The organism is Variovorax sp. V213, assembly GCF_041154455.1.
GTDB lineage: Bacteria > Pseudomonadota > Gammaproteobacteria > Burkholderiales > Burkholderiaceae_C > Variovorax.
Genome location: NZ_AP028664.1, coordinates 4647452 through 4703144, shown reverse-complemented (window position 1 = coordinate 4703144; position 55693 = coordinate 4647452). Strand labels below are relative to the sequence as shown.

At 69.1% G+C, this 55693-nt stretch carries 51 protein-coding genes and 1 pseudogene (2 of these 52 cut by a window edge); 25 read left to right on the top strand and 27 right to left on the bottom strand.

Features of this window, described 5'->3' with window-relative positions; translation table 11 throughout:
- Positions 1-590, top strand: partial view of a spermidine synthase gene (locus ACAM55_RS22240; RefSeq protein ID WP_369653600.1) — the 3' end only. The gene continues 1453 nt to the left of window position 1, outside the view; 590 of the gene's 2043 nt are visible here — the last part of the coding sequence; the start codon falls outside the window, past its left edge; its stop codon occupies positions 588-590.
- A gap of 71 nt (positions 591-661) precedes the next feature.
- Here the strand turns inward: ACAM55_RS22240 and ACAM55_RS22235 are convergent, their stop codons facing one another.
- A complete protein-coding gene (locus ACAM55_RS22235) occupies positions 662-1126 on the bottom strand; it encodes a PsiF family protein (protein ID WP_369653599.1) in 465 nt (154 codons plus the stop codon).
- Between the two features lie 130 nt (positions 1127-1256).
- Here ACAM55_RS22235 and argS point away from each other — a divergent pair, with 130 nt between their 5' ends.
- The 7 genes from argS to ACAM55_RS22200 all read left to right on the top strand — a co-directional run bounded on the left by argS (position 1257) and on the right by ACAM55_RS22200 (position 9409).
- On the top strand, positions 1257-2942 hold the full coding sequence (gene argS / locus ACAM55_RS22230; RefSeq protein ID WP_369653598.1) for an arginine--tRNA ligase: 1686 nt from the start codon (positions 1257-1259) through the stop codon (positions 2940-2942).
- Positions 2943-2949: 7 nt separating this feature from the next.
- Entirely contained in the window at positions 2950-3687 is a 738-nt protein-coding gene (locus tag ACAM55_RS22225) for an SPOR domain-containing protein (RefSeq protein ID WP_369653597.1), read from the top strand.
- A gap of 172 nt (positions 3688-3859) precedes the next feature.
- Complete coding sequence (locus ACAM55_RS22220) at positions 3860-4507, top strand: thiol:disulfide interchange protein DsbA/DsbL (protein ID WP_369653596.1); 648 nt, start codon at positions 3860-3862, stop codon at positions 4505-4507.
- 154 nt (positions 4508-4661) lie between these two features.
- Positions 4662-5390, top strand: coding sequence for a lipopolysaccharide transport periplasmic protein LptA (lptA, locus tag ACAM55_RS22215; protein ID WP_369653595.1), 729 nt, complete (start codon positions 4662-4664; stop codon positions 5388-5390).
- Complete coding sequence (gene lptB, locus ACAM55_RS22210; protein WP_369653594.1) at positions 5387-6181, top strand: LPS export ABC transporter ATP-binding protein; 795 nt, start codon at positions 5387-5389, stop codon at positions 6179-6181. Before lptA ends, lptB begins: the two co-directional genes overlap by 4 nt.
- Before the next feature lie 17 nt (positions 6182-6198).
- Positions 6199-7794 (top strand): RNA polymerase factor sigma-54, encoded by a 1596-nt coding sequence (gene rpoN, locus ACAM55_RS22205; protein WP_369653593.1) that lies wholly within the window; start codon positions 6199-6201, stop codon positions 7792-7794.
- Between the two features lie 10 nt (positions 7795-7804).
- Positions 7805-9409, top strand: a complete 1605-nt coding sequence (locus ACAM55_RS22200; RefSeq protein WP_369653592.1) for a phospholipase D family protein — start codon at positions 7805-7807, stop codon at positions 9407-9409.
- Position 9410: 1 nt separating this feature from the next.
- Here ACAM55_RS22200 and ACAM55_RS22195 read toward each other — a convergent pair whose 3' ends face one another.
- The 5 genes from ACAM55_RS22195 to ACAM55_RS22175 form a co-directional block, all read right to left on the bottom strand.
- Positions 9411-9536 (bottom strand): hypothetical protein, encoded by a 126-nt coding sequence (locus ACAM55_RS22195; protein ID WP_369653591.1) that lies wholly within the window; start codon positions 9534-9536, stop codon positions 9411-9413.
- Positions 9537-9596: 60 nt separating this feature from the next.
- Positions 9597-10229, bottom strand: a complete 633-nt coding sequence (locus ACAM55_RS22190) for a YceI family protein (protein ID WP_369653590.1) — start codon at positions 10227-10229, stop codon at positions 9597-9599.
- Between the two features lie 58 nt (positions 10230-10287).
- Positions 10288-10866, bottom strand: a complete 579-nt coding sequence (locus tag ACAM55_RS22185; RefSeq protein ID WP_369653589.1) for a YceI family protein — start codon at positions 10864-10866, stop codon at positions 10288-10290.
- An 11-nt stretch (positions 10867-10877) separates the two neighbouring features.
- A complete protein-coding gene (locus ACAM55_RS22180) occupies positions 10878-11477 on the bottom strand; it encodes a cytochrome b (protein WP_369653588.1) in 600 nt (199 codons plus the stop codon).
- Between the two features lie 90 nt (positions 11478-11567).
- A complete protein-coding gene (locus ACAM55_RS22175; RefSeq protein WP_369653587.1) occupies positions 11568-13367 on the bottom strand; it encodes a hybrid sensor histidine kinase/response regulator in 1800 nt (599 codons plus the stop codon).
- Positions 13368-13450: 83 nt separating this feature from the next.
- Here ACAM55_RS22175 and ACAM55_RS22170 point away from each other — a divergent pair, with 83 nt between their 5' ends.
- A complete protein-coding gene (locus tag ACAM55_RS22170) occupies positions 13451-14695 on the top strand; it encodes a class I SAM-dependent RNA methyltransferase (protein WP_369653586.1) in 1245 nt (414 codons plus the stop codon).
- A 24-nt stretch (positions 14696-14719) separates the two neighbouring features.
- Here the strand turns inward: ACAM55_RS22170 and ACAM55_RS22165 are convergent, their stop codons facing one another.
- The gene (locus ACAM55_RS22165) at positions 14720-15142 is read right to left on the bottom strand and encodes a surface-adhesin E family protein (protein ID WP_369653585.1); all 423 of its coding nucleotides are present in this window, start codon (positions 15140-15142) and stop codon (positions 14720-14722) included.
- A gap of 123 nt (positions 15143-15265) precedes the next feature.
- Here ACAM55_RS22165 and ACAM55_RS22160 point away from each other — a divergent pair, with 123 nt between their 5' ends.
- Positions 15266-15709, top strand: coding sequence for a putative toxin-antitoxin system toxin component, PIN family (locus ACAM55_RS22160; protein WP_369656456.1), 444 nt, complete (start codon positions 15266-15268; stop codon positions 15707-15709).
- On the opposite strand, the gene ACAM55_RS22155 is transcribed toward ACAM55_RS22160, so the two are convergent.
- Together ACAM55_RS22155 and ACAM55_RS22150 are read right to left on the bottom strand one after the other, a co-directional pair.
- Positions 15706-16626, bottom strand: coding sequence for a hypothetical protein (locus ACAM55_RS22155; protein ID WP_369653584.1), 921 nt, complete (start codon positions 16624-16626; stop codon positions 15706-15708). The genes ACAM55_RS22160 and ACAM55_RS22155 overlap by 4 nt on opposite strands.
- Positions 16623-18320, bottom strand: coding sequence for an FMN-binding glutamate synthase family protein (locus ACAM55_RS22150; protein WP_369653583.1), 1698 nt, complete (start codon positions 18318-18320; stop codon positions 16623-16625). The genes ACAM55_RS22155 and ACAM55_RS22150 overlap by 4 nt, the downstream gene beginning before the upstream one ends.
- Positions 18321-18377: 57 nt before the next feature.
- Between ACAM55_RS22150 and ACAM55_RS22145 the strand changes: the two genes are divergently transcribed.
- The gene (locus tag ACAM55_RS22145) at positions 18378-19160 is read left to right on the top strand and encodes a UPF0149 family protein (RefSeq protein WP_369653582.1); all 783 of its coding nucleotides are present in this window, start codon (positions 18378-18380) and stop codon (positions 19158-19160) included.
- A 46-nt stretch (positions 19161-19206) separates the two neighbouring features.
- A complete protein-coding gene (locus ACAM55_RS22140) occupies positions 19207-20394 on the top strand; it encodes a nitrate/nitrite transporter (protein ID WP_369656455.1) in 1188 nt (395 codons plus the stop codon).
- On the opposite strand, the gene ACAM55_RS22135 is transcribed toward ACAM55_RS22140, so the two are convergent.
- Genes ACAM55_RS22135 through ACAM55_RS22120 form a run of 4 tightly spaced genes read right to left on the bottom strand, consistent with a single transcriptional unit; the run spans position 20384 to position 22266 of the window.
- Positions 20384-20698 (bottom strand): GNAT family N-acetyltransferase, encoded by a 315-nt coding sequence (locus ACAM55_RS22135; RefSeq protein WP_369653581.1) that lies wholly within the window; start codon positions 20696-20698, stop codon positions 20384-20386. The genes ACAM55_RS22140 and ACAM55_RS22135 overlap by 11 nt on opposite strands.
- Positions 20695-21189, bottom strand: a complete 495-nt coding sequence (locus tag ACAM55_RS22130) for a nuclear transport factor 2 family protein (protein WP_369653580.1) — start codon at positions 21187-21189, stop codon at positions 20695-20697. Before ACAM55_RS22130 ends, ACAM55_RS22135 begins: the two co-directional genes overlap by 4 nt.
- A 1-nt stretch (position 21190) precedes the next feature.
- Entirely contained in the window at positions 21191-21745 is a 555-nt protein-coding gene (locus tag ACAM55_RS22125; protein WP_369653579.1) for a CinA family protein, read from the bottom strand.
- Positions 21739-22266, bottom strand: a complete 528-nt coding sequence (locus ACAM55_RS22120) for a phosphatidylglycerophosphatase A (protein WP_369653578.1) — start codon at positions 22264-22266, stop codon at positions 21739-21741. The genes ACAM55_RS22125 and ACAM55_RS22120 overlap by 7 nt, the downstream gene beginning before the upstream one ends.
- A 187-nt stretch (positions 22267-22453) precedes the next feature.
- Between ACAM55_RS22120 and ACAM55_RS22115 the strand changes: the two genes are divergently transcribed.
- Positions 22454-23932: an MFS transporter gene (locus ACAM55_RS22115; protein WP_369653577.1), complete on the top strand. Its 1479-nt coding sequence runs from the start codon at positions 22454-22456 to the stop codon at positions 23930-23932.
- A gap of 13 nt (positions 23933-23945) precedes the next feature.
- Here the strand turns inward: ACAM55_RS22115 and ACAM55_RS22110 are convergent, their stop codons facing one another.
- Both ACAM55_RS22110 and ACAM55_RS22105 read right to left on the bottom strand, forming a co-directional pair.
- Positions 23946-25649: an FAD-dependent oxidoreductase gene (locus ACAM55_RS22110; RefSeq protein WP_369653576.1), complete on the bottom strand. Its 1704-nt coding sequence runs from the start codon at positions 25647-25649 to the stop codon at positions 23946-23948.
- Positions 25650-25664: 15 nt separating this feature from the next.
- Complete coding sequence (locus ACAM55_RS22105; protein ID WP_369653575.1) at positions 25665-26675, bottom strand: Bug family tripartite tricarboxylate transporter substrate binding protein; 1011 nt, start codon at positions 26673-26675, stop codon at positions 25665-25667.
- A 102-nt stretch (positions 26676-26777) separates the two neighbouring features.
- Between ACAM55_RS22105 and ACAM55_RS22100 the strand changes: the two genes are divergently transcribed.
- Positions 26778-27674: a LysR family transcriptional regulator gene (locus ACAM55_RS22100; RefSeq protein ID WP_369653574.1), complete on the top strand. Its 897-nt coding sequence runs from the start codon at positions 26778-26780 to the stop codon at positions 27672-27674.
- 87 nt (positions 27675-27761) lie between these two features.
- Positions 27762-28472 carry a DUF3053 domain-containing protein gene (locus tag ACAM55_RS22095; RefSeq protein ID WP_369653573.1) on the top strand — a complete coding sequence of 237 codons (711 nt, stop codon included), beginning with the start codon at positions 27762-27764 and terminating at the stop codon, positions 28470-28472.
- Here ACAM55_RS22095 and thiL read toward each other — a convergent pair whose 3' ends face one another.
- Together thiL and ACAM55_RS22085 are read right to left on the bottom strand one after the other, a co-directional pair.
- Entirely contained in the window at positions 28473-29432 is a 960-nt protein-coding gene (thiL, locus tag ACAM55_RS22090) for a thiamine-phosphate kinase (protein WP_369653572.1), read from the bottom strand. It abuts the gene before it with no gap.
- 25 nt (positions 29433-29457) lie between these two features.
- The gene (locus ACAM55_RS22085; RefSeq protein WP_369653571.1) at positions 29458-30087 is read right to left on the bottom strand and encodes an isochorismatase family protein; all 630 of its coding nucleotides are present in this window, start codon (positions 30085-30087) and stop codon (positions 29458-29460) included.
- Positions 30088-30192: 105 nt separating this feature from the next.
- Here ACAM55_RS22085 and ACAM55_RS22080 point away from each other — a divergent pair, with 105 nt between their 5' ends.
- Positions 30193-31170: a GlxA family transcriptional regulator gene (locus ACAM55_RS22080; protein ID WP_369653570.1), complete on the top strand. Its 978-nt coding sequence runs from the start codon at positions 30193-30195 to the stop codon at positions 31168-31170.
- A 6-nt stretch (positions 31171-31176) separates the two neighbouring features.
- Here the strand turns inward: ACAM55_RS22080 and ACAM55_RS22075 are convergent, their stop codons facing one another.
- From ACAM55_RS22075 to apaG, 4 genes and pseudogenes are all read right to left on the bottom strand, one after another.
- The gene (locus ACAM55_RS22075) at positions 31177-32406 is read right to left on the bottom strand and encodes a YbdK family carboxylate-amine ligase (RefSeq protein ID WP_369653569.1); all 1230 of its coding nucleotides are present in this window, start codon (positions 32404-32406) and stop codon (positions 31177-31179) included.
- Complete coding sequence (locus tag ACAM55_RS22070; RefSeq protein ID WP_369653568.1) at positions 32403-33674, bottom strand: cation:proton antiporter; 1272 nt, start codon at positions 33672-33674, stop codon at positions 32403-32405. The genes ACAM55_RS22075 and ACAM55_RS22070 overlap by 4 nt, the downstream gene beginning before the upstream one ends.
- Positions 33671-33863 (bottom strand): annotated as a pseudogene (locus ACAM55_RS22065) (hypothetical protein); the annotation flags it as partial. The gene ACAM55_RS22070 and the pseudogene ACAM55_RS22065, both read right to left, overlap by 4 nt.
- A 143-nt stretch (positions 33864-34006) precedes the next feature.
- Complete coding sequence (gene apaG / locus ACAM55_RS22060) at positions 34007-34402, bottom strand: Co2+/Mg2+ efflux protein ApaG (protein WP_369653567.1); 396 nt, start codon at positions 34400-34402, stop codon at positions 34007-34009.
- 71 nt (positions 34403-34473) lie between these two features.
- Between apaG and rpe the strand changes: the two genes are divergently transcribed.
- The gene (gene rpe, locus ACAM55_RS22055; RefSeq protein WP_369653566.1) at positions 34474-35169 is read left to right on the top strand and encodes a ribulose-phosphate 3-epimerase; all 696 of its coding nucleotides are present in this window, start codon (positions 34474-34476) and stop codon (positions 35167-35169) included.
- 7 nt (positions 35170-35176) lie between these two features.
- Here rpe and ACAM55_RS22050 read toward each other — a convergent pair whose 3' ends face one another.
- Positions 35177-35449: a hypothetical protein gene (locus ACAM55_RS22050; protein WP_369653565.1), complete on the bottom strand. Its 273-nt coding sequence runs from the start codon at positions 35447-35449 to the stop codon at positions 35177-35179.
- 201 nt (positions 35450-35650) lie between these two features.
- Here ACAM55_RS22050 and ACAM55_RS22045 point away from each other — a divergent pair, with 201 nt between their 5' ends.
- Both ACAM55_RS22045 and ligD read left to right on the top strand, forming a co-directional pair.
- Positions 35651-36664 carry a succinylglutamate desuccinylase/aspartoacylase family protein gene (locus ACAM55_RS22045; protein WP_369653564.1) on the top strand — a complete coding sequence of 338 codons (1014 nt, stop codon included), beginning with the start codon at positions 35651-35653 and terminating at the stop codon, positions 36662-36664.
- Between the two features lie 80 nt (positions 36665-36744).
- The gene (gene ligD / locus ACAM55_RS22040; protein ID WP_369653563.1) at positions 36745-37644 is read left to right on the top strand and encodes a non-homologous end-joining DNA ligase; all 900 of its coding nucleotides are present in this window, start codon (positions 36745-36747) and stop codon (positions 37642-37644) included.
- Positions 37645-37653: 9 nt separating this feature from the next.
- On the opposite strand, the gene ACAM55_RS22035 is transcribed toward ligD, so the two are convergent.
- Positions 37654-38472, bottom strand: a complete 819-nt coding sequence (locus tag ACAM55_RS22035; protein WP_369653562.1) for a transglutaminase family protein — start codon at positions 38470-38472, stop codon at positions 37654-37656.
- Between the two features lie 320 nt (positions 38473-38792).
- Here ACAM55_RS22035 and ACAM55_RS22030 point away from each other — a divergent pair, with 320 nt between their 5' ends.
- From ACAM55_RS22030 to ACAM55_RS22010, 5 genes are all read left to right on the top strand, one after another.
- Complete coding sequence (locus ACAM55_RS22030; RefSeq protein ID WP_139188787.1) at positions 38793-38987, top strand: hypothetical protein; 195 nt, start codon at positions 38793-38795, stop codon at positions 38985-38987.
- Positions 38984-41170, top strand: a complete 2187-nt coding sequence (gene katE, locus ACAM55_RS22025) for a catalase HPII (RefSeq protein ID WP_369653561.1) — start codon at positions 38984-38986, stop codon at positions 41168-41170. The genes ACAM55_RS22030 and katE overlap by 4 nt, the downstream gene beginning before the upstream one ends.
- A 245-nt stretch (positions 41171-41415) precedes the next feature.
- On the top strand, positions 41416-43455 hold the full coding sequence (locus tag ACAM55_RS22020) for a CHAT domain-containing protein (protein WP_369653560.1): 2040 nt from the start codon (positions 41416-41418) through the stop codon (positions 43453-43455).
- A gap of 59 nt (positions 43456-43514) precedes the next feature.
- A complete protein-coding gene (locus tag ACAM55_RS22015; RefSeq protein WP_369653559.1) occupies positions 43515-45224 on the top strand; it encodes a ShlB/FhaC/HecB family hemolysin secretion/activation protein in 1710 nt (569 codons plus the stop codon).
- Between the two features lies 1 nt (position 45225).
- Positions 45226-49023 (top strand): beta strand repeat-containing protein, encoded by a 3798-nt coding sequence (locus tag ACAM55_RS22010; protein ID WP_369653558.1) that lies wholly within the window; start codon positions 45226-45228, stop codon positions 49021-49023.
- Positions 49024-49033: 10 nt separating this feature from the next.
- On the opposite strand, the gene ACAM55_RS22005 is transcribed toward ACAM55_RS22010, so the two are convergent.
- The 4 genes from ACAM55_RS22005 to ACAM55_RS21990 all read right to left on the bottom strand — a co-directional run bounded on the left by ACAM55_RS22005 (position 49034) and on the right by ACAM55_RS21990 (position 54947).
- On the bottom strand, positions 49034-49852 hold the full coding sequence (locus tag ACAM55_RS22005; protein ID WP_369653557.1) for a hypothetical protein: 819 nt from the start codon (positions 49850-49852) through the stop codon (positions 49034-49036).
- Positions 49849-51837 carry an ATP-binding protein gene (locus ACAM55_RS22000; protein WP_369653556.1) on the bottom strand — a complete coding sequence of 663 codons (1989 nt, stop codon included), beginning with the start codon at positions 51835-51837 and terminating at the stop codon, positions 49849-49851. The genes ACAM55_RS22005 and ACAM55_RS22000 overlap by 4 nt, the downstream gene beginning before the upstream one ends.
- Positions 51834-52871 (bottom strand): ABC transporter substrate-binding protein, encoded by a 1038-nt coding sequence (locus ACAM55_RS21995; RefSeq protein WP_369653555.1) that lies wholly within the window; start codon positions 52869-52871, stop codon positions 51834-51836. Before ACAM55_RS21995 ends, ACAM55_RS22000 begins: the two co-directional genes overlap by 4 nt.
- A 147-nt stretch (positions 52872-53018) precedes the next feature.
- Positions 53019-54947, bottom strand: coding sequence for an ATP-binding protein (locus tag ACAM55_RS21990; RefSeq protein WP_369653554.1), 1929 nt, complete (start codon positions 54945-54947; stop codon positions 53019-53021).
- Between the two features lie 308 nt (positions 54948-55255).
- Between ACAM55_RS21990 and phnD the strand changes: the two genes are divergently transcribed.
- On the top strand, positions 55256-55693 hold the 5' end (the start) of the coding sequence (gene phnD, locus ACAM55_RS21985; protein ID WP_369656454.1) for a phosphate/phosphite/phosphonate ABC transporter substrate-binding protein. Its footprint extends 516 nt past the window's final position; 438 of the gene's 954 nt are visible here — the first part of the coding sequence; the start codon lies at positions 55256-55258; its stop codon lies off the right edge, out of view.

Sequence of the window (55693 nt, the reverse complement as noted above, 5' to 3'; positions counted from 1 at the left end):
CGGCGGGGCCGCGCCGGGTCGGGCTGATCGGCCTGGGCGCCGGCACGCTCGCGAGCTACGGCCGCAGCGGCGACGTCTATCGCATCTACGAGATCAATCCGCAGGTGTTCGAACTGGCGGACAGCGAATTCACCTTTCTGCGCGACAGCCCCGCGCGCATCGAGCGCGTGCTCGGCGATGCGCGGCTGGCGCTGGAACGCGAGCCGCCGCAGGGCTTCGACCTGCTCGTGGTCGACGCCTTCTCGGGCGACGCGGTCCCGGTCCACCTGCTCACGGCGCAAGCCATGGACGTGTACCTGCGGCACATGAAGCCGGACGGCATCGTGGCCTTTCACGTGACCAACCGCTTTCTCGAACTGGCGCCGGTGGTGGCGCGGATCGCGGAGCTGCAAGGCCTGCACGCCGTGCTCGTCAGCGACGACGCGGAAGCTTCGAAGTGGCTCAACCCGACCGAGTGGGTGCTGGTGGCGCGCGATCCGGCCGTGCTGGCGCGCAAGCCCCTGCGCGCGGTGGCCTCGCCCATCAAGACGCCGGAAGGCGCCCGCCCCTGGACCGACGATTTCAACAACCTGCTGGGCGTGCTCAAGTAGCGCCCATGAAAAAGCCCCGCCGGCGCGAAGCGCGTGCGGGGCTCTTTGTGGGAAGGATCAGGCCTTGACGCTCAGGCGCTCAGGCATTCCTTCATGAAAGCCTTGCGGGCATCGCCCTTCAGGGTCTTGGCCTTCTGGTCGGCATTGCAGGTCTTCATTTTTTGCTGCTGCGTCTGCTTGGCGGTCATGGCGGGCTTGGCGCTCAGGCAGCTCTTCATGAAGGCCTTGCGGTCGTCGCCCTTCTTGTCGCCGGCCTCCTGGTTGCAGGTCGTCATCTTGCTTTGCTGGGCGGTCGGGGCCTTGGCCGCCGGCGTGGCGGGGGTGGCTGGCGTTGCTGGAGTTGCCGGCGCCTTGGCGGCCGGCATGGCCGGAGTGGCGGGCGTTGCCGGCGTGGCAGGTGTCGCAGCCGGGGCGACCGCAGGTGCGGGGGCCTTGGCAGCCGGGGCGACGGCAGGCGCGGGGGCCTTGTCTTGTGCCTGCGCGGCGCCGAACGAAAGGCAGGCGCCCAGGGCGATCAGGGAAAGGAGCTTCTTCATGGTGATATGTCCTCGCAAGTTGGGTTGTGACAGGTGCCCCGCCCCGGGGCTGCTCACACTAACGGTCCACGTTGGCCGCCGGATGACCATCGCCGCCGCGGCCCGGGTTTGCCCCCGGTAAAATCCGCAGATGCTATTGGTCAAACAGGAGCTGCTCGCGGCGCTCGCGAACACGCTCGAATCCCTCTCGCCCGGCGCCGGCTCCAAAGCCGCGTTCGAGTCGCCCAAAGTGGCCGCCCATGGCGACTTCGCCAGCACGGCCGCCATGCAACTCGCCAAGCCGCTCGGGCGCAAGCCCCGCGAACTGGCCGAAGAGCTCAGCGCCGCGCTGCTCGCCACCCCCGTGTTCGGCCAGTGGGTCGAAGCTATCGAGATCGCCGGCCCCGGCTTTCTGAACATCCGCCTGAAGACCTCTGCCAAGCAGCAGATCGTGCGCGAGGTGCTGAACGCGGCCGACGCCTTCGGCCAGCAGCCCGCCACCGGCGAAAAGGTGCTGGTCGAGTTCGTCTCGGCCAACCCGACCGGCCCGCTGCACGTCGGCCACGGCCGCCAGGCCGCGCTGGGCGACGCCATCTGCAACCTGCGCGCTTCCCAGGGCGACACCGTCTGGCGCGAGTTCTATTACAACGACGCCGGCGTGCAGATCCAGACGCTGGCCAACAGCACCCAGCTGCGCGCCCGCGGCTTCAAGCCCGGCGACCCCGAATGGCCGAGCGGCGAGAAGGCCCCGGCCTACAACGGCGACTACATCGCCGACATCGCCGAAGACTTCAAGGCAAAGAAAACCGTCAAGTCGGACGACCGCGAATACACCGCGAGCGGCGACATCAGCGACCTCGACTCGATCCGCGAATTCGCGGTGGCCTACCTGCGCCGCGAGCAGGACCTCGACCTGCAGGCCTTCCGCGTCCGCTTCGACAACTACTACCTCGAGTCCAGCCTGTACACCAGTGGTCGCGTCGAGGCCGCGGTGCAGAAGCTCGTGGCTGCCGGCAAGACCTACGAGCAGGACGGTGCGCTGTGGCTCAGGTCGACCGACTACGGCGACGACAAGGACCGCGTGATGAAGAAGCAGGACGGTACGTACACGTACTTCGTGCCTGACGTCGCCTATCACATCGCCAAGTGGGAGCGCGGCTTCCACAAGGTCGTCAACATCCAGGGCACCGACCACCACGGCACCATCGCGCGCGTGCGCGCCGGGCTCCAGGCCGCTGGCGTCGGCATTCCCGCGGGCTACCCCGACTACGTGCTGCACACCATGGTGCGCGTGATGAAGGGCGGCGAAGAGGTCAAGATCAGCAAGCGCGCGGGCAGCTACGTCACCTTGCGCGACCTGATCGAATGGACCAGCACCGATGCCGTGCGCTTCTTCCTCCTGAGCCGCAAGCCCGACACCGAATACACCTTCGACGTCGACCTGGCCGTGACCAAGAACAACGACAACCCGGTGTATTACGTGCAGTACGCCCATGCGCGCATCTGCTCGGTGCTGGCCGGCTGGGGCGGCGACCCCGCCGTGCTCAAGAACGTCGACCTGTCGCCGCTCGAAAGCCCGGCCGCGCAGGCGCTCATGCTGCTGCTCGCCAAGTACCCCGCCATGCTCACGGCCGCTGCGAAGGATTTCGCGCCGCACGACGTCACTTTCTACCTGCGCGAACTGGCGGCCTGCTACCACAGCTACTACGACGCCGAGCGCATCCTGGTCGACGAAGAGCCGGTCAAGCTGGCGCGGCTCGCGCTTGTCGCCGCCACCGCGCAGGTGCTGCACAATGGCCTCGCGATTCTCGGCGTCAGTGCGCCGAGCAAGATGTGAAATGACCATGAAGAAGACAAACAGACAACGCGGCAACATCGTCATCGGGCTCATCGTCGGCCTGGTGCTGGGGTTGGGTGTCGCGCTGGGCATCGCGGTCTACGTGACCAAGGTGCCGATCCCGTTCGTGACCAAGACCCAGCGCGGCGGCGCCGAGCAGGATGAAGCCGAGGCCCGCAAGAACCGCGATTGGGACCCCAACGCGCCCTTGGCGGGCAAGGCCGGCGCACCCAAGCCGGCTGCCACCGGACCCGTCGCGCCGGCCGGCGGCGACACCACCGCCGTGGCACCGGCCACCGCACCGCCGCCGGCCCCGCCGGCCCCGCCGGTGCCCGTGGTGGTGGCTCCAAAGCCCCCGCGTCCGGCGCCGGTGCCGGCCGAGGCCAATCCGCTGCCGCCGTCGAACGATCCGCTGGGCGACCTTGCCCGCGCGCGGGCCGGCGGCAGCAGCAGCACCACCACCGCTTCCGCCGCGCCCAGCAGCAACAGCGGGGCAGCGGGGGCCGATCCGTTCATGTATTTCGTGCAGGCTGGCGCCTTCCGCACCACCGAAGACGCCGAGGCCCAGCGCGCCAAGCTGTCGTTGATGGGCGTCGAGGCCCGCGTCACCGAGCGCGAGCAGGCCGGCCGCACCGTCTACCGGGTGCGCGCGGGCCCGTTCAACAAGAAGGACGATGCCGACCGCCTGAAAGAGCGGCTCGACAGCGGCGGCCTCGAATCGGCGCTGGTGCGCGTCCAGCGCTGAGATCGACGAGCCGCCGGCCGCGGCATCCGCGAGCGGCGGTCACGAATATTCTTTAAGCTTCGCCGCGCGGCACGGGCCGCCGCCGACCCGGATTGTCCTGGGCAAGCCGCATGCGGGAACTCCGCGCGGCGCGCCGGCTCAGTCTGCCGTACCCAACAGGAGAACTCTTTCAATGAAACGTCGTGATTTTTCGCTGGCCGCCACCTCGCTCGGGGTGCTTTCCCTGGCTGGCAACACCGCGCACGCCCAGGCGCGCGTGCCCAAGGCCGGCACCGAGTACCTGGTGCTCGACAAGCGCGTGGCGGTCGATGCGCCCGCGGGCAAGATCGAAGTGATCGAGTTCTTCTCGTACAACTGCCCGCACTGCAACGATTTCGAGCCGCAGCTCGAAGCCTGGCTCAAGACCGTGCCGAAGGAAGTGGCCTTCCGCCGCGTGCCCGTGCCTTTCGTGGGCAACGACGTCGAAGCCAAGCAGCGCCTGTACTACGCGCTCGAAACGCTGGGCAAGGTCGACGAATTCCAGCCGAAGGTGTTCGACGCGATCCACAAGCAGCGCCAGAACGTGAACGGCGACGCCAACATCATTGCCTGGGCCACCGCCAACGGCCTGGACGGCGCCAAGTTCAAGGAGGTCTTCACCTCGTTCGGCGTGGCCAGCAAGGCCAAGCGCGCCTCGCAGATGACCGACGCCTACAAGGTGGCCGGCGTTCCGGCCCTGGCCATTGCCGGCCGCTGGTATGTGGACGGCGAAACGGCCGGCAACATGACCAAGGCGCTCCAGGTCACCAACTTCCTGATCGGCGAAGCCAAGAAGGGCTGACCCCCTTTTCCGGGGGGTATCACCTGCGGCCGGCGGAGCCGGTTTCGCGGTGTTTCCGGATGGATGTCAAGCCCGCTTTGGCGGGCTTTTTCATCCGTGCGTGCAGGGCTGGCGCCATCTGCCGCATACAATGCAGAGCAAGTTTCGTGCCTCTATGACATTGCACTCCTACTCCAACACCACCCCTCTTGTTCGCCGCCTCGGCCGCCTGACTCGCCTGAGCGTTGGCGCGCTGTTGCTGGCCGGTCTCGCCTCGGGCGCCCTGGCCGAGACGGCCGACCGCACCAAGCCGATGAACATCGAGTCCGACGCGATGCGTTATGACGACCTCAAGCAGACGAGCGTGTTCACCGGGAACGTGCTGGTCACGAAGGGCACGATCATCATCCGCGGCGCGCGCATCGACGTGCGGCAGGACGCCGAGGGCTACCAGTACGGGGTGGTCACGGCGGCTCCCGGCAAGCGGGCCTATTACAAGCAGAAGCGCAATGCGCCCGACGAGTGGATCGAGGGCGAGTCCGAGGTCATCGAATACGACAGCCGCGCCGACAACGTCAAGTTCATCCGCAATGCCGTCATGCGCCGCCTGCTGGGCGCCACGCCGAACGACGAAAGCAGCGGCGCGCTCATTGTCTATGACCAGAGCAACGACACCTACACGGTCAACGGTTCCACCGTGCCGCCGAACACCGGGGTGAATGCGCCCGCGGGCGGGGGGCGGGTGAAGACCATCCTGACGCCCAAGAGCGCCACGGCGCCCGCGCCAGGCGCCTCGGCTCCGGCCGGCGGACGGGCCGCGCCAGCGGCGCCCCAGCCGGCACCCGGTGCCGGCCTGCGCTCGACCACCACGCTCGGCGGCGGCGAAGGGGAAGGGCGCAAGTGATCGAAGCTGCTGGAATCCAGAATACCAACGGCACGCCGGGCAGCCGCCTGGTGGTGCGGGGCCTGCAGAAAAGCTACGGCAGCCGCAAGGTCGTCAAGGATGTCTCGCTAGACGTTCAAAAGGGCGAAGTCGTCGGGCTTCTGGGCCCCAACGGCGCCGGCAAGACCACCTCGTTCTACATGATCGTGGGCCTGGTGCGGGCCGATGCTGGCGAGATCACCATCGACGGCGAACCCATTGCGCACATGCCGATCCACCGGCGCGCCCGCATGGGCCTGAGCTACCTGCCGCAGGAAGCCTCCATCTTCCGCAAGCTCACGGTCGAGGAAAACGTGCGCGCCGTGCTCGAGCTCCAGCGCGAGCCCGATGGCAATGGCAAGCCCGCCCCCCTGTCCAAGCAACGCACCGAAGAGCGGCTCTCAGGGCTGCTGGCCGACCTGCGGGTGGATCATCTGCGCGATTCTCCGGCGCTCGCGCTCTCGGGCGGCGAACGGCGCCGGGTCGAAATTGCCCGCGCGCTGGCCACGCAGCCGCGCTTCATCCTGCTGGACGAGCCCTTTGCCGGCATCGACCCGATCGCGGTGATCGAGATCCAGCGGATCATCAGCTTCCTGAAAGAACGCGGCATCGGCGTGCTCATCACCGACCACAACGTGCGTGAAACGCTGGGCATCTGCGATCACGCGTTCATCATCAGCGACGGGCATGTGCTGGCACAAGGCACGCCCTCGGAGATCGTCGACAACGCCGAAGTACGCAGGGTGTACCTCGGCGAGCACTTCCGGATGTAAGGGAGGAGTCGGTCTCCATGAAGCAAGGGCTGTCCCTTCGCGTCTCGCAGCATCTGGCGCTCACGCCCCAGCTGCAGCAGTCGATCCGGCTGCTGCAGCTCTCCACGCTCGAACTGAGCCAGGAGGTCGAGCAGATGCTGGACGAGAACCCGTTCCTCGAACGCACCGCGGAAGAAGCGGCGCGCGAGGAATTCGGCCTCGATGCCATCGATACCCCGGTGCCGCGCGATGAGTCGTCGGGCGAGGCCGGCGAGAGCGACTTCGCCTCGGCCCCGACGAGCAGCGCGGCCACCACATCCAGCGAAACCACCGCGGCGGCCGACACCGACATTCCCGCCGCCGACGCCACCGAGCGCGAGCCCGACTGGGAGGGCGACGGCACCGTCGACATGGCGCCGGACGACAGCGAGTGGGGCAGCGACGCCCCCGCGCGCCAGAACAATCTTGGCGACGACGAGCGCGCCGACGCCACCGAACTCGCGCGCAGCCAGGAGTCGCTGCAGTCCTTCCTGCACCGGCAGGCGCTCAGCCTCCGGCTCAACGAGAACGACAGCGCCGCGCTGCGCTTCCTGATCGAATCGCTCAACGACGACGGCTACCTCGAAGATTCGCTGCCGGCGCTGGCCTCGGGCCTCGCGGGCGACGACAACGACCAGTTCGACGAACTGGTGCATCACTTCCAGGTGGCGCTCGGCCTGCTGCAGAGCCTGGAGCCGGCCGGTGTCGGCGCGCGCGACCTGGGCGAATGCCTCGGCATCCAGCTGCGCGCGCTCGCGAGCGAAGACGAAACCGAAGAGCATGCCCTGGTCCGCAAGACCGCCATTGCCATCTGCAAGCAGCCGATGGAGCTGCTCGCGCGGCGCGACTTCAAGCGCCTGGCCACGCTCACCCGCACCAACGAAGACCTGGTGCGCTCGGCGCTGCAGATCATCGCGCGCCTGGAGCCCAAGCCGGGCCGCCGTTTTGTCGACGTCGAGCGCAACATCGTGATCCCCGACGTGATCGTCACCAAGATCGGCCGCGGCACCAACGTCAAGTTCCGCGTCATGCTCAACCCCGAGGTGATGCCGCGGCTGCGCGTGCACGACATCTACGCCGGCGCGCTCAAGTCGCACAAGGGCGAGGGCAGCCAGGCGCTGTCGCAGCGGCTGCAGGAGGCGCGCTGGTTCATCAAGAACATCCAGCAGCGCTTCGACACCATCCTGCGCGTCAGCAACGCCATCGTCGAGCGGCAGAAAAGCTACTTCGTGCACGGCGAGCTCGCGATGCGGCCGCTGGTGCTGCGCGAGATCGCCGACGAGCTCGGCCTGCACGAATCGACCATCTCGCGCGTGACCACCGCCAAGTACATGGCCACGCCCTTCGGCACGGTCGAGCTCAAGTACTTCTTCGGCTCAGCGCTCGGCACCGAGACCGGCGGCAATGCATCGAGCACCGCGGTGCGCGCGCTGATCAAGCAGTTCGTGAGTTCCGAGAGCATCAAGAAACCGCTGTCCGACAGCCAGATTTCCGAGATGCTCAAGGAGCAGGGCATCGAATGCGCGCGCCGCACCGTGGCCAAGTACCGCGAGGCGCTGCGCATCGCGCCCGCCAACCTGCGCAAGGCGTTGTAGAAAGCCGTCGATGGCCGGTCGCCGCCTGCTGTCGCGCTGTGGGCATTGGGTCTTCGCCATGGCGGCGGCGCTGCTGCTTGCCGGCTGCGCCACCCTGCCCGACGAAGCGCCGCGCCCACCCACCAGGGCCATGGCCGTGTCGGCCGACACCGCGCTCGGCAAGATCGCCCTGGCCGCGCAGCCCGACCCCGACCTCAGCGGTTTTCGCCTGATGCCGGGCGGCGACTTCGCCTTCGACACGCGCATCCAGCTCGCGCGGCGCGCCCAGCGCACGCTCGACGTGCAGTACTACCAGATCGAGAACGACGAGACCGGCCGCTACCTGCTGCGCACCCTGCGCGACGCCGCCGGGCGCGGCGTTCGCGTGCGGCTGCTGATGGACGACCTCTACACCTCGGGCGAGGACGAACTGCTGCTCGGCCTTGCCGCCACGCCGAACGTCGAGTTGCGCCTCTTCAACCCGTTTCCGGCCGGGCGCGGCAGCCTGCTCAAGCGCTTCGCGGCCTCGCTCTTCGACTTCAGCCGCGTCAACCGGCGCATGCACAACAAGCTCTTCATTGCCGACGGCGCCATGGCGGTGGCGGGCGGCCGCAACATCGGCAACCAGTACTTCAGGCGCACGGCGGGCGAGAATTTTCTCGATCTCGACACCTTCGTGACCGGTGCGCTGGTGCCGCGCCTCGGCACCCTGTTCGACCAGTACTGGAACAGCGCCTACGTGCGGCCCATCCAGTCGGTGGTGGCCACCGGTGTGCCGCGCGAAGAGTTGCAAAAGCGCTTCGAAGCCGCCACCGGCCCCGACACCACGCCGCCGCCGCCTCGGCCCGCCCCCAACGACCTGCTGGGCTACAGCCCGATGGCCGAGGACCTTGCCACTGGCAAGCTCGGCCTGATCTGGGCCCTTGCCGAGGCCTACGCCGATTCGCCCGACCGCGTGATCGGCAAGACGGCGTCGTACGGCGGCGTGCCGCTGCTCGACGTCGACAGCGTGCGCTACAACGTGGTCGAGCAGATGCGCCGCGCGCGCTCCGAAGTGACCATCGTCTCGCCCTACCTGATTCCGGGCGAGGCCGGCCTGGAGGTGATGCGCGAGATCCGCCGTCGCAACGTGAAGATCAGCGTGATCACCAATTCGCTCGCCGCCACCGACGAGCCCCTGGTCCACACCGCCTACCGCCGCTACCGGCCGGACATGCTGAAGCTGGGCGCCGACCTGTACGAGCTCAGCACCACGCGCACCCGCCGCAGCGTGCGGCTCGGCCTCTTCGGCACCTCGGTCGGCCGGCTGCATGCCAAGTCGGCCGTCATCGACCGGCAGGTACTTTTCGTCGGCTCGATGAATTTCGATCCGCGCTCCGAAACGCACAACACCGAGATCGGCCTTTTCATCCGCAGCCCCGAGATGGCGCAGCAGGCGCTCAAGCTCATCGACGTGCTCAAGCAGCAGGGCGCCTACCGCTTGCGCTTTGCCGAGGGCGGCAACCCATCGCGCATCGAGTGGATCAGCGAGGAGGCCGGCAAGACCACCGTGCTGAACGAGGAGCCCGACTCCGATTTCTGGGGCCGCGCCATGCTCGAGCTGCTGGCGCCGCTCACGCCCGAGAGCCTGCTTTAGCTCAGCTTGCGCGCACGCCCGACAGCAGCTTGAGGCCCAGCAGCACCATCACGCCGCCGGCCGCGCGGTCGATCCAGGCCTTGTAGCGCAGGTAGGCCGACCGCAGCGCCGCCGCAATCGCAAACACGCCACCATCGCGCCCGCGATGCCCAGCAGTGCAACCGTGATGTCGGTCATGATTTCTTGGTTATTGCTGCACGTTGACGGCTTCGACCTGCACCAGCAGCTTCACCTTGTTCTCGAAGCCGAAGTTCAAGCCCCAGGTGATGCCCCAGTCGCTGCGCTGCACCGTGGTCTCGAAGTCGCCGCCGCAGACCTGGCGGTTGATGAGCGGGTTCAGGTAGCAGTTGAAGCGCACGGCCTTGAGTGTGACCGGTTTGGTCTGGCCCATCAGCGTGAGCGTGCCCGGCACGTCGACCACCTTGTCGCCGTTGAATTCGATGCGGTCCGCCACGAAGCGGCCGGTCGGAAACTCGGCCACGTTGAAGAAATCCTTGCTTTGCACGTGGCGGTTGAGCAGGTCGACGCCGGTGTTGATGGAGCTGATGTCCATCGTGATGTCGACCCTGCCGCTGCTGCCGGTGCCGTCGATCTGCACCGAACCGTCCTTGGTGCTGAAGCGGCCGCGGTTGGTGGTGGTGCCGTAGTGCCCCATCTCGTACATCACGAAGGTGTGGGTCGGGTCGATCACGTAGCTGGCGTTCTTCACCGGGCCGCCCGCGGGCCTGGCGGCGACGGGCGGTGCCGTGTACTCCTGCGCCGGGGCGGGAGTGGCAATGGTCGCTGCAGACAGCGCGGCAGCGAGGAAGAGCTTCTTCATGGCAATGGGCGTGCTTGGCGTGAAAACGAAATCGAAAAAAAGAAAGAAAAGCGGCGGCTCAAAGCGGACCGAGGCCAGCGAGCGTGAACTTGAAGCGAACCTGCACGTCGTTGCCGATCACCGAGGTGTCGGTCCATTCGCCGTCGCCCACCTTGTAGTCGAGCCGCTGGATCGTAAAGCTTCCGGTGGCCACCGCGTAGCCGCCCGATGGCGCAATGGTCACCGGCACCGTGACCTGCCGCGAAATGTTCTTGATGGTGAGCTTGCCCGCCATCTCGAACCGGCCTTCGCCCAGCGCCTTGATGGCGCTCGACTGGAAGCTGGCCTGCGGAAAATGTCCGGTGTCGAACCACGGGGCCTTGGGCAGTTCGGCGTCGCTCATCGGCACGCCGAGCGATGCGCTCGCCGTGTCGATCTGCAGCGCGACGGTGCCGCCTTCGGGCTTCCGCGGGTCGAATGCCACCTGCGCGTCGAACTTCTTGAACGTGCCTTCCACCGGCACGCCCATCTGCTTGCTGACGAAGGCGATCTGGCTCTTGTCGGCCACGAGCCGGGTCGCCGTTGCGGGCTCGGCGCCCGCGGGCGACAGGGCGGCGAACGCGGCGGCCGCGAGAAAGAGACGGAAGACTCGGTTCATCTGGCGGATTCCTAGCGTGGCGCGGGCCACATGCGTTTCAGGATGCCGTCGCGGTCGATCCAGTGGTGCTTGAGCACCGCCGCCACGTGCAGCAGCGCCACCGCGGCCAGCGTGAACGCGCTGCCCTTGTGCAGCGGCTTCAGCACGGCCTCGGCCAGTTCCTTGTCGACCGGCATGAAGTCCGGCAGCGGCAGCACGCCGAACCACACGACCGGAAACCCGAGCGCCGAACTGTAGGCCCAGCCGAACAGCGGCACCGCGAGGAACAGCAGGTACATCAGCGCATGGCTCGCCCGGTAGCCGGTGCGCTGCCAGCGCGGCATGGCCGCCGCCGCATGCGACGGCAATGGCGGCGGCGGATGGCGCAGCCGCCACAGCAGCCGCAGGGCCGACAGCAGCAGGATCGTCACCCCGGCCCATTTGTGCCAGTTGTAGAGCTTGATGCGGGCCGGCGAGAGCGGCAGGCCGGTCATGTAGAGGCCGACACCGAGCGAGCCGACGATCATGGCCGCGAGCAGCCAGTGCAGCGCCATGGCCACCGGGCCATAGCGCAGGTCGGCGGGCGTTTCGGCAATGGCGGTGGCGGAAGATGGAGGTGTGTCGGCAGGCATCGGAAGCAGGACCAGCGGCCTGTGCGCGGAGCATATATCGGAAGCGGCGAAGGCACCGCACGAGCCGTGCCAGGCGCACGGCCGGCGGGGTCAGCGCCGCGATGAGGCCTGCTGCGCCTGCAGCAGCACGGCATGCAGCTCGGCCGGCTGCACCGGCTTGCGCAGCGCATGCCAGCCGCGCTCCGCGGCCAACCGATGGGTGGCTTCGCCGATGTCGGCCGAGATCAGCGCAATGGTGAGCGACGGCTTCTGCCGCTGCAGCCGTTCTGCCAGCGCGATGCCGTCGAGCCCGCCCGGCAGCCGGATGTCGCACAGCGCCGCGTCGAGCGCGCGCAGGTCGGCCAGCGCCAGCGCCTCGGCCGCGCTGCCGTAGACGCGCGGCGCAAGCTGCCATTGCCTCAGCAGCGCACTGAGGCTGTCGGCCACCACGGCGTTGTCTTCCACCACCAGGACGGCGAGGCCCGGCTGCAATGCGCGCGCCGCCGCGTCGGACGGCGGCGGCGCCAGCGGCGAAGGAGCCGGCGGCACCGGCGCATCGGCAGGTGCCGCGGGCAGCTCGAATCCGAACACCGAGCCGCGCCCCGGCGCCGAGCGCAGCGACACCTCGATGCCGAGCTGCCCGGCCAGCCTCCGCACGATCGCCAGGCCCAGCCCGTGGCCGCGCTGCAGGTTGCGCTCGACATTGCCGACCTGCTCGAAGTCGCCGAACACCCGCTCATGCGAATCCGCCGCAATGCCGATGCCGCTGTCGCGCACCTCGACGCGCCAGGCGCGCCCGGTGTCGCGCCGGCGCGCCCGCACCGCCAGCAGCACCCGGCCGCGCGGCGTGAACTTGACGGCGTTGTCGACCAGGTTGGCCAGCACGCGGCGCAGCGAGACGGCATCGGCCCAGGCCACCGCATCCGCGGGGCAGCGCAGCCTGACGCGGCCGTGGCCGAGCTGGCGCGCCAGCTCGCGCAGCAGCGGCGCCAGCGACACCGCCACCGGCTGCAGCGGATCGGCCGCCGCCTCGATGCGGCCGATTTCGAGCAGCTGGTTGGTGAGGCCTTCGAGCGCCTGCTGCGCCCGCGCGAGCGACGCCACCGTGTGCTGCACCAGCGGCGCGTCGGCGCCGTTGTTCAGCTGCTGGCGCAGCACCTCGGCCTGCAGGCCGATGGCCATCACCGGCTGGCGCAGGTCGTGGTTGGCTGCCGAGAAGAAGCGCAGCCGCTCGGCCTGGGCCCGTTCGGAGGCGCGCAGGCCGGCCAGCGCCTGCTCGCGCAGGTTGCGCTCGTTGAGGCGCAGGCCGATGTTTTCTTCGAGCTGGCGCGAGCGTTCGGCCACCAGCTTCCACATCATCGCGGTCAGGCCGATGCCGATGACCGACACGGCCATCATCGTCGGTGCGCCGAGCCACAGCCCGGTGAGGATCACGGGCGCCAGCAGCAGCGTGATCGCCAGCTGCGTGGCCGGCGTGTAGAACGAGACCGAGAACGCCGACGAGAGCGTCATTCCCATCAGCATCAGCCCGAGGAGCAGCTGCTGCTCGGCGTGGCCCGTGTTGAACAGCAGCACGCCGGCCAGGCCGTGCGCCAGCTCCCAGATGCCGGTGCGCACGGTGTGCAGGCGCTGCGCCTGGCGCAAACTCTCGGGCGTGATGGGATCGGGCAGGCGCTGGGGAAAGAAGCCGCGCATGACCGTCACCAACGTGATCAGCGAGATCCACACCAGTGCATGAGCGAGCGAGTATTGCCAGGCGAAGAGGGCCGCCACGCTGCAGTTCAGCAGGTATTGCACCAGCAGCACCGGGCCGATGGGGCGGACGGAGAGCCGCAGCACCTCGCACTCGATCGCAAAGCGGTCGTTCCCGGCAACAACCGGAGCAACCATGGGCGCGGTGGTGGAATTCATCGGCCGAGCCACTATATAGAGAAGCGGCCGGGGCGGCGACAATGGCGTTTCCCCAGCCGGCCGATGATGATGGCAAACCCCTTGTGAACGATCTTTCTCTTTTCCTGCCTTGCGCCGCCGGCGTCGAGGAATTCCTGGCGCAGGAAGTCCATGCGCTCACAGGCCGCGTCGGGCAAGACCTGCTCACCCTGCGCGGCGGCGTGCGGGTGCGCGCCGAATGGCGCGACGCGCTCAAGCTCAACCTGCACAGCCGGCTCGCGCAGCGCGTGCTGGTCGAACTGGCCCATGCGCCCTACCGCAGCGAGAACGACCTGTACGCCATCGCGAGCGGCGTGGCCTGGGAGATCTGGTTCACGCCCAAGCAGACCTTCAAGATCGAGACCACGGCGCAGCACAGCCCGCTGCAGAGCCTGAACTTCGCCACGCTGCGCATCAAGGACGCGATTGCCGACCGCTTCCGCGCCAAGGCCAACGGCGTGCGCCCCAGCATCGAGACGCAGTGGCCCGACTGCCGCGTGTTCGCCCACCTGACCACCGAGCACTGCACGCTCTACATCGACACGTCGGGCGAGCCGCTCTTCAAGCGCGGCTGGCGGCAGGACAAGGGCGATGCGCCGCTGAAGGAAACGCTGGCCGCCGCCATGCTGGCCGCCAGTGGCTGGTGGAACCCCGAAACCGGCCAGGTGGCCGCCGAGCCGCTGTACGACCCCTGCTGCGGCAGCGGCACCATCGCCATCGAGGCGGCGCAGATTGCGCGCGGCATCCCGGCCGGATCGCTGCGGCGCTTCGGCTTCGAGAAGCTGCTGCCGTTTCAGGCCCACGTGTGGGAGGCGATCAGGAAAGACGCCCAATCCTCGGGCACCGTGCGAGAAGTCGCGATCTTCGGCTCCGACGTTTCGCACCGCATGGTCGACTTTGCCGAACGCAACGCGGAGCGCGCGGGCGTCGCCGAGGCCATCGAATTCCGCGGCGGCGACGCGCTGCAGCGCATGCCGCCCGCCGGGGGCGGTGTGATCATGCTCAACCCGCCCTACGGTGAGCGGATCGAGGTCGGCGGCGTGGCGCGCTTCGGCGCCCGCGAGGCCGCGCAGACGCCCGGCAACGGAGAGGGCGGCGGCGAAGGCGGGGACGGCGGCGAGTTCTTTCCGCAACTCGCCACGCACTGGAAGAAGAACTACCCCGGCTGGACCGCCTGGGTGCTCACGCCCGACCTGAAACTGCCCAAGCGCATGCGGCTCAAGGAGTCGCGCCGCGTGCCGATGTGGAACGGGCCCATCGAATGCCGCCTGTTCCGCTTCGACATGGTGGCCGGTTCGGCCAGAAAGTAGGCAGGCCGGCGATCCGGCGCAGGGTTACTTCGCGCCCACGCCGCACGCTGCGTTCACCGTCCTGGCCGCCAGGTCCCCCGGCAGGCCGTCGAATTTCATCGGACGGACATCGGTTTCGTCGAACTCCAGCACCGCCATCGCCGGCCCGACGAAGTTCGGCTGCCCGAAGTAGGTGGCGCTCACGTAGCGTGCCTTGCGGGCCTCGCAATCCACGCTCGCCTTTGCCGTGACAGACCGGAACTTGAGTCCCTCCTGGCTGGTACGGGGCTCGGCCAGGCTGATCCGCACCGCCACCAGCCGCTTGCTTCCGTCCACCACCACGCTGGTGGGGTCGACCTGCACATAGCTGTTGGTCGCCTCCCCGGCCGAGCCAGCCAGGGTGAGCCACTCCGCATGGGCCAGCGGGCCGGCCAAAAGGGCGAGCAGCAGCAGGGAAGGTCGTTTCATCATCGGAAGTTTCGAAAGGCGCCGGCCACGGCCCGCGCGGCAGATTGTGAATGGACGATACCGTTTGCGCCTGGCGATGGCGCATGGTGCAACATCGGGGTTATTCCAAACGCACGAATTTTCATTTCTCCGGAAGAAGCAAACGCCGCGCCGGGCGCCTTCGTTGTCATCGACACCAACATCGCGCTCGATCTGCTGGTGTTCGACAACCCCGACTGCCTGCCGCTGGCCGCCGCTCTTGCGGCCTGCGAATTGCGCTGGCTGGCGACCGCCGCCATGCGCAACGAGCTTGCGCGGGTGCTCGGCTATCCGCTCATCGCGGCCCGGCTGGCGCGCAGGAACCTGGCGGCAGAGGCCGTTCTGGCGGCCTTCGACGAGCGCGTGCAACTGGTTGCGGAGGCGCCGCCACGCGCCCCTTGCGTCTGCAAGGACCCGGACGACCAGGTCTTCATCGACCTGGCGGTCGCGCGGCGCGCACGGCTGCTCAGCAAGGACCAGGCCGTGCTGACCATGCGCAAGCGCCTCGCGGCGCAAGGCGTGGTGGTGCAGGCGGTGCTGGCGCTCTAACTGGAGGAGGCCGAAGCCGGCGGCGCGCCGTGCCAGCGCCCCAGGAGCCGCGCCACCGCGCGCACGCGCTGCGTGTCGCGGCCCCAGCGGCGGCTGGCCGGCAGGCGCTGGGCCCATTTCATGCGCCGCGCCGCCTCGGCGATGCGCTGGCGCACCTCCTCGCCCACCTCGGCGAGCGCGGCGTGCCAGTGCTGGCCGGCGGCTTCGGGTGCGGCGGCCTCCAGCATCATGGCCGTGGAGTGCAGGTAGCTGAGCCAGTCGCGCGCCTGGCACTCGGCCAGCGTCATCACTTCAGCCGGGTCGTCCTCGAAGTCGATGTAGCCGATGACCCCATCGGGGCACTGCACGAGGTTGCGGTCGAAGGCCTGGCTCAGGTGCTGGCCGCGCACATGCACCTGTGCGATCGCGGCCAGCCCCTCGCGCCAGACCGCCAGCAGCGCGGCGGGCCCGGCCGCCGCAGCCTGGTCGAGCCGCTCCTGCAGCACGACGGTGCTGCGGCCACTCTCGCCAAGATCCGAAATCAGCAGACCGTCCGGCTGCTGCGCCAGCACCGCGGGCACGCGCAGGCCCGCGGCCGCCAATTGCCTGAGGCGCCGGGCCTCGGTGGCAATGGCCGCTTCGCCGCCCGGATTGGGCACCGGCTTGATGATGTCCAGCCGCGCCATGCGCGCGACCGCCGCCATCACGCGGTAGCCCCACTTGCCATGGCGCGGGCCGGCCTTCTTGAGCCACACGCGCTCGCTGCCCAGGCGGTGGCTGGCCACGTTCTTCTGCTGCTTGGGCAGCGTGATGCGCAAGAACTCGGCGTAGTCGCCAGGGGCCGGCGCAAAGGGCTGCGCGTCGAGGGGCGCGGGCGCCGAGGCCGCACCCTTGGCGCCCTGCAGCCGCGCCGAAGCGCCGCGTCGCAAGGGGTTCATGCGGCCAGCGCGAGATTCGACACCAGGCCGTGCGGCCCCTGTGTCACAGGCTGAAAACTCTCGGCACTGGCCAGCGGCCAGTAGGTGCGGAACACGTTGTGCTGCTTGTCGAGCGGGCCGAGCAGGGCGCCCGGCTGCACCTGCATCACCAGGTTGCTCAGCAGCCGCACCTCGGTGTCGGAGATGCGCCGCACGATGTGGTGCGCGGTAATTTGCTGCGGATGGTCGAGGCCGGCGGCCTGCACCAGCTCCTGCAGCGCATGCAGCGTGCTGCGGTGGAAGTTGCGAACGCGGTCGGCCTTGGTCGGCACCACCAGCGCCTGCTGGCGCACCGGGTCCTGCGTGGTCACGCCCGTGGGGCAATGGCCCGTGTGGCAGCTTTGCGCCTGGATGCAACCCAGGGCCATCATGAAGCCTCGCGCCGCGTTGCACCAGTCGGCGCCGAGCGCCATCATGCGTGCCACGTCGAACGCCGTGATCACCTTGCCGGCGCAACCCAGCTTGATGCGGTGGCGCAGGTTCACGCCAATCAGCGTGTTGTGCACCAGCAGCAGGCCCTCCTGCAGCGGCGCGCCCACGTGGTCGCTGAACTCGACCGGCGCAGCGCCCGTGCCGCCCTCGGCGCCGTCCACCACGATGAAGTCGGGCGTGATGCCCGTCGCCTGCATGGCCTTGACGATCGCGAACCATTCCCACGGATGGCCGAGGCAGAACTTGAACCCCGTGGGCTTGCCGCCCGACAGCTCGCGCAGCCTGGCGATGAAATGCATCATCTCGACCGGCGTGGAGAACGCGCTGTGCGACGAGGGCGAGATGCAGTCCACGCCTACCCGCACGCCCCGCGCGGCCGCGATCTCGGGCGTGACCTTGGGCGCGGGCAGCACGCCGCCGTGCCCGGGCTTGGCGCCCTGGCTCAGCTTGATTTCGATCATCTTCACCTGCGGATCGCGCGCGTTGGCGCTGAAACGCTCGGCGTTGAAGCTGCCGTCCTCGTTGCGGCAGCCGAAGTAGCCCGAGCCGATCTCCCAGATCAGGTCGCCGCCATGCACGCGGTGGTGCTGCGAAATGGAGCCTTCGCCGGTGTCGTGGGCAAAGCCGCCCATCTTCGCGCCCTGGTTGAGCGCGAGGATCGCGTTGGCCGACAGCGCGCCGAAGCTCATGGCCGAGATGTTGAATACGCTCGCGCTGTAAGGTTGAGTACAGACCTGTGCAGGGTTGGCCTCCGCCGGCTGCGGCGTGCCGCCGATCACGATGCGGAAATCGTGGTTTTCCAGGCGGGTCGGCTGCATGGAGTGGTTGATCCACTCGTAGCCCGCAATCGTCACGTTGAGCTGCGTGCCGAAAGGGCGGTTGTCGGGGTCGCCCTTGGCGCGCTGGTACACCAGCGAGCGCTGCGCGCGCGAAAACGGCGCCGCCTCGGAATCGCTCTCGATGAAGTACTGGCGCATTTCCGGCCGGATGAATTCCAGCAGGAAGCGCAGGTGGCCGATCACCGGATAGTTGCGCAGGATGGCGTGGCGCGTCTGCCGCAGGTCGTGCACGCCGGTGCCGCTGAGTGCCGCAAAAACCACCAGCGCCACCCAGGCGGCCCACAGGTGCGGGGACGCCAGCACGGCGACCAGGCTGGCGGCCAGGCCCGCCACACACAGGGCAAAGGCGCTGTAACGCGTTGGAAACGGAATAATCGTGGGCATGGAGATGAGTGGACTGCCGGAGCCTGCTGCATCATAGAGGGCTGCCCCGAACTTGCCATGACGACCACCAACGACACCCCCCAGGCCGCAGCGCCCGCTTCCACCCCCCTCGGCCCCGACGATTTCGACGCCCTCGACCAGGCGCTCGACGCCATGCGCGAGCATGACGAGGAAATTCCCCAGTGGGAGTTCTGCGAAGGCTTCATGGCCGCGCTGATCTGCACCCGCCGGCCCATCGAGCCGGCCGAATACTGGCCCGTGCTGCTGGGCGATGGCTTCGTGCCGGCCCAGCACATGGAGTTCGTCTGGAACTGGAAGCGCCGCTGGCTCGAAATCGAGGAAGGCCTGGACGCCGACGTGCAGTCGCTCGACGACGAGCGCAGCTGGCAGCCCGAAGTGCTCGACACCCGCGGCGCCATTGCCTCGCTGCCCGAGGAAGAGCGCGCCGCGGTCGAGGGCGAGGAAATTCCCTCCTTCGCGCAGGTCTGGGCGCTGGGCTTCATGTACGCGGTCGAAAACTGGCCGGAAGACTGGGCCGCTCCGCGCGACAAGGAAGCCGCGCAGATGCTGGACGACGCGCTCGACAACATCGTGGCGCTGACCGAGGACGACAAGGCCAAGCCCACGCTCTCGATGTTCAGCGACGACGGCCCGCCCAGCGTGAGCCAGCAGCGGCTGGACGATTTCGGCGCCGCCATCTGGGCCGTGTACGACCTGCGCCAGCTCTGGAAGAGCCTGGGCCCGAAGGTCGAGACCCTCCGCAAGGAGGCGACCCCCGGCCGCAACGATCCCTGCCCCTGCGGCAGCGGAAAAAAGTACAAGAAGTGCCACGGTGCCTGACACCGGGCCGGCCACCGCACCGCTGACAACGCGTGCGGCGTGGGCCATGGTGCTCGCGCTTTGCGCCGGCGTGGCGCTGAGCCAGGCCTTCCGCACCGTGGGCGCCATCATGGCGAGCCCGCTGCAGGCCGACTTCAGGCTCTCGGCCCAGGCGCTCGGCATTTTCTCGGGCGCTTTTCATTTCGCCTTCGGCGCGATGCAGCTCTTCATGGGCATCGGCATCGACCTGCACGGCGTGCGGCGCACGGTGCTGGTGGCTTTTCCGGTCGCCATCGCGGGGGCGCTGCTGTCGGCGGTGTCCTCGAGCTACCTGGTCCTGGTCGCGGGGCAGGCGCTGATCGGCATCGGCTGCGCACCGGCCTTCCTGGTCTGCACCGTGTTCATCGCGCGGCACTTTCCGGCGGCCCGCTTTGCCACCGTGTCGGGCCTGGTGCTGGCCATCGGCGGCCTCGGCATGCTGGCCACCGGCACGCCGCTCGCATGGCTGGTGCAGGCGTATTCCTGGCGCGCCGGGTTCCTGGTGCTGGCCGTGGCCTCGGCGTTGGCGTGGCTCGCGATCTGGCACTGGGTGCACGAGCCCGCGTCGGCCGTTCCACGGGCGAACGAATCCATTCCCGAGGCCATCCGCCAGTTCGGCGCACTGCTCGCCATGCCGCACACGCTGGGCATCGTCCTGCTCGGCGCAGTGACCTACGCCGCGTTCATCTCGCTGCGCGGCTTGTGGCTCGGGCCGCTCATGATGGAGCGCCACGGCTACTCGCTGGTGCAGAGCGGCAACGTCGCGCTGGCGGTGTCGGTGATCTCGCTCTTCGGCGCACCGCTGTTCGGGCGCCTGGACCGCGACGGCCCTGCGCGCCGCCGCTGGATCGTGGCCTGCGCGCTCGGCTATGCGGGCCTGTTCGCGCTCATCGCCTTCACGCATTCGGCCTGGCTCGACATCGGCGGCATGGTGCTCATCGGCGTGCTCTCGGGTTTCATCGTCTGGCAATACGCCGACGTGCGCGTGGCCTACCCGGTCACGCTCACGGGCCGCGCAATGGCGGTGTTCACCATGGCGATGTTCCTCGGTGTGGCGCTCATGCAGTGGGGCACCGGCATCGCGGCCTCGGTGGCCGCGGCGCATGGCGGCGATCCGCTCACGGCCGTGCTGGCCACCATCGCCCTGCTGCTGGTGCTGGGCATCGCGGCCTTCGCATGGCTGCCCGCGCCGAAGGCCGAAGCCCTCAGATCTTGAAGGCGCGCTGGATGTCGGGCCGCACGAGGTCGGCGTATTCGCGGTGCTTGCGGATGTAGCCCGCGATGAACTGGCACACCGGGATCACGTGCAGGCCCTTGGCGCGCGCCTCGCCGAGCACGTGCCGCGCAATGCCGGAGCCCACGCCCTTGCCCTCGTGCTCGGGCAGCACTTCGGTGTGGGTGAACATGATGGCGTCGGTCAGCAGGTTGTATTCGGCGTACGCCGCGAGCTGGCCCTCGAGCTTGGCTTCGTAGCGGTGCTGGGCTTCGTTGTTGGTGATGACGAGGTTGCTGTTGCTCATGGTTGGCGTGCAAGGTAAGTGGCGAGGTTGGCGGCCGCGGTGGCGCGCACCTTGTTGCGCAGCATCGGCGTCCAGCCAAGCAGAAGACCGGGGGCGCCCAAGGCCTGGCGCGACCACGTCCAGAATGGAAAGCTGTCGCGCTGCGTGGCAATCAACCCCTCGGGCGTGAAGCCGAAGCGCGAATCGACGCTGTTGTCCACCAGCCGGCCGGTGGCGCTGAATCGGTAGTGCGCGTCCCAATGGGCCTGGCCGCTCGTTTCGTCGGCGCGCACGTCGCGCCAGGTCAGGCGCCAGACGTCGGCGCCCTTGGCCCGGGTGGCATCGCACAGCATGCGCCACATGCCGCCCACCTGGCGCCGGCCGCGCAGCGAAAAGGCCTCGTCGTCGAATGCCGCGTCGCTGGCATAGCAGGCCGCCATGGCGGGGGCATCGAGCCTGGAAAAAGCCTCGTAGAGGCGCTCGATGGTCTGGGCATTGGCTGCTGCTGTCATGTCATGGGGCCTCTTTTGTTGTGTCGGGATGCGGGCCGAGCAGGCCCACCAATGTCTGGAGCGCGTAGTGCACCGTGGCCGCGCGCACGGCGGCGCGGTCGCCCTCGAAGCGGCGGCGCTCGGTGCGAACCTGCCCGCCGACCGACCAGCCGAACCACACGGTGCCGACCGGCTTCTCGGGGCTGCCGCCGGTCGGGCCGGCCACGCCGGTCACGGCCACCGCGGCATGGGCCTGCGAGCGCGCGATGGCCCCTTCGGCCATGGCACGCGCCACGGGCTCGCTGACCGCGCCATGGGCCTCGATCAGGCGCGCATCGACGCCGAGCAACTCGGTCTTGGCCGCATTCGAATAGGTGACGAAGCCGCGCTCGAACCATGTGCTGGAGCCCGCGAGTTCGGTGCACGCGCCCGCAATGAGCCCGCCGGTGCAGCTTTCGGCCGTGGCCAGCATCCAGCCTTTTTTCAGCAGCAGGTCGGCCGTGGCCGCCACCAGCGCAGGCGTGGCCTGGTCGGCAAGAAAGTTCGGCGGGGTCGAGGGCTCCATGAGGTTCACCATGCGCGCCAGAGCGCAATGACCAGCAGCGTGCAGGACGCCGCCACCAGGTCGTCCAGGATGATGCCGAAGCCCGCGCGCCACCAGCGCACCTCGGTGGCATCGCGTTGCTTGAACAACCCATCGGCCCAGGCCACCGGGCCGGGCTTGGCGGCGTCGAAGAAGCGGAACAGCCCGAACGCGATGACCTGCGCGAGCAGGCCCGCCGGCGTGACGAGCCAGAGCACGATCCAGAACGCGATCACCTCGTCCCACACGATGCTGCCTGGGTCCGCCACGCCCATGTCGCGTGCCGTGACGCTGCAGGCCCACCAGCCGATGGGCAGGGAGGCCAGGATGACCCAGCCGATGGTGGCGGGCGAGAGCCACAGCTGCATCACGGCAAAGGCCGCCCAGGCCCACAGCGTGCCGACGGTGCCGGGCGCGATGCGCGGCAGCCCGGAGCCGAAGCCCAGGGCGATGAAATGCGCCGGGTGGGACAGCAGGAAGCCTGCCGTCGGGCGGTGGGGCGTGGCTTGCGGCATGGCGCCTGCGGAGGAAGAAGGGCTGGGAGAAGGGGAAGAAGCAGCTTGCATCAAGGCCAGAGTGTCGCGCATTCGCGAGCCTGTCCAAGACCCTCTATTTATCAAAGTAATAGCTTGTTTAATTCAGGACTCGGGCCTAGTATCCGGGCCTTGCTTGCTCCCGATCGCCCGCCACGGACCGCGCCAAATGACCAGTGCCTCATCCGACTCCCCTGCCGTTGCCGACCGTTCCCCGCGGCTGCGCCCGCCGCCCGCCACCACCACCTGGAGCGAGGTGTTCAGCGGGCGCAACGGCTGGCGCGCAGTGGCATTGACGGGCGGCGTCGCGCTTCATGCGGTCAACGTGCACATCGTGACCACCGTGCTGCCGTCGGTAGTGAACGAAATCGGCGGGCTCGACTGGTATGCCTGGAGCACCACGCTGTTCGTGGTGGGGTCGATCCTCGGCGCCACGCTGTCCGTGCGGCTGCTCGCCAGGCTGGGACCGCGCGGCGCGTGCCTGGCGGCGCTGGCGGCGTTCACCGCGGGCTCGATGGCGTGCGCGCTCGCACCGGCCATGCCCTGGCTGCTGGCGGGCCGCACCGTGCAGGGGCTGGGCGGCGGCTTGCTCGCGGCGCTGAGCTATGCGCTCATCCAACTGGTGTTCGCGCCGCGGCTGTGGCCTCGCGCGGTGGCGCTGGTGTCGGGCATGTGGGGCGTGGCCACGCTCTGCGGGCCGGCGGTGGGCGGCCTGTTCGCGCAGGCGGGGCACTGGCGCTGGGCCTTCTGGTCGCTGCTGCCGCTGGCGGCGCTGCAGGGGCTCCTGGTCATGGTGCAGCTGCGGCCCGCGGCCGGCGTACGGCACGAGCGCGCGGCCCGCATGCCGCGCATCCCCGCAGCGCAGATCGGTTTGCTGGCGGCATCGGTGCTGGTGATCGCGGCGAGCGAGTTCCTGCCGGCGCTCGCCTGGCAGGCCGCCGGCGTGGCGCTGGGGCTGGCGATCGGCGTGGCCGCCACGCGGATCGACCGGAGTGCCGCGGTGCGGCTGCTGCCCACCGGCGCCTATGCGGTGCGTGCGCCGATGGGCGCCATCTATGCGAGCGTGGTGCTGCTCCTGATCGGCACCACCACCGAGATCTTCGTGCCGTACTTCCTGCAGTTGCTGCACGGCCATTCGCCGCTGTCGGCAGGCTATCTCACGGCCGCGATGGCCGGCGGCTGGAGCGTGGGTTCGCTGCTGTCGTCGGGGCGCAGCGGCGCGGGCGCCGACCGCATGCTGCGCGCCGGGCCGGTGGCCTGCACGCTGGGGCTTGCCGCGCTCGCGCTGCTGCTGCCGGCGCCCGGCCGCCCGGCGCCGGGGCTCGAGGCCTTGCTGGCCGGCGTCGCCTTGGCGGCCGTCGGGCTGGGCGTGGGCATCGGATGGCCGCACCTGGTCACGCGCGTGATGTCGCTCGCGCCGGCCGGGCAGGAAGGCCTGGCATCTGCCTCGATCACGACCGTGCAGCTCTACGGCATGGCGGTGGGTGCGGCGGTGGCGGGGCTGGTGGCAAACGCAGCCGGCCTGTCGGAGCCGGGCGGTGCCGCGGGCGCCCGATCGGCCGCGCTTTGGCTGTTCGCGAGCTTTGCAGTCGCGCCCGCGCTGGCGGCAGGGCTGGTTGCCCGCTTCGTTGCGCCGCGGCGCCGCTGACGGACAGTGCCGTTCAGGCCACCACGCCTTCCCATCGGAGCTGCCGCCTGTGGCCCGCAAGGCGCCGTGCTTCCCCGCGCAGCAGCGCCACCAGCTCGTAGGCATCGGGCGGCACGTGGGCGCCGCGCCAGGCCACATGCTGGTCGGCGCGGCACAGCACCAGGCGGTGCATGTAGGCGCGCGGCACGTCCGCGGCGTCGATGTCGACCACGGCCAGCGGCATGCCGTAGGCGCGTGCCGCGCGTTCGAGCGCCGACACGTCCGCGCTGCGGTCGAAGCGCAGCAGCGTGTAGCCCGGGCCGAACGCGTCGTAGAGCGAGCGGCCGTCGGCCAGCCAGAAATGCGGCGCGCGGCAGCCCGGCACGGTCGAAGGGGCGAAGCCGCCCATCGAATAGGCCGGCGGCGCGTGCTCGCCATCGGCCACGATGATCGGCGAGCCGCTGTAGAAGTAGCCGAAATTCAGGCCCGCGCAGCAGAACTGCTGCACGTTGAGTTCGTAGGCCTCGCGTCCGATCTCGGCGCGCAGCGCGTCGCCTTCGGGGCCGGGCGCCTCGATGTCCTGCGGCACGGCGCGGCGCGCGCGGATCATCTTCTGCGCATGGTCCATCGCGAAGTTCGACACCTGCTCTGTGATCGGCAGGCGCTCGGCTTCGTACGCATCGAGAATGCCTTCGTCGCCCCAGCCCCGCACGCACGCCGCGAGCAGCCACGAGAGGTTGAGCGCATCGGCAATGCCTGCGTTCATGCCGTAGCCCGCGTACGGCACCCACAGGTGCGCCGCGTCGCCCGCCAGGAACACGCGACCCTCGCGGAACCGGTTGGCCACCAGGCGGCGGCCGACCCAGTCTTCCTTGCTGACGACCTCGTACGAGAACTCGGGCCCGACGCCCAGGATGTTGCGCAGCGCCTGGTCGCGATCGACCGAATCGAACTCGGGCTCCTCGGCGTTCAGGTGGTTGTGCACCAGCCAGGTCTCATGTCCGTCGATGGCGAACATCGTGCCGCAGCGGCGAGGGTTCATCGCGTAGTAGGACCAGGCCAGCTTGCCCGGAATCAGCGCGCGCAGCTGCGGTGCGCGGATGAGGGTCGACTGCACGCGCTGGACCACGGCCATGCCCTCCAGCCTGGCGCCGATCTGCTTGCGCACCGCAGAACCGCCGCCGTCGCAGCCCACCAGGTAGCGGCCGCGGATATGGCGTGTCGCGTGGCTGTCGAGATCGGTTGCCGCCGCGCTCACGCCATCGCTGTCCTGCGTGAACGCCGTGAACTGGGTGCGGTTGAGCAGCTGCACGCCGGGCAGTGCTGCCGCGTGCCTGAGCAGGATCGGCTCCAGGTAGATCTGGTTAATGCGGTGCGGCGGTTCGGGCGTCGGCCACCAGGCGTCGGGCCCTTGGGTCTCGGTGTAGCGGTCGTGCCGGCACGGAATGGGAATGCGCGCGAGCTCCATGCCCACAACGCTGGTGCGAAACGCCACGTCGTTGGGGTAGTCCGCGGGCAGCCCCGCATCGCGCAGCTGCTGCGCCACGCCTAGGCGGCGGAACTGCTCCATGGTGCGCGAGGAGACATGGTTGCACTTCACGCTCGGCGCTTCGGCAAAACGGCGGGTTTCGCAGAGGATCACCGAGACGCCGTGCGAGGCCAGGTCCATCGCGAGCGTGAGCCCCACCGGGCCGGCGCCGACGATCAGCACGTCGGCATCGAGGGTCTTGTCTGTCATGGCTTCTCCGGGCATTCAGTCCAGCTTGATGCGGGCGTCTTGGATCACCTTGGCCCACTTCTTCGTTTCGGCGCGAATGTAGGCATCGAAGGCCTCGGGCGAGCCGGGCGCGGGCTCCACGCCGAGGTTGCGCATCGCGGCCCTGTTCTGTTCGTCCGCCAGTGCGGCATTGATCTCGGCATTGAGCCTTGCCACCACGGCGGCGGGCGTGCCTGCGGGCGCCACCACGCCGAACCAGCCGGTCGAGTCATAGCCGGGCAGGCCGGCCTCGGCCACCGTCGGTACGTCGGGCAGCATTGGAAGCCGCCCGGGGCTCGTCACCGCGAAAGCGATCAGCTTGCCCGCCTTGATCTGCTGCAGCGCCGAGGGCAGGTCGACCATCGCGAGCGGAATCTGGCCCGCCAGCGCATCGAGCGCCGCCGGCCCGGAGCCGCGGTAGGGCACTTCCACCAGCTTGATGTCGGCCATCTGCGAAAACAGCGCGGCCGACAGGTGCATGGCCGTGCCGTTGCCGCCATGCCCCACGGAGAGCGAGCCCGGCCTGGCTTTCGCAAGTGCGATCAGTTCGGCCTGCGTCCTGGCGCCCACGGAGGGGTGCCCGACGATCACGAAGGGAATGGCCGCGAGCATGCCCACCGGCTTGAAGTCCTTGAGCGGATCGAAGGGCATCTGCGGATACAGGCTGGTGTTGGCCGACAGCGCACCGGCCGCGCCCACGCCCAGCGTGTAGCCGTCGCCCGGCGCCTTGGCCACCAGCGAAAGCCCCACGTTGCCGCCGGCGCCGGGCCGGTTGTCCACCACCACCTGCTGGCCGAGCTTCTCGTTCAGCCGGGGCACCAGCATGCGCACCACGCCGTCTGCGCTGCCTCCGGGCGGAAAGGTCACCACCATGCGAATGGGCTTGTTCGGAAAGTCGCCGGCCGGGGACTGCGCGAGCGAGGGGCCGGCGAAGAGCGCGCAGGCCGCAGCCAGCAACATCTGCCGGCGAAGTCCGTGGTGCGCCCTGCGAGGCATCGTTGCCGTCATCGCGTCCCCTTGATGTCATGTAGTTTTGTTTTGATGGGGATTGAACGATGCCGGAATTCATTCGTAAATCAAGAAATTCAGAATGAAATATCATCTTTTCTGATGAATGCGAACTTCAGTCCTACGATCCGCCAGCTGCGCGCCTTTCTGGCGGTTTATCAGCTGCGCAAGCTCAGCGCGGCGGCGCAGCGGCTCTTCGTGACCCAGTCGGCGGTGAGCATGCTGATCCGCCAGCTGGAAGAGGGACTGGGCACGCGGCTGTTCGACCGCACCACGCGCTCGCTCAAGCCCACGGCCGCGGCGGAAGAAATGCTCGCCACAGTCGAGCGCGTGCTGCGCGACGTCGATTCGCTCTCGGCCGACTTTCGCGAACTGGCCACGCTCGAGCGCGGACGCGTGACCCTGGCCATCACGCCGACGCTGGCCTCGATGCTGCTGCCCGATGCGCTGCGCATATTCAGCCAGCAGCATCCCAAGGTGCGCGTGCTGGTCAACGACTGCGCGCCGGACCAGTTCATTTCGCGCATCCTCGGCGAGCATGTGGACTTCGGCATCGGCACGCCCGAGCGGCCCGGCGCCGAGGTCGAGACAGAGCGCCTGATGCGCGACCACCTCGCGCTGGTGTGCCGCAGCGACCATCCGTTGGCCAAGGCGCGCGTGGTGCGCTGGACCGATCTCGGCCGCCACCCTGTCATCACCGTGCGTCCCGGCTATGGCGTGCGGCCGCTCATCGACGGCACCGCGGCCGAGGCCGGCGTGGCGCTGGACGTGGTGAACGAGGTGTCGTTCCTCTCGACTGCGCTGTGGATGACGGCCTGCGGCATGGGCGCGTCGATCATGCCCTCGGCCTTTGCACGGGCCGCGGGCGATCCGTCGCTGGTGATCAAGATGCTCAGCGCACCGCGCGTGGCGCGCGACATCTCGGTGGTGACCAAGCGCGGGCATTCGCTGTCGGCCGCGGCGCGCAGCTTCATCGACGTGCTGAAGCAATCGCTCTAGGCCTTTGCCATGCCGTCCGATGTATTCGCCGGGGCTGCCGGCCATCGTATGCTCGACGGCTCATTCTCAAGCGAAGGCATGGTCATCATGAAAAGAACCCTGGTCCGTTTCAACGCCTTGTGGCTGTGCCTCGCATTCAGCGTGCTGCTCGCGGCCTGCGGCAGCAAGGAAGCGGAACAACGCACCGCCTTCATCGGCTTCCTGCAGACCCGCGTGCTCGACAAGCCGGGCCTGCGCGTGCCCACGCTCACCGCGGACGAGAAAGCCTCTTTCGGCGACTATGCGCAGCACTACGCGGTGATTGCCGATTTCAATGAAGGCATGAACAAGTCGGTCGGCCAGCCGATGAGTCAGGTGATGGCCAAGGGCGCGTTGCGATCGGTGGCCGACCTGGCATCGCGCCGCGACGACCTCAAGGCGGCCAAGGACGGCCTGGGCGGCCTGCGCACCGCGCTCGACCAGGAACTGGCCAAGGCCGACGCCGCGCATGCCAGGCTCAAGCAGCCGGACGACCTGAAGCAGGTTTACGACAAGGCCTATGAAAAGACCGTCGCGGCACCGGCCGCCACCTTCAAGGAGGTTTTCCCTGCGCTCGATTCCGTGTTCGACGGCGCGCTCGCGGTGGGCGACTACATCGAAAAGAACAAGTCGAAGATCCAGGTGTCGGGCGCATCCATGACCGTGAGCGATCCGGCCGTGCAGGCGGAACTCAACAGGATGCTGCAGGACCTCAATGGCCATTCGAAGGCCATCAACGCGGCCCAGACCAAAATGCAGGCCATGGTCCGCGGATCCTGATCACGCGAAGTGGTCGAAGGAGCCGAATCGCTGGGCAATCGGCGCGCCGCTGGCGTCCACGATGCGCAGGCCGGCATCGGCCTCGATGCGGCCGATGCGCGTCACGCGCGTGGCGCTCTCCTTGCCGGCTTGCTCGACCGCGGCGCGCGCTGAAGGCGCCGCGGTGAACACCAGTTCGTAGTCGTCGCCGCCCGAGAGCGCGCAGGTGCGCAGCACGTCGGTGCCGAGGCCCGAGGCCGCGGCGGCGACCACGACGGACACGGCCGCATCGGCGTCAAGCGTGGCGCCCACACGGCTCGAGGCGAGGATGTGGCCCAAGTCGCCGACGAGCCCGTCGCTCACGTCCACTGCCGCTGAAGCCGTGCCGCGCAGGGCCACGCCCAGCGCCACGCGCGGGGTGGGTTGCTCCATGCGCTGCCGTGCCATTGCGAACACATCGGCGGGCATTGCAAGCGTGCCGCGAAACACTTCGAGCGCCAGCCGCGCGTCGCCGAGCGTGCCGCTGATCCAGATATCGTCACCGGCGCGCGCGCCCGAGCGCAGCAATGCCGCACCGGCCGGCACCTCGCCGAACACCGTGATGCAGATGTTGAGCGGGCCGCGCGTGGTGTCGCCGCCCACGAGCTCGCAGCCGTGTTCGTCGGCCAGCGCAAAGAGCCCGCGTGAAAAGCCTTCGAACCAAGGCTCGTCGACACCGGGCAGCGCGAGCGCGAGCGTGAAAGCCAGCGGCTTGGCGCCACAGGCTGCAAGGTCGCTCAGGTTCACCGCCAGCGCCTTGTGGCCGAGCCGCGCCGGATCGACGGTCGAGAGAAAGTGCCGGCCTTCGACCAGCATGTCGGACGACACGGCGAGCTGCATGCCGGGTGCCGGTGCGAGCAGGGCGCAGTCGTCGCCCACGCCCAGCGGAGAGCGCTTGGCGGGGCGTTTGAAGTAGCGTGCGATCAGGTCGAATTCACCCATGGGGCAAGCATAAGCGCTACAACACTCATGCCCGCGCACGCCGGTTCGACATCAGCACGTTGTCCTTCTCGATCGCCTGGCCGGCCCGCATGGCGGCGATCCACGCGTCGGTGCTCGTCACGGCCGCGAAATTGCTGTGGAACACGACGCTGAACACGCGGTGGATCTCCTCGGCGCTGACTTGGCCTGCTGCATTCGAATAAGGCAGCGCGCCGCTCGCGTCCGACAGGAATTCCACGTTCAGCCCCCGATGCATGGCCTCGAACACCGTGGAAGCATCGCAGTTCTGGGTCATATAGCCGGCCACGCTCAGCGTGTCGATCTCATGGCGCGCAAGCCAGTCGGCAAAGTCGGTGCCCGTGAAGACGCTCGGCAATGTCTTCGTCACCAGGTGGTCGCGCGGCCGCCTGGCAATCTCCGGATGCAACTCCCCGTTGCGGGTGTCGGCCTGGAACACCGGGGCGCCCTTGGGTGCATGGTGGCGAACCACCACCACGGGCGTGCCGGCTGCATGGGCTGCATCCATGGCCTTGGCGATGTTCGGCAGCGACTGCTCGACGGGCGGGTATTCGATCGGCAATCCGCCGCCTTCGAAATACTCGTTCTGGACGTCGATCACGACGAGGGCGCGGCGCGGTGCGGGGTTGTTGCTCATGGTGGGGTTGCTCCGTTCATGTGGGTTGTGGAATGACGCTGATTGTTCTCGCAGCGGCTCGTGCGAGAAAGTGGCCCGAAAGCCATTCATCGATAAAATCGGGCCATGAAGAGCAAGCCTGCCGAAACCATCGCCGTCGTGGCCTTCGACGGCATCAGCCCCTTTCACCTGTCCGTGCCGTGCATGGTCTTCGGCGAAGACCGCACGGAGGCGGGCGCCCCGCGTTTCCGTCTCCAGGTATGCGCCGTGGAGCCGGGCCCGCTGCGAACCAACGCGGGCTTCACGCTCGTGGTGCCGCACGGGCTCCAAGCCATCCGGCGGGCGCAGATCGTGGTGGTGCCTTCATGGCGCGACGACGGGCGGCCCGCACCGCCCGCGCTCCTTCGTGCATTGCAGGCGGCCCATCGCCGCGGCGCCATCGTGGTCGGGCTGTGCCTGGGGGCCTTCGTGCTGGCCGAGGCGGGCCTGCTCGACGGCCGCCCGGCCACCACGCACTGGAACCTGGCCGGAGCCTTCGCAAGGCAATATCCGAAGGTCACGCTGCAGCCCGAGGTACTGTATGTCGACGACGGCGACGTGCTCACGTCCGCGGGCACGGCCGCGGGCATCGACTGCTGCCTTCACCTGCTGCGCGTGCGCTACGGCGCCGAGGCCGCGAATCGTGCCGCGCGGCGCATGGTCGTTGCGCCGCACCGCGAGGGCGGGCAGGCCCAGTACATCGAGCGGCCGGTGCCTGCCGCGGCCGAGAGCGACCGCCTCGCGCCGCTGCTCGAATGGCTGGGCCGCCATGTCCACAGCCCGCATGAGCTGGACAGCCTTGCCAGGCGCGCGCTGATGAGCCGGCGCACCTTCACGCGGCGCTTTCGCGAAGCCACGGGCACCACGGTCGGCCAATGGCTGCAGAACCAGCGACTGGCGCTGGCCCAGCGGCTGCTGGAGACCACCGGCCACCCCGTCGAGCGTGTGGCCACCGATGCAGGTTTCGGCTCGGCGGTGTCGCTGCGAAAGCACTTCGTCGCGGCGTTCAAGACCTCGCCCACGGCCTACCGCAGGCAGTTCTCGCAGGAGGCCGTGGCCGCCTGAATCAGGTCAACTAGGCTGCACCGCGGAAGCGCACGCTGCCTGCCGCACCACCTCGGCCAGGAGGCGCTCCTTGCCCTGCTTCTCGCGCAGCCAGCGCGCATCGTTGCGGTTGGCTTCGACGCTGGTGCGCAGCTCACCCAAGGCCTGCGTGGCGTCGAGCGCCTCGCTGTGCCATTCGAGCTGCGTCATCGTCATGAGGATGTGGTCGCGCAGCGGCATGTGCTGGCCGCTGGCGGGGTCCACGTACACCGCATCGAGCCCGAAGCGGCAGGCCTGGAAGCGGTTGTAGGTATAGACGAGGTAGTCGTCTTCCGTCGGCTCGAAAGGCTGCTCCTGCAGGAACCAGGCGGCCAGCGACTGCACGTAGCCAGCGAGCGCGGCGGCGCGCTCGACGGTGAGCGGCGTGTCGAACACGCGGATCTCGATGGTGCCGAACTCGGGCTTGGGCCGGATGTCCCAGTAGAAGTCTTTCATGCTGCGCACGACGCCGGTGCGGGTCATGCGCTCGAAATATGCCTCGAACTCTTTCCAGCTCAAGGTAAAGGGTGCACGCCCCGACAGCGGAAACGCGAACACCGAGTTGAGCCGGGCCGAATCGAACTGCGTGTCCTGCCCCTGCACGAACGGCGACGAGGCCGACAGCGCGATGAAGTGCGGGATGTAGCGCGACATGCGGTGCAGCATCAAGAGCGCCGCGTCGGCATCGGGGCAGCCGATGTGCACGTGCTGGCCGAAGATGGTGAACTGCTTGCTCAGGTAGCCGTAGAGCTCCGACAACTCGCGAAAGCGCGGCTTGTCGTAGATGCGCCGCTCGTGCCATTGCTGGAACGCATGCGTGCCGCCGCCCACCACCGCGATGTTGAGCTTGTCGGCATTCTTGATCAGCGCCTCGCGGATCGGCGAGAGCTGCTTGATCACGTCTTGCGCCGAGTGGCAGATGTCGGTGGAGATCTCGATCATGCTCGAGGTCATCTCGGGCACCACGCTGCCGGGCAGCGGCGTCTGCGCCATCAGCCGCAGCATGTCTTCCGCATAGGGCGCCAGGTCGTAGTCGTGCGTGTTGACGAGCTGGAGCTCGAGCTCCACGCCGAGCGACAGCGCTTCGGAGTGGTTGAAGGGCTCAAGCTTGGCCACGCGGCTCTCTGGGTCCACGGGCAGCGGTGCGGAACGGAAGTCGTCGCTGTCCGCCGCGTTGGACATGTTGGAGTTGTCGGGAAAGGCCATGGCCGCGGTCATCGCTGCGTGTCCTCCGTGGTGCTGAAGGCCTGGGGCGTCCAGGGCACCGAGCTTTCGCCCACCGCGTGGATGGCCACGGTGGCGATCACGGCACCCAGGACTTCCATCAGGAGAATCGAGGGCAGGGCCACCTGCGTGATCATGGTGCCGAGCAATGGCGACGCGGTGGTGAAATTCGAAGCGATGAGCAGCGCGATCGACGACAGCGGCGACATCGCGCAGCCGACCCAGAAAGCCTGGTTCCAGCTCGCGCCGCTGCCCGGGTTGGCAATGGCCACGCCGGCGATCTTGGCGAACAGGCGGATGCCGATCACCGCCAGCACCAAGCTGGCCACCGGCAGGGTCCAGTCGGCCTGCGCCGCCACGATGGACACCAGCACGAACATCAGCATGGTGAGCAGCGACGAGGCCGTGCCGAGCTGCCGCTGCCAGGCCCAGGGCTTGGGGTTGAGCGTCTTGAGCAGCACCCCGCCGATCAGCGCGGCCAGCGGAGCGGAGCCGCCGACGTGGGCCGTGAGGGCGCTGGCGGCCGCGATGAGCGCGAGCAGCAGGATGGAGGTGTTCTCGCTCGTCGGGCTCATGAAGCGCAGGGCCGTGCGCAGCGCCAGCGCCAGGATGCCGCCGATCACGAACGAGAGGCCGAGCACCACCGCCACCGGATAGAGCGTTTGCAGCAGCGTTTGCGGCGCGCGCTCGATCAGGCCCGCCTGCGCATAGCCGAGCGTCAGCGCATAGAAGGTGTTGAGCGTGGCCAGCGTCATCGCGCGCTCGGTCACCGGCCCGGAAGCGCGGGTGTCGATGATTACGCGGCTCAGCACTGCCGGCGAAGCGACGATGGCCATCAGCGCGATGGGGTTGGCCACCGGATCGGGCAGGCCCAGCAACTGCAGCATCCAGAACACGCCGAAGTAGGTGAGCGTGGCTTCGAGCAGGCTTTGCACCAGCACCATCGGGTTGTGGCGGAACCAGCGCAGCGGCAGCCGGCCGCCGGCCTCGAACAGCACCACGGCCGCGCCCAGTTCCAGCAGGAACAGGCTGATGCCGCGCAGCGGCCAGATGGCGCCTTCGAAGCCGGCCAGGCCGACCACCGCGCCGACCGCCGAATAGCCGACCACCTTGGGCAAGCCCAGGTAGCGCTGCACCAGGTGGCCGGAGGCGGCGGCGGCGGCCAGCAGAAGCGACCACAGCACGGTCGGCAGGCCCGCCGAAGGGCGCAGCCACTCGGACCAGAAGCCCAGCAGGTCGTTGAAGAGACTCGTCAGATTCATGCAGGTAGAAAAAAACTGATGGACCGGCTGCGCCAGCGTGCACGGATTGCGCCGCGGATGCGCACGCGGTCACCGAGGTTGACGCTGTGCGCGCGCAGCGCCAGACGAAAAGCGAAATAAAAACCCACGCGCACGTTGAGCGCGCCCATTCCCGGGGATGGACGCCACCGCTCGCCAAAGCGCGGGCTGCCCGGCCGACAGTGTCGCACGGTGCCATCCCGGCGATGCAGGACAAAGGCGTTTTCTGTCGATCCCCTGGCGAAGAAAGGAGTCAGGCTGGAAACACCGCGGAACCGGCGTTGCCGGGGAAGTGCGCGACGCCAGGGAGAGTACTAATGCAGCACCCGTGAAACGGGTGCGCCGCCGATGTCGGCTTCCAGCACGAACATCGGAATCGGCACGTCGAAGCGCTCGCCGTCCTCGGTCACCACGAAATAGCTCCCGTGCATGGTGCCGCTCGGCGCCTGCAGGCGGCAGCCGCTGGTGTAGCGGAACGATTCGCCCGGCGCCAGGAGCGGCTGCTGGCCGATCACGCCCAGGCCCTTGACCTCCTGGGCATGGCCCGAGGCGTCGTTGATGAGCCAGTGGCGCGCAATGAGCTGGGCACCGATTTCGCCCACGTTGGTCAGGGTGACGGTGTAGGCAAAGGTGTAGATCTTGTCCTTCGGCGAGGACTGGTCCGCGAGATAGCGCGGCTCTACTTGGACACTGATGGGGCTGTGCGGCATGCGCGCGATGGTAACTGGAGCCTCGTTTTGCGCTGCTTTCCGGGTTTTCCGCTCGCTGCGACAATCGGCGCATGAGCACGACGTTCCGCATCGCCCCCTCCATTCTTTCCGCCGATTTCGCCCATCTTGGCGACGAACTGGCCAAAGTCATCGCCGCCGGCGCCGACTGGATCCATTTCGACGTGATGGACAACCATTACGTGCCGAACCTGACCTTCGGCCCGATGATCTGCAAGGCCCTGAAGCCCTACGCCAAGACGGCGGACGGCGAGCCGGTGCCGATCGACGTGCACCTCATGATCCAGCCGGTCGACGCGCTGGCCGCATCTTTCGCGGAAGCGGGCGCCGACTACATCAGCTTCCACCCCGATGCCTCGCCGCATGTGAACCGCAGCATCCAGGCCATCAAGGGCGCGGGCTGCAAGGCGGGCCTGGTGTTCAACCCCGGCCTGGGCCTGGAAGCGCTCGACTGGGCCATCGACGACATCGACCTGATTCTCATCATGTCCGTGAACCCCGGCTTCGGCGGGCAGAGTTTCATCGATTCGGCGCTGCGCAAGATCGAACTCGCGCGCAGGCGCATCGAGCAGAGCGGCCGGGACATCCGCCTCGAAGTGGACGGCGGCATCAAGGCCGACAACATCGCGCGCGTGGCTTCCGCCGGCGCCGACACCTTCGTGGCCGGCAGCGCGATCTTCAACGCCAAGGACTACGGCGCGGTGATCTCGTCGATGCGCGAGCAACTCGCTGGGGTGGGCAAGAAGTAAGCGCGGCTCAGCGCTTGACCTTGTCGTTGTAGACGCGGTCCGCCACGGGGCCGCGGTCGGTGTCGACCGTGCCGCGCTCGATGTCGTCGTAGCCTTTGCGGCCCACTTCGCTCGGCTGCCCGTCCTGCGCTTCCTGGCTGTCGGAAGACTGGTCGTGCTCATGCGGCAGGCGCGGCGCCGAATCGCCGCCCTGTTCGATCTTGGTGTTGCCGCCACCGGCGTCCCGCAGAGGATCGCTCGGATCGGCCGGAGCCTTCGTACGGGGCTTGCTGCTGCTCATGGCACTGCTCCTTCTCGATATGGTCTGGCTGAAGCCTGCATGGCGCCGGGATCGCCTCCGGTAGGACAGTCGATGCATGGCCTGTAGGCCCTCCGCGCCGCGCCGTGCGATGCCTTCGCGGCCGGGGCCACGTTGGCCGCGCCGCTATGAAACGAGTAGCAACTTTGCGCCGAGGGCAAGGCCTCCGCAATAATCGCCCGCATGTCCTCCGATCCCTTTGCCGGCGCCGCAACCGACAACCTGCGCATCCATACCGTGGCCTCGCTGAATCCTGGCCCCCGGCTGCTCGTGCTGGGCGGCGTGCACGGCGACGAGACCTGCGGCACCGCGGGCATCGAACGCGTGCTGGCCGAGCTCGACGGCGGCACGCTCCAGCTGCTGCGAGGCCAGCTGACGCTGGTGCCCGTCGCCAATCCGCTGGCCCGGCGGCGCTTGCAGCGGGAAGGCGAGCGCAACCTCAACCGCCAGTTCAAACCCGTGGCCGAGCCCGCAGACTACGAAGGCAAGGTGACCAACATGCTGTGCCCGGTCATCGAGCGCCACGACGTACTGCTCGACCTGCATTCCTTCCAGAGCGAGGGCGAGGCCTTCGCGATGATCGGCCCGCGAGACAACAATGGCTCGCTCGAACCCTTTGCGCGCGCCAGCGAGGAGGGGGCGCTCGCGCTGCACCTGGGCACGCCCATCGTGGTGGAGGGCTGGCTCGACATCTACGCCGCCGGACTCGCGCAGCGCGCGGCGCCGGGCGCTGCGGCCGGCGACGACGCGCTCGACTTCGGCCGCGGCACCAACGAATACATCCGCAACTGCGGCGGCTACGGCGTCACGCTCGAATGCGGCCAGCACCGGGATCCGCGGGCGCCCGAGGTGGCGTGGCGCGCCATTCGCCGCGCGCTGGCGCTGCTCGGCATGGCGGCGCTGCCGCCAGGGTTGGCGATAGAGCCGCCCAAGCCGCCCCAGCTGCTGCGCCTGGCGAGCGTGACGGACCGGCTCGACGAAGAGGACAGCTTCGTGCGCGACTGGGCCACCTTCGATCCGGTGCAGCGCGGCGAGCCCATCGGCATGCGGCACGACGGCACGCTGGTGAGCGCGCCGGACGACGGGTTCATCGTCTTCCCCAATGCGCTCGCGCTGCCCGGCGCCGAATGGTTCTATTTCGCGCGTCCGAGCGAGCGCGTGCTCGGGCCCATGGTGAACGCAGCCAGCGCCGCCTGAGCCCCTACGGCGCACGCCGCCGCGCTCCTACGTCGCGCGATGGCCCCGGGCGCCAGCCTGGAGGCTGAAGGAGTGTGTCCATGGCAGTCTCGAAAAAGGCACCCCCGCCGCGCATCACCCATGCCGAGCGCGTGATCGACGCCGCGAGCGGCATTACCAAGGGCGAGCTCGCGGCCTACTACGCCACCGTGGCGCCGTCGATCCTGCCCCACCTCCAGGGCCGCCCCGTGGCGCTGGTGCGCGCGCCGGACGGCGTAGGCGGCGAGCTGTTCTTCCAGAAGCACGCGCGGCACGGCGAGATCGCCGGCATCAAGCTGCTCGATCCCGCACTCGACCCCGGGCACGACCCGCTGCTGCAGATCGACACCGCCCGGGCGCTGCTTGGCGCCGCGCAGTTCAACACCATCGAGCTGCACACCTGGAACGCCACCTCGCGCGCCCTCGGCAAGCCCGACCGCATGACCTTCGACCTCGACCCGGGCGAAGGTGTCGACTGGCAGCAGATGCAGGAGGCGGCGCTGCTGGTGCACGTGCTGCTGGACGAACTGGCCCTGCCGGCGTTCGTGAAGACCAGCGGCGGCAAGGGACTGCATGTGGTGGTGCCGCTTCGGCGCCAGTTCGGCTGGGACGAGGTGCGTGGCTTCTCGCGCGCCATCGTCGAGCACCTGGCGCGCACCGTGCCGGCGCGCTTCGTCGCCAAGAGCGGGCCGCGCAACCGCGTGGGCAGGATCTTCGCGGACTATCTTCGCAACGGCTTTGGAGCCACCACAGCCTGCGCCTGGTCGGTGCGGGCCCGCCCGGGCCTGGGTGTGTCGGTGCCGCTGGCCTGGGAAGAGCTGCCGGACCTGGGCAGTGCCGCGCACTGGACTGTCGCCAACATCGGCGAGCGACTGGCCGTCGGCAACACACCCTGGAATGCGATGGAAGGCAGCCGCACGGCGCTGGGCGCCGCGATGCGGATGCTGGGCTATCTGCCGTAGCGAAAGGGCCTACTGCGGCATTTCCTCGGTCGTCACTTCGAAGCGCTGCAGCGAGTTGGCACCGAACACCATGGTGATCGGCACGTCGGCCGCATCGCGTCCGCGCGCAATCACGATGCGCCCGATGCGCGGCACGTTGTGGCGCGCATCGAAGGTGTGCCAGCGCTCGCCCAGGTACACTTCGAACCAGGCGCTGAAGTCCATCGGATACGGCACGGGCGGAATGCCGATGTCGCCGAGATAGCCCGTGGCATAGCGCGCCGGAATGTTCATGCAGCGGCACAGCGTGATGGCCAGGTGCGCAAAGTCCCTGCACACGCCCGTGTGCTCGCGAAAGCCCTCGAGCGCCGTGCGCGTGGGGCGCGCGGTCTGGTAGTCGAAGCGCAGGTGCTCGTGCACGAAGTTGCAGATGGCCTGCACGCGGTGCCAGCCCGGCGCCACGCCGCTGAAGGTGTCCCATGCGAACTGCAGCAGTTCGCTGTCGACCTCGCAATAGCGGCTCGGCAGCAGGAAGGGCAGCGTCGGCACCGGCAGGTCGGCCGCCGCATGTTCGACTGCGCCGTAGTCCACCGGGTCGGCCCAGCCGGGATCGAAGATCACGGCATGGTTGCGCAGCCGCACGCTCGCCACGCCCGCGGGAATGCGCACACGCGCGCAGTGGTTGTCGAAGCTGTCCATGAAGTAGTCGGTGTGCAGCGCCGGGGTGATGGTGATGTGCTCGCCGTCCTGGAGATCCGCCGCACGCGAGGGATGAACCTGCAGCATATAGATCAAGGCCGTGGGTGCCGTGACGGCGAGCTCGATGTCGAAACCGATCCTGATCTGCATTTGCTTCTTCCCTGTGTGTGAACCATGTGTTGTCGGTGTCGTGCAAGCAGGCTTCATGCCGTCTGTGCCCGATGCTATCGAGAGCCTCCTGCCGCGGCACGCGGCCGGATACGCCAGGCGCCGTAGGCGGGGGCCAGGGGGTGTCGGTGCACTCCTACCTTCTTGGCGCCGCCTCTCCCACACCCGAGGGCGAGCCGCCACTACGGGTAACAGTGTGAGAAAAACATAACCTTTGGATTCGCTCGCAACTGCCTCGCGATTTCGCTTTGGTGGCTTCACTCTGGTGGCTTCATGGAGGCTGCAGCGCAAGCATCGAGTCATTGAAATCTGATCTGCTGGAGCGAATCATGGAGTTTTCGTCGCTGTTCGATTCACTCACCGGTGCTTGGGGAGATGAAATCCTTTTTTGGGTGGTGGCCGCCGTGGCGGGCTTCATCTGCCTGATTGCGCTGGTGAACGTGCTGGACCTTTTTCTCGACAACGAAGTTGACCCCCCCATGAAAGATCCTCGATGACGCCTCAGAACAAGGCCGCCGCCGGACGCCGGTCGAAGGCCACGGATGGCAGCAATGCCAAGCAGCAGCAACTCGATGGCTTCGCGACCGATCATGCGCCCAATCTGACGACCAACCAGGGTCTTCAGATTCCCGACAACCACAACTCGCTCAAGGCCGGGTTGCGCGGGCCCACGCTGCTCGAAGATTTCATCCTGCGCGAGAAGATCACGCACTTCGACCACGAGCGCATTCCCGAGCGCGCGGTGCATGCGCGCGGCTCCGCGGCGCACGGCTTCTTCCAGGTCTACAAGTCGATGTCGCAGTTCACCTCGGCCGACTTCCTGCAGGACCCGGATGCGAAGACGCCCGTTTTCGTGCGCTTCTCGACCGTGGCCGGCTCGCGCGGCTCGGCCGACACGGTGCGCGACGTGCGCGGCTTTGCCGTCAAGTTCTATACCCGCGAAGGCAACTACGACCTCGTGGGCAACAACATGCCGGTGTTCTTCATCCAGGACGCGATGAAGTTCCCCGACCTCATCCACGCCGTGAAGCCCGAGCCGCACCACGACATGCCGCAGGCCGCGAGCGCGCACGACACCTTCTGGGACTTCGTCTCGCTGATGCCCGAGAGCACCCACATGCTGATGTGGGCGATGTCGGACCGCGCCATTCCGCGCAGCCTGCGGATGATGGAAGGCTTCGGCGTGCACACCTTCCGCTTCGTCAACAACCGCGGCGAGAGCCACTTCGTGAAGTTCCACTGGAAGCCCAAGCTCGGCATCCACGGCCTGGCATGGGACGAAGCGCAGAAGATCGCGGGCAAGGACCCGGACTTCCACCGCCGCGACCTGTGGGAGGCCATCGAGAACGGCGACTTTCCCGAGTGGGAACTGGGCGTGCAGCTCATCGCGCCGGACAAGGCGCAGTCGCTCGGCTTCGACCTGCTCGATCCCACCAAGCTGATCCCGGAAGAGATGGTGCCCGTGCAGCGCATCGGCCGGCTGGTGCTCAATCGCAACCCCGACAACTTCTTCGCGGAAACCGAGCAGGTCGCGTTCCACCCGGGGCACGTGGTGCCCGGCATCGACTTCAGCAACGATCCGCTGCTGCAGGGCCGCCTGTTCTCGTACACCGACACGCAGATCTCGCGGCTGGGCGGCGCGAACTTTCACGAGCTGCCCATCAACAAGAGCGTGTGTCCGTTCCACAACTTCCAGCGCGACGGCATGCACCGCCAGACCATCGCGCGCGGCCAGGTGGCCTACGAGCCCAATTCGCTCGGCGACGGCAAGGAGTTCCGGGTCGACGGCGGCAGCGTCGGCTTCCAGGCGTACCCCGACGAGACCGAGGGGACCAAGGTGCGCAGGCGCAGCCCCACGTTCGACGACCACTTCACGCAGGCGCGCCTGTTCTTCAACAGCCAGAGCGCGACCGAGAAGGAGCACATCGTGGCGGCCTTTCGCTTCGAGCTTTCGAAGGTGGACGTGCCAGCGATCCGGCAGCGCATGGTCGACAACCTCGCGCACGTCGACGAGAAGCTTGCGCGCCGCGTGGCCGAGCCCCTGGGCATCGGCGCGCCCGACGCCAAGGCCGCCGCGGGCCGCGCGGGCTTTCGTGAACACCGCATGACATTGCCGATCGAGGAATCCCCGGCGCTCAGCATGGCCGACACCGGCGACGGCTCGATCCGCACCCGCAAGATCGCGATCCTGGTGGCGGACGGTATCGACTCCGCCTCGCTCAAGCCGATCCGCGATGCGCTCGAGCAGGCCGGCGCGCGCTGCAAGGTGGTCGGCCCGCGCCTGGGCACCGTCGCCAGCGCATCGAAGCGGCAGATCGACGTCGACATGACCTTTGCCAACGCACCTTCGGTGATGTTCGATGCCGTGCTGGTGCCCGGCGGCAACCTGGGCGCCGCGGCGCTCGCGGGCACGGGCGATGCCGTGCACTTCGTGCTCGAGGCCTACAAGCATTGCAAGGCCATCTGCACCGTGGGCGAGGGCGTGCAGCTGCTGTCGACACTGGGCATTGCCGCGGGCGCGCCAACGGGCAGCCTGCCTGCGGGCGTGGTGGTGGCCGCCACCCCGGTGACCAACCTCGGAGACGCCACCGCGGCAACGCAGATCGCGCAGGATTTCATTGCCGCGATTGCCAGGCATCGCCATTGGGACCGCACCGACATCGATTCGGTCCCCGCATGACGTAGTCCGTTTGCGCTAGACCTTCTTGCGAATAGGCGGGGCGGGAGGGCGCTTCTAGACTTTCCCCACGAGGCCTGAACGGCGCGCACTTCCGCGGCGTCGACCCCCGCAACCGCGGGCACATGGCCGCGCGCGGGGGTCCAATGACGTGGTTTTCGAGAACGGGATGGGGGCGCTCGGCACGTCGTGCAGGAGTCGCGGGTGCCCTCGGGCTGGCTGGCATTCTTGTGCTGGGCCATGGGCCGTTGGCATCGGCGCAGCAGGCGCCCAACGCCGAGGCCGCGGCCAGCAAGGCGGAACAGGCCCGGCTTGCGGACACCGACACCTTGCTGGCGCTGACCAGCGAGGGCGCGGTGCTCTACGGGCAGGACGCCGTCAAGCTCTCCGGCTACCAGTACTGCAGCCAGGCGGTGGCCCTGGCCGAGGCCGGCGAATTCCGACAGAGCGTGCGCGCCGCGAGCAAGGCGCTGCACCTGGCCAATTCCACGCGCGATCCGAACCTCATGGCCATGGCCAACCGCGACCTGGCCATCGTCTACAGCTATTCGGGCCAGCTCGACAAGGCCGAGGAGTTTGCGCGCGAGGCGCTCAGGCACCCGGCGCGCGACCCCAAGCTGGTGGTCGGCCCGGTGCAGAAGGTGATCGGCGACGTGCGCACGCGCCGCGGCGACTACGCCGGCGCCGTGCTCAGCTATGACGAGGCGCTGGCCAACAGCTCGCCGCGCTATGCGCCGCTGGTGCAGGCCTCGCTCGTCAATGCGCTCATCGAATCGGGCGATGCCGCAAGGGCGCGCGAGATGCTCGGCAGCATGGCACCGCCCAAGGATGCGCCCCTCACGGCGCAGCTCGACCGCACCCGCGCGCGGCTGCTGCTGGCCGAGAACAAGCCGGCCGAGGCCCGCGACCTCTACCGGGCGCTCACCGCGCGCCAAGTGGGCACCGACACCGAGTACTACCGCCTCTGGGCCTGGGACGGCGTGGCGCGCAGCGAACTCGCGCTGGGCCAGAAGCAGGCGGCAGCCGAAGCCATGGCACGTGCGCTGGGCGGCGTCGACCAGGTGCGCGCCAGGTTCCGCAGCGAAGAATTCAAGATGGGCCTGTTCTCGGACCTGCAATCGGTGTTCGAGCGCGGCGTGTCCATCTACAGCGATGCGGGCGATGCGCGCCAGGCCTTCGAAGTGAGCGAACGCAGCCGCTCGCGCGCGCTGCTCGACGCGGTGCGCGGCCGCGCGAAGATCGGCGACCGGGCCGCGAACACCGTGGACCTGGCCACGCTGCAGGGTGCCCTGGCGCCCGACGAGCGCGTGGTGCAGTTCCATTCGCTGCCCGACCGGCTGCTGGTGTGGGTCGTCAGCCCCTCCGGCATCGAGGCCCACACCGTGGCGGTGCGCCGCGAAGAGCTGACTGAACTGGTCGAGGTGTTCCGCAACTCGATCGTGCGCGGCCGCCGCACCGCCATCACCAATGCCGACAAGCTGGGCGCTGCGCTGCTGGGCCCGCTCGGCCTCGCGTCGGGGCAGCGGCTTGTCGTGGTGCCCCATGGGCCGCTGCACTACCTGCCGTTCCAGGCCCTGCGCTTGAACGGACGCTACGTGATCGAGTCGCATCCGGTGGCGGTGGCGCCGTCCATCAGCATTGCGGTGCAGCTGGCGCAGCGCACGCCGCGCGTGAGCGCGTCGCTCACCGCCTTCGGCAATCCGCGCATCGAAGACAAGTACGACCTGCCGGGCGCCGAGATCGAAGTGAAGCAGCTCGCGCAGCTGTTCCCGCGCAACACCGTGTACATGGGCGCCGCCGCCACCAAGACGCAGTTCCGCGAGGTGTCTGCGCGTTCGCCGCTGATGCACGTGGCGGCCCATGCGGAGGCCGACGCGGTCGATCCGCTGTACTCGCGCATCCTGCTGGCCAACGAAGGCGGCAAGCAGAACTTTCTCGAGGCGCACGAAATCCTCGGCCTGCCGATGGACGGCACGGCGCTGGTCACGCTCTCGGCCTGCGAGTCGGGGCTGGGGCGCATCGCGCAGGGCGACGAGGTGCTGGGCTTCACGCGCTCCTTTCTTTCGGCCGGCAGCTCGAGCCTGATCGCCTCGCTATGGCCCGTGTCGGACGACGCGACCGCCGTGCTCATGGGCACGCTGTATGGCGAGCTGTCGAAGGGCCGCGACATCCAGAAGGCGATGCAGGCGGGGCAGCTGGCGGTGCTGAAGGATCCCAAGATGTCCCATCCCTTCTTCTGGGCGCCGTTCAACCTGATCGGCAACTGGCGTCTCACGGTGGGGAGCTGACATGAAAAAGCAGTCTGAACACAAGCAATCCGCAGCACGGCGCGCGGTGGAGCACTGAGATGCGCGTTAGCCAACGATCCACGCCCATCGCCCTTGCGGTCACTGCCCTTGTCGGTGCGACATTGCTGGCCGCAGGCCAGCGTACCCACGCGGCCGACGCCGAAGCCACTGCCTTGCTGCCGACGCAAGACCCCTGCGGCACCTGCGACCGGCCGATCGCCCAGGCCACCGGCACCGTCGCGCCGCAGAGCCTGCCAGCCCCGCCGCCGCCCGCGGTCACCTTCAAGCTCACCGACCTGCGCCTCAACGGTGTCAAGGCGCTGACCAACGAAGAATTGCAGAGCATCACCGCGCCTTACATCGGGCGCAACGTCACGCTCGGCGATCTCGAAGGCCTCGCGCAAGCCATCACCGCCCGCTACAAGGAGCGCGGCTACTTTCTCGCGCAGGCCGTGGTGCCGGTGCAGACCGTGCGCGACGGCATCGTCGAGATCAGCGTCATCGAAGGCCGCCTTGGCAAGGTCGACGTCAATGTCGCACCCGATGCACCCCTCAGCGAGGCCCGCGTGCGCGGCTTCCTCGCGCCGCTGCAACCTGGGGAGGCCGTGAGCGCGCCGGCCTATGAACGCTCGATGCTGCTGCTGTCGGACCAGCCCGGCATCAAGGTTTCATCGGCGCTGCAAGAGGGAACGCAGCCAGGCACCACCGACCTGTCGGTCGAGGTGGCGGCCGCGCCCCGCTGGGCCTTCACGGCCGAGGCCGACAATCACGGCACCAAGGAATCGGGACGCTTTCGCGTTGGCGGCACCGCGCGCTGGCTCAGCCCCTTCGGCATCGGCGACAACCTCGACGTGCGTGCGATGGTGTCCAACAACAACGCGCTGCAGTTCGGCCGCGTGGCCTACGAGGCACCTGTCGGCACCAGCGGCTTGCGCGCCGGCCTCGGGCTCGCGCGCGTCAACTACGAGCTTGGCGGCGAGTTCGCCGAGCTCGGCGCGCAGGGCAAGGCCGACGTGCTCGATTTCTCGCTCAACTACCCGCTCATCCGCCAGCGCCAGCAGAACCTGTTCCTGCGCCTGAGTGCCGACGTGAAGAATCTGACCGACGAGATGAATGCGGTCGATGTCATATCGAAGAAGCGCGTGCACGGCTTTGGCCTCGGCTGGGCCTGGGAGCGGCGCGACGAGGTGTTCGGCGGCGGCTACTGGGCCAGCTCGGGCACGCTCTACCGCGGCGACCTCTCGATCCGCGATGAGCAGAGCCGCACCTTCGACCAGAGCATCGCGGGCCATCACACCGAGGGCGGCTACACCAAGCTGAACTTCCAGCTCTCGCGGCTGCAGGCCATCGTGCCGAACCATTCGCTTTATGTGTCGGTGGGCGGGCAATGGGCCAGCAAGAACCTGGACGCCTCCGAGAAGCTCTCGCTGGGCGGTGCGCGCGCGGTGCGCGCCTACCCGTCCGGGGAGTTGCTGGTGGACGAGGGCGCGATCGGCACCGTCGAATGGCGCTGGTCCGTCAACTCGGAGCTCACGCCCTTCGTGTTCTATGACGCCGCGCGCGGAAAGATCGTGCGCGATCCCTCGCCCTTCGACACCGGTCCCAACCGCCACAGCCTGCGCGGCTTCGGCATCGGCATTTCGTGGGCCCGGCCCGGCAACTTTGCGATCAACGCGACGCTCGCCTGGCGCGACGGCACCCGGCCGGCGCAGACCGATGGCGGCGGCCGCAACCCGCGTTTGTACGTGCAGGCGCAAAAGGTGTTCTGACATGGCAATGCACAACCGTTCCCCACGATTCCGGCCGCGCCTGCGGCTGCGTCCGGTCGCGCTCGCGCTGGTGTGCCTGGGCCTGGCGCCCGCGCTGGCCCAGACCCTGCCGACCGGTTTCTCGGCCATTGCCGGGGGCGTGTCTGCCGCGACGCCGAACCCCTCGACGATGAACATCACGCAGACGACGGCGCGCGCGATTGCCCAATGGAACACCTTCTCGATCGGCGCGGGCGCGACGCTCAACGTGGCGCAGCCGAGCACGAGCAGCGTGTTGCTGAACCGCCTCGTGGGCGGTGCTCCGGCCTCGGTGATCGCGGGCGCCATGAATGCAAACGGCCACGTCTACCTGATCAACCCGGCGGGCGTGACGTTCTCGGCGGGCTCGTCGGTCAGTGTCGGCGGGCTGGTCGCTTCGGCGCTGAACATGTCCACGAGCGACGAGGCATTCATGGGCGGTGCGACCCGGCTCGAGTTCGTGCGGCCCAGCGGCGCCTTCGGCTCGGTGGAGAACGACGGCAGCATCGTGGTCGGCAATGGCGGCACCGCCGCGTTGATCGGCCCGATGGTGGCCAACCGCGGCAGCATCGTTGCGAACGGCGGCACGGCCGCGATGGCCTCGGGCGAGACTGTGACGATCGACTTCGCGGGCGACGGACTGACCACGTTGCGCGTGACGCCCGGCATCTACAGCAGCGTGGTGAACAGCGGCACCATGCAGGCCAACGGCGGGCGCGTGGCGCTGATCGCGACCAGCGGCTCCGAGGTCTCGAATGGCGTGGTCAATTCACGCGGCGTGCTGCGGGCCGACTCGATGGTTTCGCGCAACGGCGAGATCATCCTGGACAGCGGCCTTTCGCCCGAGGGCGTGCAAATGACCGGCGGCCTGGTGTCCGCGGCCGGCAACGGCGCCGGCCTCACTGGAGGCTCGATCGACATCCAGGGCCGCGTGATCGGGCTCGTGCCCTTCGTTCCCCCGCTTTCGTCCGTTCCACCGCCGCCGCCGCCTGGGTCCGACGACCGCGGCGTCCTCGATGCGAGCGGCAGCGCGGGCGGCGGGCGCATCCGCCTTTATGCGAACGCGGTGAGCGAAATAGGCGATACCGGCGCAATCGCGCTCGGCGCCGGTTCGATCCTGCGCGCGGACGCCGTTGCATCTGGCAACGGCGGTGACGTTCGCGTGCTGGCCGAGCGCACCCTGCGTGCCTACGGCAGCATCTCGGCGCGCGGTGGCGCGGGCGGCGGCAACGGCGGCTTCATTGAAACCTCGGGTGGCTTTGCCGCGCCCGCCGATGGGCTCGGCGGCGGCTTCGGCATCGACGGGCTGCGCGTGGACGCCGCCGCGCCTGCTGGCACCGCGGGCACCTGGCTCATCGACCCGTTCAATGTCGACATTGTCCCCGGTGCCGCGGCCGGCACGCTTCCGACCAACCCCTTCGAACCGCTGGCGGCCAGCACGATCCAGGACGGCGACATCAATGCGGCCCTCAATGGCGGCACCAGCGTGCGCATCACCACCGGCGCCGTGGGCGCGGGTTCGCCCACGGATGGCGACATCCGGATGTTCAACGGCGTGCGCATCAACTACAGCACCGCCAACGGTCCGTTGACCTTCCAGCTCGACGCCCATCGCAGCGTGCGCGGCGACGCCAACGTGGTGATCGAGTCCTCGGGCGCCGGCGGGCCGCTCGACGTGGTGTTCAACACCGACGTCAACGGCGCCGGCGCCGCGACCGGCGGGGGACAGGTGAGCTACAGCGGCGACATCTACACCAACGGCGGCAATGTCGTGATGAACGGCGCCTGGTCGGCCGCAGGGGCGGGCCCGAGCGTGAGCCTCAACGGCAACATCATCGACACGCGCGTCGGCCGCACCGATGCCGGTGCGGGCGGCTCCGTGACGATCTTCGGCAACACCAGCGGGCCCTCGGGCGGCGGCTTCACGGACGCGGCGGTCAACATCAGCGGCGTGCAGATCGCCACCTCGACCGGCGACGTCGACATCACGGGCATCGGCGCCAACACCAGCGGCGTACGGCTCGCCTCACGCTTCTCGGTCACCGGCTTGCCGAACCGGCAGACCGACATTTCGACCACCAGCGGCAACATCACGGTGCGCGGCGTCGGCAACTTCTCGGGCAACAGCAGCGAGAACCCGGGCCATGGCGTGGTGCTCAACGATGCGGTGCTTCGCTCGGTCGATGGCGACATCGCGGTGCGCGGCCTGCGCCAGGCCGGCGCAGCCGGTCCGGGCACTGGAGGGGACGGGGTGCTGCTGCGCAACGGCTCGCGGATCGCCACGACCGGCAGCGGCAGCATCGAGATCACGGGCCAGGCCGAGGGCAACGGCGCCGGCGTGCGGCTCGGGCCCGTGGCGCCCGTGCCGGGCGTGTTCCCGCCGGTGCTCGCGGGCGTTTCCGTGTCTTCGGCCGGCGGCAACGTCGTGCTGCGCGCCAGCAACGACGGCAGCACCGATGCGCTGGTCATCGACGGCACCGTGAGCGCGGGCAACGTCGTCAACCTTCGTCCCGGCGGCGTGGCGGCCGACGGCACGGCTTTCGACCAGGTTGCCACGCCGATCACGCTCGGCGGCACGGCCAGCACGGGCTTCGCGGTGTCGGCCGACGAGTTCTCCCGCATTTCGGCCGGCAACGCCGTCGTGGCCGGCAGCAATGCGCATGCGGCCGACATCAACGTCGTCGGGCCGCTCGCCCTGGCCTCGGGCTTCACGCTGCAGAACGGCGGCGGCGGCAACATCGCACTGCAGGCGCCCATCACGGCGCCGCGCGTGGGTCTGGTGTCCGCCGGCAACATCACGCAGACCGCGGCCGCGCCGATCACGGCCGGCACGCTGCTGGCCCTTTCCACCGGCGGCAGCGTGCTGCTCGACCAGGCGGCCAACAACGTGAGCGCGAACACGCTGGGCGGCGGGGCTGCCGGCGCGTTCCGCTACCAGGATGTGGACGAGCTGCGCGTCGGCCCCGTGTCGGTCGTCGGCTACGACGCCGCCGGCAACGCGCCGCAGGTGGTGTCGGCCGGCTCGATGGCCGCGGACACGGTGTTCGTGCGCACGCTGAGCGGCGACCTGCAACTCGGCACGGCGGTGAGCAGCACTTCCGGCACCGACCTGGTGGCTGCGGCGCGCTTCCAGAACGTCGGTGGTGCCGGCCTCGGCGGCGCGCCGTGGCGCGTGTGGGCCGACACCTGGGTTGGCGAAACGCGCGGCGGGATCGCCGGCTCGGGCCTGCTGCCGAATCTCTACAACTGCGCCTACCTGGGCCTGTGCGGCGTCAGCGTGTCGCCGGGCGACAACCACTTCATCTATGCGCAGCAGCCGACCGCGACCGTCGTGATCGGCAATGCGTCCCGACCGGCCGGCCTGAACAATCCGCTCTTCACCTGGAGCATCACGGGCCTGATCCTCGGCGACCGCGGCGCCGGCTTCAATGGTGCAGTGGGCACCGCGGCCACGCGGTCGAGCCCACCCGGCGCCTATGCGATCAACGGCAGCTTCACGTCGGCCGAAGGCTATCTGGTCAATGTGGTGCCGGGGACGCTCACGGTCGGCGGCTTTCCGCAGATTCCCCAGGTCGATGTGATCCGCGAAGTGCCGACCTCCTGGCTGTATGACCGCAACATCGGTCAGCCACCGATCTGCTTCGCGACGGGCCCGCTGGAGGGCGACCGCGCCTCGCAGGGCAACGACGTGCTGGCGCGCGAATGGTCGCGCGTGCGCTCGCGGCCGAATCTCACGAGTTGCGTCGATACCGAGAAGCGCAACGGCTGCGCCGACTTCTAGCCGCTCGCGGCTAGCGCGCGGGGTCGTGCGCCGCGAGCGCGGCACCGAAGTGGCCCGTGTAGGTGCGCAGGCCCTGGTGCGCCAGGTCGGACTGCGCATCGATGTGGACCTTGCCGCCCAGCGCCTGCCAGCGCCGGCAGAACGCATAGTCCTCGCTCAGGTAGCGGCCGTTGCCGGGCTCGGCCAGCAGGTCGAAGAAGCGGTAGTGCGGCCACGCCTGCGCCGCGGCATCGCGCGACGGATCGGGCGTGTAGCGCAGGTCGGGCCGAGCCTCGGCCAGGCGCTCGAACACCGGGCGCGCGATCAGCATGAAGCCCGTGGGCGCATCGAGTACCTCGACGAACCCGTCGGCATCGACCGCGCGCGCGCCCGTATATGCGTTGGCCGGAAAGCGCGCATGCCGCGCCTCGAAGTCGGCGCGCGTGCTGCCCGCGGGCAAGGCTTCGCAGAGGCCGCCAGCGGGCCAGCCGTCTTCCTTCAGCGGATAGACACCGGCCACCACGTCGCGGCCGGCCAAGAGCAGCCGCAGCGCCGCTGCGGGCTCAAAGCCGATGTCGGCATCGATCCAGAACAGATGCGTCCAGCGCGTGTCGGCCATGAACTCGGCGACCAGCCGGTTGCGTGCGCGCGGAATCAGGCTGTCGCCGTCCAGGAAGCGCGTCTGCATGGAAAAGCCGTGGGTCCAGGCGAGGTTCACGAGGCCGAGCAGGCTGCGCACGTAGATCGAGGCCAGCGCGCCGTTGTAGCTCGGCGTGGCGACGAAGGGCCGGATGTCTTTCAGTGCGGCAAGGTCGAGCATCGGTGGTGGTGGTTCGTCGGTTGGACTCATGCCGCGTGCGCATGCCGCCGCGTGGTGAGCAGTGCGCGCAGCTTGGCCGGCGCGACCGGCTTCGTCAACAGCATCACGCCGCCGTGGCGCAGGCGCTGCAGCACCTCGGGCCCGGTGGCGCCGGAGACGAGCACCGCAAGCGCGTCGGGCTGCAGACGCTTGGCGGCGGTGATCACGTCCATGCCGTCGTCGTCGCCGGCCAGTTGCAGGTCGCACAGCACCGCATCGAAATGCAGGTCGCCAGTGCCCAGCCGCGCGATGGCCTCGGCACCCGTGGAAACGCATTCGACCTGGCAGCCCCACTGCTCCAGCAGGGCGCGGCTGCCGTCGAGGATGACCGGGTCGTCGTCGATCACCATGCAGTGCAAGCCCGCCAGGGGCGTGAGCGCCATGGGCGTGGGCTCGGGCGTCGTGGCCTCGTCGGCACGGGCCGCGGGCACGGTGAGCGCAAAGGTGCTGCCCGCCTGCAGCGCGGAGCGCACCGTGATGCGGGTGCCGAGCAGCGCGGCAATGCGCGCGCAGATGGCCAGGCCCAGCCCGAAGCCGCGGCGCCGGTCGCGCTCGGTGTTGGCCACCTGGTAGAACTCTTCGAAGATCCGGCCCTGGTGGATGGGTGCAATGCCCACGCCGTTGTCGCGCACCTCGATGCGGACGTTGTCGCCGTCCTTGCGGCTGCGGCGCGCGGCCACCAGCACGGTGCCGCCAGAAGGGGCATGGCGCAGCGCGTTGGCCACCAGGTTGCCGACGATGCGCTGCAGCAGCGCCGCATCGCTGCGCACCGCAAGGCCGCGGTCGCTCCAGCGCAGCCGCACGCGGGTTTCCGACGCGGTGGCCGCATGCTGCGCATCGAGCTGGTCGAACAGCGCGGCCAGCGGCACCTTGGTGATCGTGGGGGTCAGCACCTGGGCATCGAGCCGCGAGATCTCCAGCAGGTCGTCCAGCAGCACGCCCATGAACTCGGTGCTCTCCTGCAAGCGCAGCACGGCCGGGCGCTGCGCGGGGCTGGCGCCCGGCAGCAGGCCGTCGATGAAAAGGCCCATGGCATGCAGCGGCTGGCGCAGGTCGTGGCTGGCCGCGGCCAGGAACCGTGCACGCGACAGCGCCGCCTGCTCGGCCTCGGCCATGCGCTGCAGCGCCACCGCGGTGGCTTCGCGCACGCGCTCCTCGCTGATGCGGCGGTTGCTCTGCAGCCGCTCGGCCAGCCGGTCGATGTCGCGCGCGAGCACCGCGAGTTCGTGCGAGCCGCCCCTGCTGGCCGCCGGCGGCGCGTTGTGCGAATCGCCCTCCACCACGTCGCAGCGCGCTTCGAAATGCCCGGCCTCCAGCGCGGCCACCGTGCGCGACACGCGGCGCAGCGGCCGTGCCACGGTGCGCGCCATGTGGCGCACCGACGCCCAGGCCGCGAGCAGGGCGACGAGCGCGATGCCGATGCCCGCGAAGAGCGAGCGGCTGCGCTCGCGCGCGTAGGCGGTGGTGTCGCGAAAGGTCTGCACCAGACCGATGGGCGTTTCACCCGCCGCGGTGGAGCCCGCAGGCGCGAAGGCGCTGGCGCGCGAGGCTTCGCGCAGCGTGACCGGCGAGGTGAACATGCGCAGCTGCGCGAGCGAGGGCGCCTTGGGCCCGGCCGTCACGTAGACGCCGGCGCTGTTGCTGATCTCGACCCGCATCACCTGCCCGCCGCGCAGCGCGGCGTTGGCCACGTTCTGCAGCGCCGGCAGGTCGCCGGCATAGAGGCTCAGGTCGGACATGGCCGCCACCTGGCGCGCCACGGCCTGGCCTTCGGCGTCGAAGGCCGCTTCGAGCGTTTGCAGGCGGCTGTGGGTGAACCAGCCGGTGAGCGCGAGCGCCACCGCGGCGCACGGAACAACGCCGAGCCGGAACAGGTCGCGCTGCAGGTTGCCGCGCACCATCAGCTTGGGCGCGGACTGGGGCGGCGGCGAGGTGATGTCGGCGCGCGTGCCTTCGGGCGGCAGCTTGTCGCTCATCGCGTGACGGTGAGCCGCTCGGCCAGTTCCCGCTCCTCCGGCAAGCGCAGTCCGAGTCCGCGCGCCACGGTGGCGTTGACGCGCACGGCGGCGGGCGTGGCCGATTCCACCAGCGGACTTGCGCCGCCGCCGCTGCTTGCGAGTTTCTGCCCGAGCAGCCGCGCCTGCTGCGCCAGCTGCGCGGGCGTCGACACCGCCGCGGCAAGCCCGCCCGAGCGCACCAGCCCTTCGCTGGCGCCGAACACCGGCAGGCCCGCCTCCGCGCCCGCGCGCAGCACCGAGAGCGTGGCGGCCTGGCTGTCGCCGATCAGGTCGGGCAGCACCATCAGCGCATCGCTGCGCGGCACCACCGCGCGCAGCGATGCGGCGAGCGACTTGGCGTCGGGCGCGTATTCGACCTGCACATCCCACGGCGGACTGCCGCCCTGTGCCGCGCGCTGCAGCTCGCGCACCAGCGGCTCCGATTCGGGCGTGGCGACCACGCCGATGCGCTGCTTCTGCGGCAGCACCGCGCCCACCAAAGCGAGCTGGTCGGCCATGGCCGGGTCGCGCAGCAGCACGCCCACGCGCCGGTCGCCACGGCGCAGCGCAGGGCTGGTGGCGCGCAGGTTCTCGTAGTCGAGCCGGCTCAGCATGGCGAGCACCAGCGGCTGCTGGCCCGGCCGTTCGAGTGCGGCGCGTGCGGCCGGCATGCCGACCGCCATCGTGAGGTTGGCGTCTGCCGCCAGGGCGCGCAGGCTGCGCGTGCGCACGCCGGCGTTGGCGCTGCGCTCGGTTTCGGTGCTGGCCGTCTCCGTGGCTTGCGGCGTGTCCGCGCCGCCCGGCGAAAGCCGCACCAGGTCGAAGCGGGACCCGGGCTCCTGGCCCGCGCGAAGGTACTGCACGAACTCCGAGTGGGCCGCGAGTTCGTCGCCCATCAGCACCGTGAGAGCGGCGGCCGGCGTGTGAGCCGTGAGAAGCGCCGCGCCCATGGCGAGCGCGATGCGGGCGCCGCGGCGCAGCCGTTTCCGGAAGAGCGAGATGAATGGGTTCACGGCGAAAAACATGGACTGCCTCTGCAGCAAGGGGCAGTACCCAATGTACGGAAGCCCTCTGCTTCGCGCGATAAGGCGGAGGGCTTATGTCGGCACCCGCCACCGCTTGCCAGCGTGACGAAGTGCACAGTGCGGCAGCTGCTTGGCCTATGTCCGATGGACTAGGTTCCGCAGAACGGTCCCCAGGGCGTCGGCGTTCTGCAGTGCGGCCGCGCGTTGCGCCTGGATCGCCTGGCGCAGCACGCGCGGCGAAACCGGCTTGTAGAGCACCGTGATGCCGGCGCTCGCCACTTCGCGCAGCCGGTCGGGCTTGGTCTCGCCCGTGACCAGCAGCCGCGCCGTGGCGGGACCGATGCCGCGCGGATGGCGCTCGAGCGCGGCGATCACGTCCAGCCCGTTGTCGCCGCCTTGCAGCAGCAGGTCGCTCACCACCACGTCGGGAGGCTGCTCCCACGCATCGGCCAGCGCCAGCGCTTCGGCGCGGGTCTGCGCCGCCATGACCTCGGCGCCCCAGTTGGTCAGCACCACCGACAGGCCTTCGAGGATGGTGCGCTCGTCGTCGATCACGAGGATGCGCAGCTGCTCGAGGCTGGCGTCCTCCTCGACGGCGCCGACGGTGGGCGCGGCATCGAGCGCCGGCAGCGCGGCGGGGGCCGAACGCACCAGCACGCGCACGCAGGTCCCCTTGTGCGGCCTGGAGGTCAGCTCCACGCGGGTGTTGAGCAGATCGGCCAGGCGCTGCACGGTGGCCAGCCCCAGGCCCATGCCGCGCTGCCCGCGGGACGCCTGGCGGCCGGTGCTGCCTTCCACCTGGTAGAACTCTTCGAACACCCGTGCCTGGTGCTGCACCGCGATGCCCACGCCGGTGTCGACCACGTCGATGCGAACGCCCCTGCCGCGCCGCCGGGCGCCGATCAGCACGCCGCCCTCGATGGTGTGGCGCAACGAGTTCGACACCAGGTTGTTGAGAATGCGCGAGAGCATCACATAGTCGCAGCGCACCCAGAGGTCGGTCTTGCGCGCCACCAGGCGCAGGCCCTGCTGCTCGGCCACCGGCCGGAAGTTGCGGCTGATCTCGTCGAACAGCTGGTCCAGCGGAAAGTCCGCCCACTGCGGCTGCAGCACGCCGGCATCGAGCTGCGAGAGGTTGAGCAGTTCCGAGAACAGCCGGTCGAGAGAATCCACGCATTCGCGGATGTGGCCGATGCGCTGCAGGCGCACCGGATCGGTCTCGCCATTGGCCAGCCCGTCGGAGAACAGCGTGAGCGCGTGCAGCGGCTGGCGCAGGTCGTGGCTGGCCGCGGCCAGGAGGCGGGTCTTGGCCTGGCTCGCGACTTCGAGCTGCTGGTTCTTGCGCGCCAGTTCGGCCGTGGCCTCGCTGATGCGGCTTTGCAGCAGCCGGTGGCTTTCGGCCAACGCGCGCGCCGCCTGGTTGAAGCCATGCTGCAGATGCCGTACTTCGGAAGTGCCCTCGATGGCCACGCTCGCGGCCTCGCCCGCGCCCAGGCGGTCGACGGCCTTGCCCAGCGCGCGGATCGGCTCGCTGATGCGCCGCGCCGCCCACCAGCCCGCCAGTCCCACGCCCACCAGGCTGATGGCCAGCACCAGCACCACGTTGAGCCACACCGAGCGCCGCGCATGCTGCACGGCGTCCAGGCTCATCTCGACCATCACCTTGCCGCTCTGCTTGCCCTCTTCGCTCACGATCGGCACCACCACCTGCAGGCCTTCGCCGCGGGCCCGGTCGACGGTTTCGGAGTTGGCCACGATTTCGCCGTCGTCCGACCAGATCTGCACCTGCTGCACGTGCGGCTGGTAGGTACCCGACTGGGCCGTGCGCTGCAGGATGCGGCGGTCCATGCGCACCAGCGGGGCCTGCGCCGCCGTGGCGACCTGCAGTGCCACCGTCTGGGCATTGGCGCGCATCAGCTCGGTCAGGTTGTCCAGGTGCTGGCGCGTCAGAACGGCAATGGCCGCCAGCGTGGCTGCGGTGGCCGGCACCAGCGCGAGCAGGATCAGCTGCTGCGCGAACGTGAGGCGGGCGAGCCCCCGCAGGACGTGGAAGTTCCAGTTCATTGGGGCATTGCAGGCATGGCTGTCAAGCTTAGGGGACTGGCCGCGCGAGCGAAATATGGGAAAAACATCACGAAAATAACCCGTACTTGGTATCTAATTGCGTCGCCTCACCGATGTTAGACCCGCTGGTCCGCAGCGGCCCCATGTCTCCGTGTCAAAAAATGCAGGCCTCCTTACGCAGCGTCCGGAAGGCTTCCGGCGCTCCTGACGCGTTTCGCGCCTCCCGCCGTTGCGCGCGATTCTGGCGTGCCGTTGCCGCTGTGCGCCGACGCGCCGCCCTGTCGACGCTGCTCGCCGTGCTGCCCCTGATGGCCGCGGCCCAGCCCGCGCTGCAGCCTGATGCGCCGGTGCGCTTCGGCATCCTGCCGCTTGGCGGCGCCTTCGAGTCGCGCAGCGACTGGGATCCCCTCCTGGCCGAGCTGAGCCGCGCCATTGCACGGCCCGTGAGCGTGCTGTCGGTCAATTCGTATGAAGCGCTCGAACAGGCCATTCAGCGCGACGAGGTCGACATGGCGTTCCTGTCCGGGAAGATGGCGCTGGACGCCGTCACCCAGCGCCGCATGAAAGTCGTGGCTCAGGTGGTGCGGCACGACGGGCTGCCCGGCTACCGCGCGTTGCTGCTGACCCGCAAGACGCCGCCGTTCAACACGAAGAAGAGCCTGCTCGCGGAGCCGGAGCGCTGGCGCCTTGCGCGCGGGGAGCGGCAGTCGGTGTCCGGCTTCATCGTGCCGCAGCTGCAATTCTTC

What these genes read in the sequence shown, in the direction of transcription:
- apaG (WP_369653567.1), bottom strand. Translation starts at nt 34,402, where the DNA reads ATGCCGCACAGCCCCATCAGTGTCCAAGTAGAGCCGCGCTATCTCGCG.
- ACAM55_RS22180 (WP_369653588.1), bottom strand. Translation starts at nt 11,477, where the DNA reads ATGCCTGCCGACACACCTCCATCTTCCGCCACCGCCATTGCCGAAACG.
- rpe (WP_369653566.1), top strand. Translation starts at nt 34,474, where the DNA reads ATGAGCACGACGTTCCGCATCGCCCCCTCCATTCTTTCCGCCGATTTC.
- ACAM55_RS22200 (WP_369653592.1), top strand. Translation starts at nt 7,805, where the DNA reads ATGGCCGGTCGCCGCCTGCTGTCGCGCTGTGGGCATTGGGTCTTCGCC.
- ACAM55_RS22120 (WP_369653578.1), bottom strand. Translation starts at nt 22,266, where the DNA reads ATGCCGCAAGCCACGCCCCACCGCCCGACGGCAGGCTTCCTGCTGTCC.
- ACAM55_RS22115 (WP_369653577.1), top strand. Translation starts at nt 22,454, where the DNA reads ATGACCAGTGCCTCATCCGACTCCCCTGCCGTTGCCGACCGTTCCCCG.
- rpoN (WP_369653593.1), top strand. Translation starts at nt 6,199, where the DNA reads ATGAAGCAAGGGCTGTCCCTTCGCGTCTCGCAGCATCTGGCGCTCACG.
- ACAM55_RS22110 (WP_369653576.1), bottom strand. Translation starts at nt 25,649, where the DNA reads ATGACAGACAAGACCCTCGATGCCGACGTGCTGATCGTCGGCGCCGGC.
- ACAM55_RS22085 (WP_369653571.1), bottom strand. Translation starts at nt 30,087, where the DNA reads ATGAGCAACAACCCCGCACCGCGCCGCGCCCTCGTCGTGATCGACGTC.
- ACAM55_RS22050 (WP_369653565.1), bottom strand. Translation starts at nt 35,449, where the DNA reads ATGAGCAGCAGCAAGCCCCGTACGAAGGCTCCGGCCGATCCGAGCGAT.
- ACAM55_RS22175 (WP_369653587.1), bottom strand. Translation starts at nt 13,367, where the DNA reads ATGAATTCCACCACCGCGCCCATGGTTGCTCCGGTTGTTGCCGGGAAC.
- ACAM55_RS21990 (WP_369653554.1), bottom strand. Translation starts at nt 54,947, where the DNA reads ATGAACTGGAACTTCCACGTCCTGCGGGGGCTCGCCCGCCTCACGTTC.
- ACAM55_RS22035 (WP_369653562.1), bottom strand. Translation starts at nt 38,472, where the DNA reads ATGCAGATCAGGATCGGTTTCGACATCGAGCTCGCCGTCACGGCACCC.
- lptA (WP_369653595.1), top strand. Translation starts at nt 4,662, where the DNA reads ATGACATTGCACTCCTACTCCAACACCACCCCTCTTGTTCGCCGCCTC.
- ACAM55_RS22220 (WP_369653596.1), top strand. Translation starts at nt 3,860, where the DNA reads ATGAAACGTCGTGATTTTTCGCTGGCCGCCACCTCGCTCGGGGTGCTT.
- katE (WP_369653561.1), top strand. Translation starts at nt 38,984, where the DNA reads ATGACGCCTCAGAACAAGGCCGCCGCCGGACGCCGGTCGAAGGCCACG.
- ACAM55_RS22075 (WP_369653569.1), bottom strand. Translation starts at nt 32,406, where the DNA reads ATGACCGCGGCCATGGCCTTTCCCGACAACTCCAACATGTCCAACGCG.
- ACAM55_RS22100 (WP_369653574.1), top strand. Translation starts at nt 26,778, where the DNA reads ATGAATGCGAACTTCAGTCCTACGATCCGCCAGCTGCGCGCCTTTCTG.
- ACAM55_RS22070 (WP_369653568.1), bottom strand. Translation starts at nt 33,674, where the DNA reads ATGAATCTGACGAGTCTCTTCAACGACCTGCTGGGCTTCTGGTCCGAG.
- ACAM55_RS22140 (WP_369656455.1), top strand. Translation starts at nt 19,207, where the DNA reads ATGGTGCTCGCGCTTTGCGCCGGCGTGGCGCTGAGCCAGGCCTTCCGC.
- ACAM55_RS22190 (WP_369653590.1), bottom strand. Translation starts at nt 10,229, where the DNA reads ATGAAGAAGCTCTTCCTCGCTGCCGCGCTGTCTGCAGCGACCATTGCC.
- ACAM55_RS22105 (WP_369653575.1), bottom strand. Translation starts at nt 26,675, where the DNA reads ATGACGGCAACGATGCCTCGCAGGGCGCACCACGGACTTCGCCGGCAG.
- ACAM55_RS22135 (WP_369653581.1), bottom strand. Translation starts at nt 20,698, where the DNA reads ATGAGCAACAGCAACCTCGTCATCACCAACAACGAAGCCCAGCACCGC.
- ACAM55_RS22015 (WP_369653559.1), top strand. Translation starts at nt 43,515, where the DNA reads ATGCGCGTTAGCCAACGATCCACGCCCATCGCCCTTGCGGTCACTGCC.
- argS (WP_369653598.1), top strand. Translation starts at nt 1,257, where the DNA reads ATGCTATTGGTCAAACAGGAGCTGCTCGCGGCGCTCGCGAACACGCTC.
- ACAM55_RS22145 (WP_369653582.1), top strand. Translation starts at nt 18,378, where the DNA reads ATGACGACCACCAACGACACCCCCCAGGCCGCAGCGCCCGCTTCCACC.
- ACAM55_RS22225 (WP_369653597.1), top strand. Translation starts at nt 2,950, where the DNA reads ATGAAGAAGACAAACAGACAACGCGGCAACATCGTCATCGGGCTCATC.
- ACAM55_RS22185 (WP_369653589.1), bottom strand. Translation starts at nt 10,866, where the DNA reads ATGAACCGAGTCTTCCGTCTCTTTCTCGCGGCCGCCGCGTTCGCCGCC.
- ACAM55_RS22235 (WP_369653599.1), bottom strand. Translation starts at nt 1,126, where the DNA reads ATGAAGAAGCTCCTTTCCCTGATCGCCCTGGGCGCCTGCCTTTCGTTC.
- ACAM55_RS22080 (WP_369653570.1), top strand. Translation starts at nt 30,193, where the DNA reads ATGAAGAGCAAGCCTGCCGAAACCATCGCCGTCGTGGCCTTCGACGGC.
- ACAM55_RS22125 (WP_369653579.1), bottom strand. Translation starts at nt 21,745, where the DNA reads ATGGTGAACCTCATGGAGCCCTCGACCCCGCCGAACTTTCTTGCCGAC.
- ACAM55_RS22150 (WP_369653583.1), bottom strand. Translation starts at nt 18,320, where the DNA reads ATGCCCACGATTATTCCGTTTCCAACGCGTTACAGCGCCTTTGCCCTG.
- ACAM55_RS22010 (WP_369653558.1), top strand. Translation starts at nt 45,226, where the DNA reads ATGGCAATGCACAACCGTTCCCCACGATTCCGGCCGCGCCTGCGGCTG.
- ACAM55_RS22005 (WP_369653557.1), bottom strand. Translation starts at nt 49,852, where the DNA reads ATGAGTCCAACCGACGAACCACCACCACCGATGCTCGACCTTGCCGCA.
- ACAM55_RS22130 (WP_369653580.1), bottom strand. Translation starts at nt 21,189, where the DNA reads ATGACAGCAGCAGCCAATGCCCAGACCATCGAGCGCCTCTACGAGGCT.
- ligD (WP_369653563.1), top strand. Translation starts at nt 36,745, where the DNA reads ATGGCAGTCTCGAAAAAGGCACCCCCGCCGCGCATCACCCATGCCGAG.
- ACAM55_RS22165 (WP_369653585.1), bottom strand. Translation starts at nt 15,142, where the DNA reads ATGAAACGACCTTCCCTGCTGCTGCTCGCCCTTTTGGCCGGCCCGCTG.
- ACAM55_RS22000 (WP_369653556.1), bottom strand. Translation starts at nt 51,837, where the DNA reads ATGAGCGACAAGCTGCCGCCCGAAGGCACGCGCGCCGACATCACCTCG.
- ACAM55_RS22045 (WP_369653564.1), top strand. Translation starts at nt 35,651, where the DNA reads ATGTCCTCCGATCCCTTTGCCGGCGCCGCAACCGACAACCTGCGCATC.
- ACAM55_RS22095 (WP_369653573.1), top strand. Translation starts at nt 27,762, where the DNA reads ATGAAAAGAACCCTGGTCCGTTTCAACGCCTTGTGGCTGTGCCTCGCA.
- ACAM55_RS22155 (WP_369653584.1), bottom strand. Translation starts at nt 16,626, where the DNA reads ATGAACCCCTTGCGACGCGGCGCTTCGGCGCGGCTGCAGGGCGCCAAG.
- thiL (WP_369653572.1), bottom strand. Translation starts at nt 29,432, where the DNA reads ATGGGTGAATTCGACCTGATCGCACGCTACTTCAAACGCCCCGCCAAG.